The 56494-nt window shown below is 65.8% G+C and carries 54 protein-coding genes (2 of these 54 only partly in view); 18 read left to right on the top strand and 36 right to left on the bottom strand.

Features of this window, described 5'->3' with window-relative positions; all coding sequences use genetic code 11:
• Window positions 1-303, top strand: the 3' end of a protein-coding gene (locus tag FHS96_RS26930; RefSeq protein ID WP_429599249.1) for a J domain-containing protein. It extends 315 nt beyond the left edge of the window; the window shows 303 of its 618 coding nt (coding positions 316-618); the start codon falls outside the window, past its left edge; its stop codon occupies window positions 301-303.
• A 24-nt stretch (window positions 304-327) separates the two neighbouring features.
• On the opposite strand, the gene FHS96_RS26925 is transcribed toward FHS96_RS26930, so the two are convergent.
• Genes FHS96_RS26925 through hisB form a run of 6 tightly spaced genes read right to left on the bottom strand, consistent with a single transcriptional unit; the run spans window position 328 to window position 3767 of the window.
• Window positions 328-705 (bottom strand): HIT domain-containing protein, encoded by a 378-nt coding sequence (locus FHS96_RS26925; protein WP_429599246.1) that lies wholly within the window; start codon window positions 703-705, stop codon window positions 328-330.
• Between the two features lie 20 nt (window positions 706-725).
• Window positions 726-1046, bottom strand: a complete 321-nt coding sequence (locus FHS96_RS26920; RefSeq protein WP_429599243.1) for a phosphoribosyl-ATP diphosphatase — start codon at window positions 1044-1046, stop codon at window positions 726-728.
• Between the two features lie 5 nt (window positions 1047-1051).
• Window positions 1052-1822, bottom strand: coding sequence for an imidazole glycerol phosphate synthase subunit HisF (hisF, locus tag FHS96_RS26915; protein ID WP_429599240.1), 771 nt, complete (start codon window positions 1820-1822; stop codon window positions 1052-1054).
• A gap of 7 nt (window positions 1823-1829) precedes the next feature.
• A complete protein-coding gene (gene hisA, locus FHS96_RS26910; protein WP_429599237.1) occupies window positions 1830-2558 on the bottom strand; it encodes a 1-(5-phosphoribosyl)-5-[(5-phosphoribosylamino)methylideneamino]imidazole-4-carboxamide isomerase in 729 nt (242 codons plus the stop codon).
• Window positions 2555-3166: an imidazole glycerol phosphate synthase subunit HisH gene (gene hisH / locus FHS96_RS26905; RefSeq protein WP_429599235.1), complete on the bottom strand. Its 612-nt coding sequence runs from the start codon at window positions 3164-3166 to the stop codon at window positions 2555-2557. The genes hisA and hisH overlap by 4 nt, the downstream gene beginning before the upstream one ends.
• Window positions 3159-3767: an imidazoleglycerol-phosphate dehydratase HisB gene (gene hisB / locus FHS96_RS26900; protein WP_429599232.1), complete on the bottom strand. Its 609-nt coding sequence runs from the start codon at window positions 3765-3767 to the stop codon at window positions 3159-3161. Before hisB ends, hisH begins: the two co-directional genes overlap by 8 nt.
• An 80-nt stretch (window positions 3768-3847) precedes the next feature.
• Between hisB and FHS96_RS26895 the strand changes: the two genes are divergently transcribed.
• Window positions 3848-4327, top strand: a complete 480-nt coding sequence (locus FHS96_RS26895; protein WP_429599229.1) for an SspB family protein — start codon at window positions 3848-3850, stop codon at window positions 4325-4327.
• Window positions 4328-4383: 56 nt separating this feature from the next.
• Here the strand turns inward: FHS96_RS26895 and ribH are convergent, their stop codons facing one another.
• The 7 genes from ribH to gltX all read right to left on the bottom strand — a co-directional run bounded on the left by ribH (window position 4384) and on the right by gltX (window position 10142).
• Window positions 4384-4806 carry a 6,7-dimethyl-8-ribityllumazine synthase gene (ribH, locus tag FHS96_RS26890; RefSeq protein WP_429599226.1) on the bottom strand — a complete coding sequence of 141 codons (423 nt, stop codon included), beginning with the start codon at window positions 4804-4806 and terminating at the stop codon, window positions 4384-4386.
• Window positions 4806-5948: a 3,4-dihydroxy-2-butanone-4-phosphate synthase gene (gene ribB, locus FHS96_RS26885; protein WP_429599223.1), complete on the bottom strand. Its 1143-nt coding sequence runs from the start codon at window positions 5946-5948 to the stop codon at window positions 4806-4808. Before ribB ends, ribH begins: the two co-directional genes overlap by 1 nt.
• Entirely contained in the window at window positions 5932-6546 is a 615-nt protein-coding gene (locus FHS96_RS26880) for a riboflavin synthase (protein ID WP_429599220.1), read from the bottom strand. The genes ribB and FHS96_RS26880 overlap by 17 nt, the downstream gene beginning before the upstream one ends.
• Entirely contained in the window at window positions 6547-7506 is a 960-nt protein-coding gene (gene ribD / locus FHS96_RS26875; RefSeq protein ID WP_429599370.1) for a bifunctional diaminohydroxyphosphoribosylaminopyrimidine deaminase/5-amino-6-(5-phosphoribosylamino)uracil reductase RibD, read from the bottom strand.
• Window positions 7507-7584: 78 nt separating this feature from the next.
• On the bottom strand, window positions 7585-8004 hold the full coding sequence (locus tag FHS96_RS26870; protein ID WP_429599217.1) for a hypothetical protein: 420 nt from the start codon (window positions 8002-8004) through the stop codon (window positions 7585-7587).
• A gap of 4 nt (window positions 8005-8008) precedes the next feature.
• Window positions 8009-8671 (bottom strand): energy transducer TonB, encoded by a 663-nt coding sequence (locus FHS96_RS26865; protein WP_429599214.1) that lies wholly within the window; start codon window positions 8669-8671, stop codon window positions 8009-8011.
• Window positions 8672-8807: 136 nt separating this feature from the next.
• Window positions 8808-10142 (bottom strand): glutamate--tRNA ligase, encoded by a 1335-nt coding sequence (gene gltX, locus FHS96_RS26860; RefSeq protein WP_429599211.1) that lies wholly within the window; start codon window positions 10140-10142, stop codon window positions 8808-8810.
• Window positions 10143-10308: 166 nt separating this feature from the next.
• On the opposite strand from gltX, the gene FHS96_RS26855 reads away from it, so the two are divergent.
• On the top strand, window positions 10309-11244 hold the full coding sequence (locus FHS96_RS26855) for a ribose-phosphate pyrophosphokinase (protein WP_429599209.1): 936 nt from the start codon (window positions 10309-10311) through the stop codon (window positions 11242-11244).
• A gap of 116 nt (window positions 11245-11360) precedes the next feature.
• Here the strand turns inward: FHS96_RS26855 and FHS96_RS26850 are convergent, their stop codons facing one another.
• The gene (locus FHS96_RS26850; RefSeq protein ID WP_429599206.1) at window positions 11361-11840 is read right to left on the bottom strand and encodes an outer membrane protein assembly factor BamE; all 480 of its coding nucleotides are present in this window, start codon (window positions 11838-11840) and stop codon (window positions 11361-11363) included.
• A 135-nt stretch (window positions 11841-11975) separates the two neighbouring features.
• On the opposite strand from FHS96_RS26850, the gene FHS96_RS26845 reads away from it, so the two are divergent.
• Together FHS96_RS26845 and FHS96_RS26840 are read left to right on the top strand one after the other, a co-directional pair.
• Window positions 11976-12494 (top strand): ubiquinol-cytochrome C chaperone family protein, encoded by a 519-nt coding sequence (locus FHS96_RS26845; RefSeq protein ID WP_429599203.1) that lies wholly within the window; start codon window positions 11976-11978, stop codon window positions 12492-12494.
• Window positions 12491-13009 carry a YceD family protein gene (locus FHS96_RS26840; RefSeq protein ID WP_429599200.1) on the top strand — a complete coding sequence of 173 codons (519 nt, stop codon included), beginning with the start codon at window positions 12491-12493 and terminating at the stop codon, window positions 13007-13009. The genes FHS96_RS26845 and FHS96_RS26840 overlap by 4 nt, the downstream gene beginning before the upstream one ends.
• Window positions 13010-13045: 36 nt before the next feature.
• Here the strand turns inward: FHS96_RS26840 and ssb are convergent, their stop codons facing one another.
• Genes ssb through FHS96_RS26825 form a run of 3 tightly spaced genes read right to left on the bottom strand, consistent with a single transcriptional unit; the run spans window position 13046 to window position 15756 of the window.
• Window positions 13046-13651: a single-stranded DNA-binding protein gene (ssb, locus tag FHS96_RS26835; RefSeq protein ID WP_429599197.1), complete on the bottom strand. Its 606-nt coding sequence runs from the start codon at window positions 13649-13651 to the stop codon at window positions 13046-13048.
• 15 nt (window positions 13652-13666) lie between these two features.
• Window positions 13667-15520: a ferrous iron transporter B gene (feoB, locus tag FHS96_RS26830; protein WP_429599195.1), complete on the bottom strand. Its 1854-nt coding sequence runs from the start codon at window positions 15518-15520 to the stop codon at window positions 13667-13669.
• Window positions 15517-15756: a FeoA family protein gene (locus tag FHS96_RS26825; protein ID WP_429599192.1), complete on the bottom strand. Its 240-nt coding sequence runs from the start codon at window positions 15754-15756 to the stop codon at window positions 15517-15519. The genes feoB and FHS96_RS26825 overlap by 4 nt, the downstream gene beginning before the upstream one ends.
• A gap of 146 nt (window positions 15757-15902) precedes the next feature.
• On the opposite strand from FHS96_RS26825, the gene gyrB reads away from it, so the two are divergent.
• From gyrB to FHS96_RS26810, 3 genes are all read left to right on the top strand, one after another.
• Window positions 15903-18401 carry a DNA topoisomerase (ATP-hydrolyzing) subunit B gene (gyrB, locus tag FHS96_RS26820; protein WP_429599189.1) on the top strand — a complete coding sequence of 833 codons (2499 nt, stop codon included), beginning with the start codon at window positions 15903-15905 and terminating at the stop codon, window positions 18399-18401.
• Between the two features lie 112 nt (window positions 18402-18513).
• A complete protein-coding gene (locus FHS96_RS26815) occupies window positions 18514-19425 on the top strand; it encodes a DMT family transporter (protein WP_429599187.1) in 912 nt (303 codons plus the stop codon).
• A gap of 38 nt (window positions 19426-19463) precedes the next feature.
• Window positions 19464-20126, top strand: a complete 663-nt coding sequence (locus FHS96_RS26810) for a COQ9 family protein (protein WP_429599184.1) — start codon at window positions 19464-19466, stop codon at window positions 20124-20126.
• 21 nt (window positions 20127-20147) lie between these two features.
• Here FHS96_RS26810 and FHS96_RS26805 read toward each other — a convergent pair whose 3' ends face one another.
• Entirely contained in the window at window positions 20148-20567 is a 420-nt protein-coding gene (locus FHS96_RS26805; RefSeq protein WP_429599181.1) for a hypothetical protein, read from the bottom strand.
• A 252-nt stretch (window positions 20568-20819) separates the two neighbouring features.
• Here FHS96_RS26805 and FHS96_RS26800 point away from each other — a divergent pair, with 252 nt between their 5' ends.
• The 4 genes from FHS96_RS26800 to FHS96_RS26785 all read left to right on the top strand — a co-directional run bounded on the left by FHS96_RS26800 (window position 20820) and on the right by FHS96_RS26785 (window position 29985).
• Entirely contained in the window at window positions 20820-23054 is a 2235-nt protein-coding gene (locus FHS96_RS26800) for an ATP-binding protein (RefSeq protein WP_429599179.1), read from the top strand.
• The gene (locus FHS96_RS26795; RefSeq protein ID WP_429599176.1) at window positions 23051-23506 is read left to right on the top strand and encodes a response regulator; all 456 of its coding nucleotides are present in this window, start codon (window positions 23051-23053) and stop codon (window positions 23504-23506) included. Before FHS96_RS26800 ends, FHS96_RS26795 begins: the two co-directional genes overlap by 4 nt.
• Window position 23507: 1 nt before the next feature.
• Complete coding sequence (locus tag FHS96_RS26790) at window positions 23508-26282, top strand: hybrid sensor histidine kinase/response regulator (RefSeq protein WP_429599173.1); 2775 nt, start codon at window positions 23508-23510, stop codon at window positions 26280-26282.
• 73 nt (window positions 26283-26355) lie between these two features.
• Complete coding sequence (locus FHS96_RS26785) at window positions 26356-29985, top strand: PAS domain S-box protein (protein ID WP_429599169.1); 3630 nt, start codon at window positions 26356-26358, stop codon at window positions 29983-29985.
• Window positions 29986-29997: 12 nt separating this feature from the next.
• On the opposite strand, the gene FHS96_RS26780 is transcribed toward FHS96_RS26785, so the two are convergent.
• On the bottom strand, window positions 29998-31833 hold the full coding sequence (locus FHS96_RS26780) for a putative bifunctional diguanylate cyclase/phosphodiesterase (protein WP_429599166.1): 1836 nt from the start codon (window positions 31831-31833) through the stop codon (window positions 29998-30000).
• A 232-nt stretch (window positions 31834-32065) separates the two neighbouring features.
• On the opposite strand from FHS96_RS26780, the gene FHS96_RS26775 reads away from it, so the two are divergent.
• Complete coding sequence (locus FHS96_RS26775; RefSeq protein WP_429599163.1) at window positions 32066-33793, top strand: sensor domain-containing diguanylate cyclase; 1728 nt, start codon at window positions 32066-32068, stop codon at window positions 33791-33793.
• A gap of 13 nt (window positions 33794-33806) precedes the next feature.
• On the opposite strand, the gene FHS96_RS26770 is transcribed toward FHS96_RS26775, so the two are convergent.
• From FHS96_RS26770 to FHS96_RS26735, 8 genes are all read right to left on the bottom strand, one after another.
• Entirely contained in the window at window positions 33807-34892 is a 1086-nt protein-coding gene (locus FHS96_RS26770) for an acyltransferase family protein (RefSeq protein WP_429599161.1), read from the bottom strand.
• 12 nt (window positions 34893-34904) lie between these two features.
• Window positions 34905-35306, bottom strand: a complete 402-nt coding sequence (locus FHS96_RS26765) for a VOC family protein (protein ID WP_429599159.1) — start codon at window positions 35304-35306, stop codon at window positions 34905-34907.
• The gene (locus tag FHS96_RS26760) at window positions 35306-36325 is read right to left on the bottom strand and encodes a hypothetical protein (protein WP_429599156.1); all 1020 of its coding nucleotides are present in this window, start codon (window positions 36323-36325) and stop codon (window positions 35306-35308) included. The genes FHS96_RS26765 and FHS96_RS26760 overlap by 1 nt, the downstream gene beginning before the upstream one ends.
• A 10-nt stretch (window positions 36326-36335) precedes the next feature.
• The gene (locus FHS96_RS26755; RefSeq protein ID WP_429599153.1) at window positions 36336-37901 is read right to left on the bottom strand and encodes an MBOAT family O-acyltransferase; all 1566 of its coding nucleotides are present in this window, start codon (window positions 37899-37901) and stop codon (window positions 36336-36338) included.
• A gap of 338 nt (window positions 37902-38239) precedes the next feature.
• Window positions 38240-38482, bottom strand: coding sequence for an acyl carrier protein (locus FHS96_RS26750; RefSeq protein ID WP_429599150.1), 243 nt, complete (start codon window positions 38480-38482; stop codon window positions 38240-38242).
• Window positions 38463-40385 (bottom strand): HAD-IIIC family phosphatase, encoded by a 1923-nt coding sequence (locus FHS96_RS26745; protein WP_429599148.1) that lies wholly within the window; start codon window positions 40383-40385, stop codon window positions 38463-38465. Before FHS96_RS26745 ends, FHS96_RS26750 begins: the two co-directional genes overlap by 20 nt.
• 111 nt (window positions 40386-40496) lie before the next feature.
• Entirely contained in the window at window positions 40497-41423 is a 927-nt protein-coding gene (locus FHS96_RS26740; protein ID WP_429599145.1) for an SGNH/GDSL hydrolase family protein, read from the bottom strand.
• A complete protein-coding gene (locus tag FHS96_RS26735) occupies window positions 41420-42538 on the bottom strand; it encodes an acyltransferase family protein (protein ID WP_429599142.1) in 1119 nt (372 codons plus the stop codon). Before FHS96_RS26735 ends, FHS96_RS26740 begins: the two co-directional genes overlap by 4 nt.
• A 206-nt stretch (window positions 42539-42744) precedes the next feature.
• On the opposite strand from FHS96_RS26735, the gene FHS96_RS26730 reads away from it, so the two are divergent.
• A complete protein-coding gene (locus FHS96_RS26730) occupies window positions 42745-44193 on the top strand; it encodes an oligosaccharide flippase family protein (RefSeq protein ID WP_429599139.1) in 1449 nt (482 codons plus the stop codon).
• Between the two features lie 74 nt (window positions 44194-44267).
• A complete protein-coding gene (locus FHS96_RS26725; RefSeq protein ID WP_429599136.1) occupies window positions 44268-45161 on the top strand; it encodes an endonuclease/exonuclease/phosphatase family protein in 894 nt (297 codons plus the stop codon).
• 43 nt (window positions 45162-45204) lie between these two features.
• Here the strand turns inward: FHS96_RS26725 and rfbA are convergent, their stop codons facing one another.
• From rfbA to FHS96_RS26700, 5 genes are all read right to left on the bottom strand, one after another.
• Window positions 45205-46071 carry a glucose-1-phosphate thymidylyltransferase RfbA gene (gene rfbA, locus FHS96_RS26720; protein WP_429599134.1) on the bottom strand — a complete coding sequence of 289 codons (867 nt, stop codon included), beginning with the start codon at window positions 46069-46071 and terminating at the stop codon, window positions 45205-45207.
• Window positions 46068-46961: a dTDP-4-dehydrorhamnose reductase gene (gene rfbD / locus FHS96_RS26715; protein ID WP_429599131.1), complete on the bottom strand. Its 894-nt coding sequence runs from the start codon at window positions 46959-46961 to the stop codon at window positions 46068-46070. The genes rfbA and rfbD overlap by 4 nt, the downstream gene beginning before the upstream one ends.
• A 3-nt stretch (window positions 46962-46964) precedes the next feature.
• Window positions 46965-48035, bottom strand: a complete 1071-nt coding sequence (gene rfbB / locus FHS96_RS26710) for a dTDP-glucose 4,6-dehydratase (protein ID WP_429599129.1) — start codon at window positions 48033-48035, stop codon at window positions 46965-46967.
• A 34-nt stretch (window positions 48036-48069) separates the two neighbouring features.
• A complete protein-coding gene (gene rfbC, locus FHS96_RS26705) occupies window positions 48070-48630 on the bottom strand; it encodes a dTDP-4-dehydrorhamnose 3,5-epimerase (RefSeq protein WP_429599126.1) in 561 nt (186 codons plus the stop codon).
• 77 nt (window positions 48631-48707) lie between these two features.
• The gene (locus FHS96_RS26700) at window positions 48708-50117 is read right to left on the bottom strand and encodes an exopolysaccharide biosynthesis polyprenyl glycosylphosphotransferase (protein ID WP_429599123.1); all 1410 of its coding nucleotides are present in this window, start codon (window positions 50115-50117) and stop codon (window positions 48708-48710) included.
• 306 nt (window positions 50118-50423) lie between these two features.
• On the opposite strand from FHS96_RS26700, the gene FHS96_RS26695 reads away from it, so the two are divergent.
• Complete coding sequence (locus FHS96_RS26695) at window positions 50424-51221, top strand: metallophosphoesterase (protein ID WP_429599120.1); 798 nt, start codon at window positions 50424-50426, stop codon at window positions 51219-51221.
• A 112-nt stretch (window positions 51222-51333) separates the two neighbouring features.
• Here FHS96_RS26695 and FHS96_RS26690 read toward each other — a convergent pair whose 3' ends face one another.
• The 3 genes from FHS96_RS26690 to FHS96_RS26680 form a co-directional block, all read right to left on the bottom strand.
• Entirely contained in the window at window positions 51334-51873 is a 540-nt protein-coding gene (locus FHS96_RS26690; RefSeq protein ID WP_429599117.1) for a CarD family transcriptional regulator, read from the bottom strand.
• 214 nt (window positions 51874-52087) lie between these two features.
• Window positions 52088-52510, bottom strand: coding sequence for a VOC family protein (locus tag FHS96_RS26685; RefSeq protein ID WP_429599114.1), 423 nt, complete (start codon window positions 52508-52510; stop codon window positions 52088-52090).
• Window positions 52507-53169, bottom strand: coding sequence for a hypothetical protein (locus FHS96_RS26680; RefSeq protein WP_429599111.1), 663 nt, complete (start codon window positions 53167-53169; stop codon window positions 52507-52509). The genes FHS96_RS26685 and FHS96_RS26680 overlap by 4 nt, the downstream gene beginning before the upstream one ends.
• An 88-nt stretch (window positions 53170-53257) precedes the next feature.
• Between FHS96_RS26680 and lnt the strand changes: the two genes are divergently transcribed.
• Together lnt and metK are read left to right on the top strand one after the other, a co-directional pair.
• Entirely contained in the window at window positions 53258-54799 is a 1542-nt protein-coding gene (lnt, locus tag FHS96_RS26675) for an apolipoprotein N-acyltransferase (RefSeq protein ID WP_429599107.1), read from the top strand.
• 72 nt (window positions 54800-54871) lie between these two features.
• On the top strand, window positions 54872-56056 hold the full coding sequence (gene metK, locus FHS96_RS26670; RefSeq protein ID WP_429599104.1) for a methionine adenosyltransferase: 1185 nt from the start codon (window positions 54872-54874) through the stop codon (window positions 56054-56056).
• A gap of 105 nt (window positions 56057-56161) precedes the next feature.
• On the opposite strand, the gene FHS96_RS26665 is transcribed toward metK, so the two are convergent.
• Window positions 56162-56494: the 3' portion of a GNAT family N-acetyltransferase gene (locus FHS96_RS26665; RefSeq protein ID WP_429599101.1), read on the bottom strand. Its footprint extends 228 nt past the window's final position; only the last 333 of its 561 coding nucleotides appear in the window; its start codon lies off the right edge, out of view; it ends in the stop codon at window positions 56162-56164.

The raw sequence follows: 56494 nt of genomic DNA, 5'->3' as shown, positions 1-56494 counted from the left end.
GACCGTCCGCCGCGATGGGCCGATTTCTCGGATCCACTCGATGCCATCGGCGCCCGCTTCCGCCGCGCCGCGCCCGAGCCGGATCGCGCTGACGGCCGCCCGCTCTCGGGCGAGAATCGCCGTGACCTCAAGACACTGGGCCTGGAGCACGATGCAGACCGCCGCGCGCTGCGCCAGCGCTACGCCGATCTGGTGCGGCGCTATCACCCCGACCGCAATGGTGGGGATCGAAGCCATGAACGGCAGTTGGGCGAAGTGATCGCGGCCTACACGCGGCTGAAATCGGCGGCGGCGTTCGCGTAGCTTCCCCGCTCGCGGGAGGGGGATTTACCGTGCCAGCATCGGGCCGAGGGGGCGGCCGCCGAAGATGTGGACGTGGAGGTGCGGCACTTCCTGGTGCGCGTCACCACCGACATTGGCGAGCAAGCGATAGCCTGGCTCGACCAGCCCCGCCGCCCTCGCGACCGCGCCGACCGCGCGGATAAAGCCGCTGATCTCGGCGTCGGACGCATTGGCGCTGAAATCGTCCCACGAGACGTAGCGGCCGGTGGGAATCACGAGGACGTGGTGCGGCGCCTGCGGATTGATGTCGTTGAACGCCAGTGCATAATCATCCTCGTACACCTTGGTGCAGGGGATCTCGCGGCGCAGGATGCGCGCGAAGATATTGCTGTCGTCATAGGGCAAGGTGGCGTCGATCGGCATCGTCCTGCATCCTCTCGCGATTATTCCGGTGGGCGCGCGGCCTTCTCCGCCAAGCCCGACACGCCATCGCGGCGGTCGAGTTCGGCAAATATGTCGGCGAAGCTGAGATCCATGTCCGCCAGCAAGATGGCGAGGTGGAAAAGGAGGTCGGCGGCTTCGGACGTTGCCTCCGCGCGGTCCCCGGCCATCGCCGCGATCACCGTTTCCACCGCTTCCTCGCCTACCTTCTGCGCGATCTTGGCGCGGCCGCGCGCTGTCAGTTTGGCGACATAGGAGGTCGAGGGATCGGCGCAGCGGCGCTCGGCAATGATGCGGGTCAGCCGGTCGATCGTGTCGCTCATCGCGCTCAGCCCGTGACCGTCCGGCGCACCGGTACGCCCGCCGCCGCCATCGCGCGATGGGCATCGGCGATACTGGCCTGGCCGAAGTGGAAGATCGAGGCGGCAAGCACCGCGCTGGCATGGCCTTCGCGCACGCCCTCGACGAGATGATCGAGCGAGCCGACGCCGCCGCTGGCGACGACAGGCACCGAGACGCGGTCGGCAATCGTGCGGATCAACTCGAGATCATAGCCGTCGCGCGTGCCGTCGCGGTCCATCGAGGTGACGAGCAGTTCGCCCGCGCCCAGTTCCGCGAGGCGGACGGCGTGGGCGATCGCGTCGATCCCGGTCGCGCGGCGGCCGCCATGGGTGAACACTTCCCAGCCATCGCCCGTGCGCCGCGCGTCGACCGAGCCGACGACGCACTGGCTGCCGAAGCGCTGCGCGATGTCGTCGACCAGTTCGGGCCGGGCGACCGCGGCGCTGTTGACCGCGACCTTGTCCGCACCCGCGAGCAGCAGCGCGCGCGCATCCTCGGCGGAACGTACGCCGCCGCCGACGGTCAGCGGCATGAAGCAGACCGCGGCGGTGCGCCGGACGACGTCAAGGATGGTGCCGCGCGCCTCATGGCTGGCGGTGATGTCGAGGAAGCAGAGTTCGTCGGCGCCCGCGGCGTCATAGGCCTGGGCCTGCTCCACCGGATCGCCGGCATCGGCGAGATCGACGAAGTTGACGCCCTTGACGACGCGGCCATTGGCGACGTCGAGGCAGGGGATGACGCGCGCGCGGACGGTCATCGCCGGATTATGCCGCCGCCATCAGCGCGGTGCCGAGGTCCAGCCGCCCGTCATAGAGCGCCCGGCCGGTGATCACGCCCTCGATGCCATCCGCCGCGTGGAGCGCCAGCAAGCGGATATCCTCGATCCCGGCGACTCCGCCGCTGGCGATCACGGGTATGCTGCTCGCCAGCGCGAGGTCGACCGTCGCCTTGACGTTGCAGCCCTTGAGCAGCCCGTCACGGCCGACATCGGTGAAGAGCAGCGCGGCGACCCCGGCATCCTCGAAGCGCTGCGCCATTTCCTCGACGCGGACGGTGGAGACATCGGCCCAGCCGCGCGTCGCGACCAGCCCGTCGCGCGCATCGACCGCGACGACGACCGCGCCCGGAAAGGAGCGCGCTGCGCTGCGCACGAAATCGGGATCCTCCAGTGCCGCGGTGCCGATCACGATCCGTGCAACGCCGAGGCCGAACCAGCGATCCGCCGCGGCCATATCCCGAATCCCGCCGCCGAGCTGCACCTTGCCGGGGAAGGCCGCAACGATCGATTCCACCGCGCCGGCATTGACGGCGCGGCCGGCGAAGGCGCCGTCGAGATCGACGACATGGAGATGATCCGCACCTTGCGCGGCAAAGGCGTGCGCCTGCGCCGCGGGATCGTCACCATAAACGGTGGCGCGGTCCATATCGCCCTCCGCAAGGCGGACGACCTGTCCGCCCTTGAGGTCGATCGCGGGGAAAATGATCAGGCTCATGGCCGCCAATCCAGGAAACGCTTGAGGAAGGCGAGGCCATAGGCCTGGCTCTTCTCGGGGTGGAACTGGACGCCGACGATCGTGTCGCGGCCGATCGCGGCGGTCACGGGGCCGCCATGGTCGGTCCGCGCCAGCACGTCGGCGCCGGCGAAGGCGTAGGAATGGAGGAAATAGGCCTCGCCCGCCGCGATCAGCGGGTGATCGGCGGTGGGCGTCACGTCGTTCCAGCCCATGTGCGGCACCTTGAGCGCCGCATCCTGAGGCGTCAGCAGCGCGACGGTGCCGGGGATCCAGCCGAGCCCGGCATGGCTGCCATGCTCCTCACCGGTTTCCGCGAGCAATTGCATGCCGACGCAGATACCGAGGAACGGCCGGCCAACGCCGCGCACCGCCTGGTCCAGCGCCTCGACCATGCCGGGGATCGCCCACAGCGAGTCGCGGCAATGCGCGAAGGCGCCGACGCCTGGGAGGACGATGCGGTCGGCGGTGCGGACCAGGTCGGGATCGGCGGTGACGGCGATATCGGTAGCGCCCGCCGCCTTCAGGGCGTTGTGGACGGAGTGAAGATTGCCCGCCCCATAGTCGATCAGCGCGACGCGATCAGCCACCGCTCGCCGCGCCCCCCAGCACGCCTTTGGTGGAGGGAATCGAATCGGCCTTGCGCGGATCGATCTCCACCGCCTGGCGCAGCGCCCGCGCCAGCGCCTTGAACGCGCTTTCGACGATATGGTGATTGTTGCGCCCGTACAGCGTCTCGCAATGAAGCGTGACGCCCGCCGAACCCGCGAAGCTGTGGAACCAGTGCTCGAACAGCTCGCAATCCATCTCGCCGAGGCGCGGCTGGCTGAACTCGGTCTTCCAAACGAGATAGGGGCGGCCGGAAATGTCGACCGCGACTCGGGTCAGCGTTTCGTCCATCGGCGCATAGGCGGTGCCGTAGCGGGTGATCCCCTTGCGGTCGCCCAGCGCCTGGCTGAACGCCTCGCCGATCGCGATGCCGCTATCTTCGGTGGTGTGATGCTGGTCGATATGAAGGTCGCCCTCGGCCTTCAGCTTGATATCGATCAGCGAATGGCGCGAAAGCTGCTCGAGCATATGGTCGAGAAAGCCAATGCCTGTCGCGATTTCATAGACGCCGGTGCCGTCGAGATTGAGCTCGACCGCGATCGACGTTTCCTTTGTGCTGCGCTGAACCGAGCCCGTCCTCATGGCGAAGGGCCTATAGCGATCGACAAGGATGGCGCAACGCATCTTGACCCCCGGCGTCACACACGTCACGAGTCGCCCCGATGACTGACACCCCGCCCGACAGCCTGATCCCGTACGACGAAATCGTGCAGGAGGCCCTCCGCGCCGTGGTCGGCCGCGTGCTTGGCCAGGTGGAAGCCGAGGGCGGCCTGCCCGGCGCCCACCATTTCTACATCACCTTCAAGACGCGCGGCATCGGCGTGGAGATTCCCAAGCATCTGCTGGAACGCTTCCCCGACGAGATGACGATCGTGCTCCAGAACAAGTTCTGGGATCTGCGCGTCAGCGAGGACCGATTCGAAGTGGGGCTGAGCTTCAACCAGATGCCGGCCAAGCTGCTGATCCCGTTCGCAGCGGTCACCGGCTTCGTCGATCCGGCGGTGAATTTCGCGCTGCAGTTCCAGGCGCAGGCCGCCGACGATATCGACGACGCGCCCGATGCGCCGCAGAACGACGCAGTGGCGATCACCAGCGAGGACGGCTCCAACGTCGTCACCGTGGATTTCGGGCGGAAGAAATAAGCAGTCGAGCGTCGGCCGGGCCGACGCTCGAATGTCTTGCCGTTGCGGCGGGGGGCTCAGCCCCCGAACCGGCCCTTCAGTTCCAGCATTGCGACCGCGGCCTTGGCGGCCTCGCCACCCTTGTCCTTTTCGGTGCGCTTGGCGCGGGTGAGCGCCTGCGCCTCATTCTCCACCGTCAGAATGCCGTTGCCGATCGGGATGCCGTCCATCGTCAGCGCCATCAGCCCGCGTGCGCTTTCGTTGGAGACGACTTCGAAATGATAGGTCTCGCCGCGGATCACCACGCCGATCGCGACGAAGCCGTCATAGCGGCCAGTTTCCGCGGCCAGCGCTACCGCGGCCGGGATCTCGAGCGCGCCGGGAACGGTCACCGTCTCGTGCGAATGGCCGGCATCCTCGAGCGCGGTGCGCGCGCCTTCGAGCAGCAGGTCGTTGAGGTGGTCGTAAAAGCGGGCTTCGACAATCAGAAAACGTGCCATCAATCGGCCTTTCCGGCGGTGGGAATCGGCCGTTCGCCGACGATGTTGAGGCCGTAGCCGGCGAGCGCGACGAGCGTGTGCTGCGCGTTGGTGAGCAGGATCATGTCGTGGATGCCGAGCTCGGCCAGGATCTGCGCGCCGATGCCATAGTCGCGCAGTTCGTGCATGTCGCTCTCCGACCCAGATCGTGCGGCGATGATGCGGCTGAACATGTTAGGCACGTTCCGGTTGATCAGAACGACGACGCCTTCGCCTTCCTCGCCGATGATCTTCATCGCGCCTTCGAGCAGACCGCTGCGGCCGCTGAGCTCGCCCAGCGTATCGCCGAACAGGTTCAGCTGATGCATGCGGACGAGGGTTGGCGTGGAGGTATCGAGCCGGCCCTTCACGAGGGCCAGCGACTCGGTGCCGAGCGCCTTGTTGCGGTAGCAGATCACCCGCCAGTCGCCGCCGAACCGGCTTTGGAACGGGGCCTCGGAGACCTTCTCGATGTCGTGATCGTAGCGGCGGCGATAGGCGATGAGATCGCGGATCGTGCCGATCTTCAGGTTGTGGCGCTGCGCGAAGGCGACGAGATCGTCGAGGCGCGCCATCGTGCCATCGTCGTTCATCACCTCGCAGATTACGCCCGACGGGTTGAGCCCGGCGAGGCGCGACACGTCCACCGCCGCTTCGGTATGGCCGGCGCGGACGAGCACGCCGCCGGGCTTGGCGACGAGCGGGAAGACATGGCCCGGGGTGACGATGTTCTCGGGGCCCTTCGACGCGTCGATCGCGACGGCGACGGTGCGCGCACGGTCGGCCGCCGAAATGCCGGTGGAAACACCATCCTTGGCCTCGATCGAGATGGTGAAGGCCGTCTCATGCCGGGTGCCGTTGTTGCGGCTCATCAGCGGCAGGCCGAGTTGGTCGACCCGCTCTTTCGAGAGCGCGAGGCAGATCAGGCCGCGGCCATGCGTCGCCATGAAATTGATCGCATCGGGCGTCGCCATCTGCGCGGGGATGACGAGGTCACCTTCATTCTCGCGATCCTCATCGTCGACGAGGATGAACATGCGGCCGTTGCGCGCCTCGTCGATGATCTCTTCCGGGCTGGAGAGAAAGCCGTGGCGCAGCCGCGCCGGTTCAAGATTGGAAGACATGACGAACCTGCTCCATGCGGCCCAGATAGCGGGCGAGAATATCGATCTCGATGTGGACGGCGTCTCCGGCGTCGAGCTGGCCGAAGGTGGTTACCGCTGCCGTGTGGGGGATGATGTTGATGCCGAACACGACCGCCTCGGGGCTGTCTTCGACGGTGTTGACGGTGAGCGAGATGCCGTCGAGCGCGACCGAGCCCTTGGACGCCAGATAGGGCGCCAGCGACCGATCGGTGCTGATGGTGATGCGGAGCGAATCGCCTTGCGGCTCGATCGCGGCGACGGTGCCGATGCCATCGACATGGCCGGCGACGATATGGCCGCCCAACTCGTCGCCCAGCTTCATCGCGCGTTCGAGGTTGAGCCGTTCGCCGGCCTGCCAGCGGCCGGGCGCGGTACGCGCAACGGTCTCGGCGGAGAGATCGACCGCGAACCAGCCCGCGCCCTTGTCGACCACGGTCAGGCAGGCCCCCGAACAGGCGATCGAGGCGCCGAGGTCGACAGTGCCGGTGTCGAAGGCGGTGCGGATCGTCGCGCGCAGGTCTCCCCGCTGTTCGACGCTGTCGATCGTGCCGACGTCGGTAATGATCCCGGTGAACATTCAATCCTGCTCCAGCGCGCGCTCGTAGACCTCAAGCCGGTCGCTGCCAAGCATCCGCGTATCGGCCAGCCGCCAGCGGCCATGCGCATCGGCAAGGCGGGCGAGGCCTATGTCACCAAGCGCATGACGACCACCGCCGCCGATCAGGATCGGCGCGCGGTAGAGCAGCAGCCGGTCGACCATGTCGGCGGCGAGAAAGGCTGCGGCGGCACCCGCGCCGCCTTCGACCAGCAGATGGTCGACGCGTTCCAGCGTGGCGATAGCGTGGGGCGCGGCGATTGCGGCCCAGCCCCCGGGCGCGGCGCCGCGGGTTAGCACCAGCCGGCGCGGGCTGCGCGGTTCGAGGCCGGGCAGGCGGACATCGAGTCGCGGCACGTCGGTTTCGAGCGTGCCGCGGCCGACGAGGATCGCCTCGTTCAGCGCGCGCTGGAGGTGGCCATGCGCGCGCGCGGCGGCGCCGGTGATCCAACGGCTCTCGCCATCAGCCATCGCGATGCAGCCGTCGAGCGAGGTGGCGAGCTTCAATGTGACGTACGGGCGCCCGTGGCGGCGGCGGGTGAGAAAACCCTCCATCGATCGCCGGCAGGCGTCCTTCGCGCCGCCGAAGCGGGTGGGAATGCCCGCGGCCTCGAGTCGCGCATGGCCCTTGCCATCGGTGCGCGGATCGGGATCGCGCAGGCCCGAGACGACACGCCCGACGCCGGCGGCGACGAGCAGGCCCGAACAATGCGGGCCGCGCGGGCTGTCATGCGCGCAAGGCTCCAATGTGGAATAGACGGTGGCGCCGCGGGCGCGTTCCCCCGCTTCGGCGAGCGCCATCGCTTCGGCATGCGGTCGTCCGCCCGGCTGGCACCAGCCACGGCCGACGACCACGCCATCATTAACGATCAGGCATCCGACATTGGGGTTGGGCGCGGTCTGCCCGCGGCCGCGGCGCCCCAGTGCGGCAGCGGCCGCCATATATCGGTCGTCCACCGCCGGCTGTTCGACGAATCCGCCGGAAAGAGGCGCTGCCCCCGTCACCCCTGCGACCGCGACTCAGTCGGCGCGGCCGATGCCGATCGACTGCATCTCTTTTTGAAGCTTCTTGTATTGGTCGCGCTGCTCGATCCGCTTGATCTCGCGCTCGCCCTCGGCGAGGTCACGCTTGGCCTGATCGATCTTCTGCTGCGCCTTGATGATCGCGTCGCTGCGATCGGCTTCCCAGCTCTCGACATATTGCACGTCGCGCTTCCACGGCTTCTCATGCTTGAAATCGCCGAGAAAGAGCGTCGCGATAACGACCGTCGTGACGATCGACGCCGCCGCAAAGAGCAACCCGTGCCGGTGACGGGAAAAGAACACGCCCTTGATGTCGGCGAAGAAGCCCTTGGGCGAAGCAGGACGCGGGAGAAAAGCCATGTCCATAAGATAGGCCCTGTACGGGCCAAGCGCCAGCCCGGCGCCTGACCCGCTCACATGATCAGCTTTCCAGACGGAAATGAACCGTCATCTGCTTCCAGCTTTCCACCGCGACACCATCACGCGTGGCCGGCTTGAACCGCCACCGCTTGAGCGCCTGCTGCTCGGTCGCCTTGAAGAAGCCGGGGCGATCGGCAGAGACCAGTTCCACCGCCTTCACCCGGCCATCAGTGCCGATCAGCACCCGCACGGTCGCCTTTCCTTCAATCTGCGCGCGCTGCTCGGCACCCGGATAGTCAGGCTGCAGCGCGGGGGCGTAGCGCGGATCGACCATCGCATCGACCATCACCGGCTTGGGCGTGGGGAGCGGGGACGGCGGGACGAAAGGCTCCGTGCCAGTGCCGACAATCGGGCCGGGCGGGATCGGCGTCAGAGGGGCCAGATCCGTGATGATGACTGGATCCAGTGTCGGCGCATCGATGATGCGATCCGGCGTTGTCGGTTGCGAAGTCGGCGCCTTCGGCTGCGGCTGGACCGGCTCGATCGGATCGGGCGGTGTCGGTTGATCGACGTTGAACACCTCCATCACGGTCGGCACCTTATCGGTGATCGTCGGGGCGGCCATCGTCAGCAGACCCGCAAGCACAACGCCCTGGATGGCGATGGCGGCCCCCATCGACACCGGGGATCGCCGTTTGTTGGTCAGGAATCCGTCTGCAGTCATAACATCCTCCATCCCCACGGCGCTCTTCGTGCGCCGAATGACTGGGATGTTACATCATTACTTAATGATGTCGAGATGTAATGTGACAACATTACTTGACAGCGCCGCTAATCCGGCACGATGCCCCGCAACTGCCTCAGCCGGCGGCGCGAAGCCTCGGGATCGCGCGATCCCGGCCGATCAGCGGCAGCAGTGCTGCCATGTCAGGCCCGTGGTCGCGACCGGTGAGTGCCTGGCGCAGCGGCAGGAACAGTGTCTTGCCCTTGCGGCCGGTTGCGGCCTTCAGCGAATCGGTCAGCGCACGCCACGGATCGGTGGACCAGTCGAGCGTCGCCGCGGCATCGGCGGCGGCGCTTAGAAAGGCAGCATCCTCGGCGGAGAAGGCCGGTGCCTCTATTGGGCCTTCAACGACCTGCCACCAGTCTGCTGCCTCGCGCACGGTGCTCAGATTGGGGCGGATCGCCTTCCACCCGGCGGCGTCGATGCCGGCGGGCAGCCGGTCCGCCACCGCCGCATGATCGAGCTGGTGGACGATGCGGGCGTTGAACTGGGCGAGTTCGGCCTCGTCGAACCGCGCTGGCGCGCGGCCGAAATGTCCGAAGTCGAAGCCTGCGGCGAGCAGGCGGATGTCGGCGATCGGCTCGACCGGCTGGCTGGTGCCGATCCGCGCGAGCAGGGCGGCGATCGCGGCGGGCTCGTACCCCGCCTCGCGGAACGCCTCGACGCCGAGCGAGCCGAGTCGCTTGGAAAGCTTGCCCTCGCTGCCGACCAGCAGCGCCTCATGCGCGAATGCGGGCGCGGGCGCGCCAAGCGCCGCGAACATCTGGATTTGCGCGGCGGTGTTGGAGACATGATCTTCGCCGCGCACGACATGGGTGATGCCCATGTCGACATCGTCGATCGCGGAGGGGAGCATATAGAGCCACGATCCGTCGGCGCGGCGGATGACGGGGTCGGACATCGTCCGCGGATCGAAACGCTGGTCGCCGCGAATCAGGTCATGCCAGGCGATTGGCGCGTCATGATCGAGCCGGAAGCGCCAGTGCGGGCGGCGCCCCTCCACCTCCAGCGCGGCGCGATCCGCGTCGGTCAGCGCGAGCGCGGCACGATCATAGACTGGCGGCAGCCCGCGGCCGAGCAGCACCTTGCGCTTCAGATCCAGTTCCTGCGCGGTCTCATAGGCCGGATAGACACGGCCTGCCTGCCGCAGCGCCTCGAACCGCGCTTCATAAAGCGGGAAGCGTGCGGACTGTCGCGTCTCGCCGTCCGCCGTCAGCCCCAGCCAGGCGAGATCGGTGCGAATCCCGGCCACGAACGACTCTTTCGAGCGCTCCGCATCGGTGTCGTCGATGCGCAGCAGGAAGCGGCCGCCATATTTATGCGCCCACAGCCAATTGTGCAGCGCCGTGCGGATATTGCCGACGTGCAATGTGCCGGTGGGGGAGGGTGCGAAGCGCGTCGTGATCGTCATTGCTGCCGCTTAGAGCGATTCTCCCGCCGACGGAAACGCCGCTGTGCGGAAAAAGCGCGGCAAGATTGGATCGATCGCGGCCTATACGAGTCAACCGCCCTTTCCCTGTGGGGTCTGCGCCGCTAAGGGCGGGGCTCGCATAGAGTATCCGTGGGGACGCAAATCGATGAAGCTGCTGGCCGGCAATTCCAACCTGGCGCTGGCGCGAGAGATCGCTGACTATCTGGAAATTCCGCTCACCGACGCCAGCGTTCGTCGTTTCGCCGACGAAGAAGTGTTCGTCGAGATTCACGAAAATGTCCGCGGTGAGGACGTGTTCGTAATCCAGTCCACCTGCTTCCCCACCAACGACAATCTGATGGAGTTGCTGATCTGCATCGATGCGCTGCGCCGCGCATCGGCCAAGCGGATCACCGCGGTGGTGCCCTATTTCGGCTATGCCCGGCAGGATCGGAAGCCGGGCCCGCGTACGCCGATCTCCGCCAAGCTGGTAGCCAACCTGATCACCGTCGCCGGCGCGCACCGCGTGCTCTCGATGGATCTGCACGCAGGCCAGATCCAGGGCTTCTTCGACATCCCGACCGACAATCTCTATGCCGCGCCGGTGATGTCGGCCGACATCCAGGCTCGTTTCGGGGATCGCAACCTGATGGTGGTCTCGCCCGACGTCGGCGGCGTGGTGCGCGCGCGTGCGCTCGCCAAGCGCCTCAACAACGCGCCGCTTTCGATCGTCGACAAGCGCCGTGAGCGCGCCGGTGAATCGGAAGTGATGAACATCATCGGCGATGTCGCCGGCCGCTTCTGCATCCTCATCGACGATATCGTCGATTCAGCGGGCACCTTGTGCAACGCCGCCGCGGCGCTGAAGGAAGCCGGTGCCGAGGAAGTGGTCGCCTATGTCAGCCATGGCGTGCTCTCGGGCGGTGCCGTGGCGCGCGTCGAGGGTTCGGCGCTGCTCGAACTGGTGATCACCGATTCGATCGCACCACCCGATGCGGTGCGCGACGCGAAGAAGATTCGCCATCTGCCGATTGCGCCGCTGCTCGCCGAGGCGATCAAGCGCATCGCCGACGAAAGCTCCGTCTCCTCGCTGTTCGACTGAACGAAGCGCCCCTCTCGCGCGCGGGAGGGGATGGGAAGGGCCTGTGCGGCGACCTTCCCGAAATCCTGATCCGATGCTTGCTCCCCTCCTGCACTGCGCGGGAGGGGAGGCAGGTTTTAGTTCGGATTGTCGGCGGTGCTGCCGCCCTGACCGACCGCGCCGACCTGGCCGATATTGCCGAAGATCTCTTCGAAGAAGCTCTTCTCGCGGCCCAGCGTCGGCGTCTTGCTGCCGTCGGGCGAGATTGAGACGACCTTGTCGAGCCCGGTTTCCTGCACCGTGGCGACGACGTCGTTCTTGTCGAACGTGACCTTGAGCACGGTCTGGTTGACCGGCTTCGGCTCGGCAAAGGCGAGTTGGCGCGACTGGCGCGAGAAATAATAATATTCGCCGGTGTTGAACTGGCCCATGAAGGTCGGCCGACCCAGCGTCCGCTCCACCGAGGCGCGATTGTCCAGGCCCGGCTGGATCGAACTGACCAGCACCGGATCGAGGATGAAGCCCTGATGCGTCCGCACGCGGCTGCAGGCCGACGTCGATGCCAGGATCGCGGCCGTGCAGGCGATCATCGCCACCCGCCGCATCGTAACGCTCATTGAAAACTCTCCCGGCATTCGCAACCCGCAACACTCCAGCGCGCGCATGGCCATTGCATGGGCGCAACTCTGCCTCAATATGCCGGTCGGCAGCGGCAAACAAGGGCGCCGCCAGGCAAGGAAGACGAGACGAGAATGGGTTTGCTGTCGCGGCTGCTGGGCCGCACCGAGGATCGCGCGGCATTGGCGCCGCTCTATGCGGCAGTGGTGGCGCGTGCGCGCCAGCCGCACTGGTATCTGCAAGGCGGCGTCGCCGACAGCCTCGACGGCCGGTTCGACATGGTGGCGGCAATCCTGGCGCTCACCTTGATCCGGATGGAACGCGAGCCCGAGGCGATCCCCGCCTCCTCGCTGCTGACCGAGGCGTTCGTTGACGACATGGACGGACAGTTGCGAGAAATCGGCATCGGCGACATCGTCGTCGGCAAGAAGATCGGCAACATGATGGGCGTGCTCGGCGGCCGGCTGGGTGCCTACCGCGCGGGGCTGCGCGGTGACGGCGATTTCGGCGCCGCGCTGGTCCGCAACCTCTATCGCGGCATCGCGCCGGCGCCGGCCGCGCTTGCGCATGTCGAGCTGCGGCTGCGCGCGTTCGACGCGGCGTTGGCGGAACTGCCGCTGACATCGCTGCTGGAAGGGGAGTTGCCGGCATGACGCCCGAATTTTCGCGCACCTGGCCCGTCGGCGAAATCGGCGATCGCACCCGCGAGGTTTCGATCGAGGCGGATGAAGCGGAGCGCGCGGCGCTGGCGAAGCGCTTCGCGATCGTCGCGATCGATCGCCTGTCGGCAAGCGCGCGGCTGCAGCGTCGCGCCGACGGCATCTACGCCGAAGGCCGGGTCTCTGCGCAGGTGGTCCAGAGCTGCGTCGTCACCAGCGAGCCGGTGCCAGCCAAGATCGACGAGCCGTTCGTGCTGCGCTTCGTCGAGGATTTCGATCCAGAGGCGGAAGAGATCGAACTGAGCGAAGCCGATTGCGACACGGTGCCGATCGAGAATGGTGCGATCGATCTGGGAGAGGCGGTGGCCGAAACGCTGGCTCTCGCGCTCGATCCCTGGCCGCGCAGCCCGAACGCCGATCAGGCGCTGAGCGAGGCCGGCGTTTCGGATGGCAGCGATGTCGGGCCGTTCGGCGCGCTCAAGGCCCTGAAGGACAAGATGAAAAAATAAGGCCCGGCGGATCGCCGGGCCTTCGTGTCATTCCGATCAGAACGGCACGTCGTCGTCGAGATCGTCGTCAAACGGGCGGGAGCCGCCAGCGGGCGCACCGCCACCGCGGCTGCCGCCACCGCCACCGCCGCGACCGAAGTCGCCACCGCCACCGCCGCCACGGCCGAAGTCACCGCCGCCGCCACCGCTGCCATAACCACCACCGCCGCTGCGACCGCCGCCATAACCGCCGCCGCTGCCGCCGCGATCATCCTCGGCCCAGCCGCTGCCGCCACCACCGCCGCCGCCGCTGTCGCGGCCGCCGAGCAGCACCATCTCACCGCGGAAGCGCTGGAGAACCACCTCGGTCGTATATTTGTCCTGACCGTTATTGTCGGTCCATTTGCGGGTCTGGAGCTGGCCTTCGAGATAGACGCTCGAGCCCTTGCGCAGATATTGCTTGGCAACCCGGCCGAGATTCTCGTTGAAGATCACGACGCGGTGCCACTCGGTCTTTTCCTGCTGGTTGCCGTCGCGGTCCTTCCAGCGCTCGGTCGTCGCGACGTTGAAGTTCACCACCTCGCCGCCATTGTTCATCGACCGGGCTTCCGGATCGGCCCCCAGATTGCCGACCAGAATCACCTTGTTGACGCTGCCTGCCACGTCCTGTCCTTTTCTCTATCCAAGCCCGAGAGCGATCGCGCCCCAATAGGTCGCGCCTGCTGCCACATAAGCGAGCGCGAACAGATATGCCAAGGCGAAGGCGGGCCATTTCCAGCCATTGGTCTCGCGCCTGATGACGGCAATCGTGGAAAGGCACTGCGGCGCGAACACGAACCAGGCGAGGAAGGCGAGCGCAGTCGGCAGCGACCAGCCATGCTGAAGCCGTTCGCCCAGCGACTGTTCCGCCTTCTCCTCGTCGGTCGCGTCGATCGCATAGACGGTGGCGAGTGCCGAGACCGCGACTTCGCGTGCGGCCATCGCCGGGATGATCGCCAGCGCCATTTCATGATTGAAGCCGATCGGGCGCACGACGACTTCGAGGCCGGAGGCGATTCGGCCGGCGATTGAATATTCGCTCTGCTTCATGCTGCTGCCCTCGGGCACCTGCGGGTAGGAGGAGAGCACCCACAGCGCGACGGTGACGCCCATGATGATCGTGCCGGCGCGGCGCAGGAACACATAGCCGCGCTGCCACAGCCCGATCAGCACGTCGCCGATGCGCGGCATCTGGTAGCGCGGCAATTCCATCAGGAAGCCGCTGTTCGCCGATTTCGCGATCGTCTTGCGGAAGATGAAGGCGACCAGCACCGCGCCGACGACGCCGGCGATATAGAGGCCGAACCACACAAGCCCCTGCAGGCCGATGCCCCAGCCCACCGTGCGCGCCGGGATGAACGCGCCGATGATCACCGAATAGACCGGCAGGCGTGCGGCGCAGGTCATCATCGGTGCGATCAGGATCGTCGTCAGCCGCTGCTTGGGGTCATCGATCGTGCGCGTCGCCATGATGCCGGGAATCGCGCAGGCGAAGGAGGAGAGCAGGGGAATGAAGGCGCGGCCGTTGAGGCCGACGCGCGCCATCAGCCGGTCCATAAGGAAGGCGGCGCGGGCCATATAGCCCGAGGCTTCGAGGATCAGGATGAACAGGAACAGGATGAGGATCTGGGGCAGGAACACCACCACCGCTCCCACACCGGCGATGATGCCGTCGACCACCAACGATTGCAGGAAGCCGTCCGGCAGCAGGTCGGTGAACCAGCCCTGCAGCGCTTCCTGTGCGCCCTCGATCCAGCCGACCGGCGCTTCAGACCAGGCGAACACCGCCTGGAACATCAGGAAGAACAGCACCAGCAGCAGCGCGAGGCCGCCGATCGGATGGAGCGCGATCGCGTCGATCCGGTTGGTTGCGCGCATAACCGGCCGCTCGGAGATCACCGCCTTCTGCGCGATCGCGCGGGCGCGGCGCTGGACCTTCACGAACGGTTCCTGCGTCTCGGGCGGTGCTACCGGCTTGCGCGCAAGCGCCTCGGCGAGCTTCTCCTTGACCTCTTCGATGCCGCGCCGGCGCACCGCGACTGTCGGAATCACTGGGATGCCGAGTTCGGCCGCGAGCGCCTCGGCATCGAGCACCAGCCCGTCACGTTCGGCCATGTCGACCATGTTGAGCGCAAGCACCGCCGGAATGCCGAGCGCGATCAGTTGCAGCGCGAAGCGGAGATGATGGTCGAGATTGCCCGCGTCGACCACGATCAGCAGCGCGTCGGGCCGCCGCTCGCCTTCCTGCATGCCGAGCAGCACGTCGCGCGTCACCGCTTCGTCCGGACTGCCTGGATCGAGGCTGTAGGCGCCGGGCAGGTCAACCAGCTCGAACGGCCGCCCGTCCGGCAGGCTGGTCCGGCCGCTGTGGCGCTCCACGGTGACGCCGGGATAGTTGGCAACCTTCTGGCGCGCACCGGTCAGCGCGTTGAACAGCGCGCTCTTGCCGGCATTGGGGCTTCCCGCCAGCGCGACCAGGGGCATCGGGTTCATACCGGTTCCACCATGATGGCGGAGGCCGCGGCGCGGCGCAGCGCGATCGTCATCCGCCCCACGCGGCAGGCGATCGGATCGCGGCCAAGGATGCTGCCGCTGTGCAATGTCTCAATCGCCACGCCCTCGTCGAACCCTAACTCGCGCAGCCGACGGGCTTCCGCGGGCACGAGCGCGGTCCATTCTATCGATGCGATGTGGGCGGGCGATTTGAGGGGCAGTTCATCCAGGCGCACGGGCAGCAGGGCTTTCGTGGGAAAGGGGGTCTGCGAGCGATTATCAATAGATGGCGGGAATGGCTATAGGGCTGTCGGTTGCGCCGCCCACCGAGGTCATGCGGCGACCATCCATTTCGCTTGGGTTCCGTCCGCCGATTCCCTATATGCTTGCTATGGCAAGCGAACCGAACACCAACGAATATGGCGCTGACTCGATCAAGGTCCTCAAGGGCCTGGATGCGGTGCGCAAGCGTCCCGGCATGTACATCGGCGATACCGACGACGGCTCAGGCCTGCATCATATGGTGTTCGAGGTCTCGGACAATGCGATCGACGAGGCGTTGGCCGGTTATTGCGATCTGGTGCTGATCACCCTCAACCCGGACGGTTCGGTGTCTGTCGAGGATAATGGCCGCGGCATCCCCACCGGGATTCATGCCGAGGAAGGCGTTTCGGCGGCCGAGGTCATCATGACCCAGCTTCACGCCGGCGGTAAGTTCGAGAACACGTCCGACGATAATGCCTACAAGGTGTCGGGCGGCCTGCACGGCGTGGGCGTGTCGGTGGTCAACGCGCTCAGCGACTTCCTCGATCTCACGATCTGGCGTGATGGTGAGGAGCATTTCATGCGCTTCCAGCGCGGCGATGCGGTGGCGCCGCTCAAGGTCGTCGGCCCGGCGCCTGCCGGCAAGCGCGGCACCCGCGTCACCTTCATGGCGAGCCATGACACCTTCAAGAACGTCACCGAGTTCGATTTCGAGAAGCTGGAGCATCGCTATCGCGAACTGGCCTTTCTGAATTCGGGCGTGCGGCTGAAGCTGGTCGATGCGCGCCACGCCGAGCGGGTGGAGCATGAGCTCTATTATGAGGGTGGCATCGCTGCCTTCGTGAAATATCTCGATCGCGCCAAATCGCCGCTGTTCCCGGATCCGATCGCAATCTCATCCGAGCGCGACGGCGTCGGCATCGATGTCGCGCTGGAGTGGAACGACAGCTATTACGAGAATGTCCTCTGCTTCACGAACAACATCCCGCAGCGTGACGGCGGTACCCACCTCGCGGCGTTCCGCGCGGCGCTCACCCGCACGATCAACGCCTATGCGGAAAAGTCCGGGCTGCTGAAGAAGGAAAAGGTCTCGCTCACCGGCGACGACATGCGCGAGGGGTTGACCGCGATCGTCTCGGTCAAGCTGCCCGACCCCAAATTCTCGTCGCAGACCAAGGACAAGCTGGTCTCGTCCGAGGTGCGCCAGCCGCTCGAAAGCCTGATGTCCGACAAGATGGCGGAATGGCTGGAGGAAAATCCGGCGAACGCGCGTGCGATCATCCAGAAGGTGATCGACGCCGCGGCGGCGCGCGAGGCTGCCAAGAAGGCGCGCGAACTCACGCGGCGCAAGGGCGTGATGGACATCGCCTCGCTCCCCGGAAAGCTCGCCGACTGCCAGGAGCGTGATCCCGCCAAGTCCGAACTATTCCTGGTGGAGGGTGATTCGGCCGGCGGCTCGGCGAAGCAGGGGCGTGACCGCAACGTCCAGGCGATCCTGCCGCTGAAGGGCAAGATCCTGAACGTGGAGCGCGCGCGTTTCGATCGCATGCTGTCTTCCAAGGAAGTCGGCACGCTGATCCAGGCGATGGGCACCGGCATCGGCCGCGACGATTTCAATTTGGAAAAGCTGCGCTATCACAAGATCGTCATCATGACGGACGCCGACGTGGACGGTGCGCACATCCGCACCTTGCTGCTGACCTTCTTCTACCGGCAGATGCCGCAGATCATCGAGGCGGGGCATCTCTATATCGCCCAGCCGCCGCTCTATAAGGTCGCGAAGGGCCGGTCGGAGGTCTACCTCAAGGACAATGCTGCGCTCGACGCCTATCTGGTCGATGCCGGCGTGGGTTCGATGATGCTCGAAACCAGTGGTGGCACGCGCTCGGGTCAGGATCTGCGCTCGCTGATCGACCATGCGCGCCGCATGCGGACGCTGATGACCTATGTGCCGCGCCGCTATCCGCCCGCGGTGGTCGAGGCGCTGGCGCTGACCGGTGCGCTCGATCCGGCGCTGGAGAATGGCGGCCGCCCCGAAGCCGCGAAGCGGGCCGCCGAATGGGCCGGCCGCGCCGATCCCGATGGCGATTGGAGCGCGGAGGTCGCCGCGGACGGCGGCTATCTGATGCGCCGCGTGTGGCGCGGCGTCGCCGATCACTACATCGTCGATGCGGCGTTCGTCGCCTCCGCGGAGGCGCGCAAGCTGCACCAGCTGGCGAGCGAGCAGGCAGAAAGCTATGCCGACGTCTCGCGCCTGGTGAAGCTCAGTACCGCCGCCGTCGAGGACGCGGACGAGGGGGATGGCGAGGAAGCAGCGCCGCCCGCCGCCGTCGCCAAAGGCACCGCGGTCAGCCGCCCGAGCGAATTGCTTGAGGCGATCTTCACCGTCGCCCGCCACGGTCTCAAGATCGCGCGCTACAAGGGGCTGGGCGAGATGAACGCCGAACAGCTGTGGGAAACCACGCTCGATCCCGCCAACCGCTCGCTGCTGCAGGTGACGCTGGATCAGGCCGACGTGACGGATGAGATCTTTACCCGCCTGATGGGCGACGTGGTCGAGCCGCGCCGCGAATTCATCCAGGAAAATGCGCTGAACGTCGCGAACCTGGACGTGTGATCGGGGGCGGGCTTGCCCGCTCCCTTTTCAATGATCGGTGCGGAGGCGCTGGCTGGTCGGGCCGCGCGCGTGAGGGGCGACTTTCGCGCGATCGCCCGCTAGGGGCGCTGCGATGGAGAACCAAGTCGAATCGTCGAGTGCGCCGTCACAGCAGCATGCCGTGCAACGCCTGGGCTTTGCGGCGATGCTGGCGAGCAATCTCTGCCTGGCATTCGGGCCGTGGTTCGTGCGGCTTGCGGATACCGGCCCGGTCGCGGCGGGATTCTGGCGTCTCGCGCTGGCGGCACCGATGCTGCTGGTGCTGGCACCGCTCGCGCGACAGCCGCTTACCCGGCTTTCTCCCGCGCTCGTCGTGACGATCGCGATCGGCGGCGTGCTGTTCGCCGCCGATCTTGCGAGCTGGCATGTCGGCATCCTCCATACCAAAATGGCCAATGCCACCTTATTCGGAAACGCGACGAGCCTGATGTTCCCGATCTACGGTTTCATCGCCGCGCGTGCGTGGCCGACGCGGATGCAGGGGGTCGCGTTCGGACTGGCCACGGTGGGGACGCTGCTGCTGATGGGGCGATCCTACGAACTGTCCGCGAACAACCTGCTGGGCGATCTGCTCTGCTTGCTGGCCGGCGTACTCTACACCTGCTATTTCATCGCCATCGAGCGCGCGCGGGTGACGCTGCAGCCGCTGCCGCTGCTCGCCTTGTGTACGATCGCCGCAGCTCTGCCGATGTTGATGTTCGCGATCGCGCTGGGTGAGCAGGTGATGCCGCAGCACTGGTCGGCGCTGTTCGGCCTTGCGCTGCTCAGCCAGGTGATCGGGCAGGGGCTGATCGTCTATGCAATCGGCGTTCTGCCGCCGGTCGTGATCGGTCTCGGCCTGTTGACCCAGCCGATGATCGCCGCCGTGATCGGCTGGCTTGCTTATGACGAGCGGCTGGGCACGCTCGATATGGTCGGCGCCGTCGCGATCGCGATCGCCTTGGTGCTGGTGCGCGCGCCTTCACCCAAGTCAACAGCCGGCTGACGCTTGGCGTGGGCCGGCCAAGCGCCTAGAGTCACGCCATGGTCCAGCTCCCAACCGATCCGACCCTCGACGAGTTGCGTGACGCGCTCGCTCCCCTGATCGCCCGCCACGCGGCCTTCGATGGCTGGACGCTTGAGGCGCTCGCGGCGGCTGCCGAAGAGGCTGGAGTCGATCCGAAAATCGCGGCACTCGCTTATCCAGGCGGTGCGGTGAACATGATCGACGCATGGTTCGGTTCGATCGACTTGGGCATGCTGGCGGCATGGCCCGCCGAAACGCTCGGCACGCTGAAGATCCGCGCGCGCATCCAGTCGCTGGTCGAGGCACGGATCGCGTTGCTGGCGCCGCATCGCGAAGCACTGCGCCGCGCGCTGGCAGTCCTTGCGCTGCCCACCAATGCCCCGCGCGCGGCGAGGCTGGGGTGGCGTGCTGCCGACGCGATCTGGCGCGCTGCCGGGGATGCAGCGACCGATTACAATCATTACACCAAGCGCGCGATGCTGCTGGGCGTCTATGCCTCGACGATGCTGGTGCTGGTCGATGATGAAAGCGAGGATCTGGCCGATACGCACGCCTTCCTCGGCCGGCGGATCGACGATGTGATGCGCATCGAAAAGACAAAGGCGGGGTTCAAGGCCCGCTCAGAGCATCGGCTCAGCCTGACCCGCTTCATCGGGCGGCTGCGTTACCCGGCGCTCTGAAGGCGGCCTTCTTCGCTGCGGTCAGCGGCTCGCCGTCTTCGCCGGCTTCGCATAGGGCACGAAATCGCCGAGGCCGACGAAGCCGGTCTGCATCCGCGCATTGACGTCGAACAGCTGGATCGTGTCGATATTGCAGAGCTGCGTCGAGAAGGTCTTGGTCACCAGCACGTCGTTCTGGTCGAGCGACGCCGCACCGATCTTCGGGCGGTTGACGTAGAGCGTGTTGCCGTTGGCGCGATAGACGATCGCGGTGCCGTCGTAGATCGTGCTCGAACGAATATCGCGCAGGTTGATGCAGCGTACTGGTTTGCCGGGGGTGCGGCCTTCCAGCGCCTGGGCGAGCTTGGTTTCGCCGCGCGCGCTGGCTTTCGGGCTCGCCGCCATCGTGGGGATCGCCGCCAGAAGCGCCGCGCCGGCGAGAATGTAAGACGCGAATCGCATGATGATATCCTCGATTGTTGCCGGCACCCTAACATGGCCAACTGAACCGCCGATGAGTGGCCGACCATTGCCGCCCCACGCAGCATAGACGGTATGGCATGGCATTTTCCGCACCGTCGGCCGGCGCGCCCGGGTTGCGCCCCGGAGGCGATCATGCCACCAGCCTCCCTATGGCGAACTTGACCTCAAAAGCGGGGGGACTTGATCGCGGGCGTGTCGAGGCGGTGGCCATGACCGGGGTGGGAACGGGGCATGGCTGATATCGCGACCGACGCAGAGGATTATGCGCGTGCGCTTGAACAGTGCGCCAGCGAACCGATCCGCATACCCGGCAGCATCCAGCCCCAAGGCACGCTGCTCGTACTCGATCCCGGAACCCTGGTCGTGCAGCAGGCGGCGGTGGGCAAGGCCGCGCCTTTCGCTGCCAACCCCCTCGGACGCAGCCTCGCCGAACTGCTGCCGGACGATTCGGTGCGGCTTGGCGACGGGCTTTCCGCCCTGCCTGCGCAGGGCACTGTCCATCTCGGCACGGTCGGCACCGACGACCGCTATCATTGCATCGCACATTGTTCGGATGGCGCCTATGTCGTCGAGTTCGAACCGGTGGCAGCGGGCGAGCCGGCATCTTTCGGCGATCTCCATCCCGTCGTCCGACAGGTACTCGACCTCGTCCAGCATGCCGAGACGATCGAGGATCTGGCGGCGCTCGCCGCGCGCGAGGTGCGGCGGCTGACCGGACTCGATCGGGTACTTGTCTATGCCTTCGATCCCGACTGGCATGGTGCGGTCGTCGCCGAGGACGGCAACGATCGACTGCCCTCCTATCTGGGGCTGCGCTTCCCGGCCGCCGACATCCCTGCGCAGGCGCGAGAACTCTATCGCCTCAACCGCCTGCGGCTGATCGCTGACGCCAATTATCAGCCGATACCGATCGAACCGACGGCCAATCCCGGCACCGGGCAGCCGATTGACCTCGGCCATGCGGTGCTGCGCAGCGTATCGCCCGTCCATCTCGAATATATGCGCAACATGGGCACGATGGCCTCGATGTCGATCTCGCTACTCAGCGGTGATCGGCTGTGGGGATTGATTTCGTGCCACCATCGCGATCCGGTGCGGATCGGCTATCCGGTCCGCGTCGCGTGCGATCTGATCGGGCAGATCCTGTCGATGCAGCTCGCCGCCAAGCAGGCGACGATGCTGGCCAGCCGGCGCGACGCGCTGGAACAGGTGCAGCGCCGCCTGCTGGCGCGAATGGCAAGCGCCGAGCATTTCATCAAGGGGCTGATCGAACATCCGGCGGATCTGCTCGCGCTCACCGGTGCGCATGGCGCGGCGGTGGTGTTCGGTGAGGAATGCGTGTTGCTGGGCGAAGCGCCGGATGAGGATGCGATCCGTTCGCTCGTGCGCTGGCTGGCGACCGGCCAACGGCAGGACGTGTTCGTCAGCGACAATCTTGCGGCAGTGTATCCCGGTGCCGAAACGATCAAGGATGAGGCCAGCGGCCTGCTCGCCGTTTCTATCTCGCAGCTTCATGACAGCTATGTGCTGTGGTTCCGGCCCGAGGTGATCCGGACGATCAACTGGGGCGGCGATCCGCGCAAGACCGCGCAACCACCCACGGCGGAGCGACTGCACCCGCGCACCTCTTTCGCCGCCTGGCAGGAAACCGTGCGGCTGCGGGCGCAGCCCTGGCACGAGGCGGAGGTTGAGGCGGCTTCGCATCTGCGCGCCGCGATCGTCGATATCGTGCTGCGCAAGGCGGAGGAACTGGCGGCGCTTTCGGAGCGGCTGGTGGCGATCAACAAGGAACTCGAATCCTTTTCCTATTCGGTCAGCCATGATCTGCGCGCGCCGTTCCGCCACATCGTAGGCTACGCCCAACTGCTGAAGAAGCGCGAAGCCGATGCGCTGTCCGAAACCGGCAACCGCTATATCGAGACGATCGTCGAATCCGCGATCTCGGCGGGTAAGCTGGTCGACGATCTTCTGAGCTTCTCACAGATGGGCCGCGCGACCCTCTCGCCGATCCATGTCGATATGAATGCGCTGGTCGCCGAGGTCGTCCGCACACTTGTGCGGGAGGGCAGCAGCCATCGGATCGAATGGCACATAGACGCGTTGCCGCCGGCGGAGGCCGACCCGGTAATGATCCGTCTGGTGCTGCAGAACCTGATCGAGAATGCGATCAAATTCTCGCGGGAGCGTGAGCCGGCGGTCATCAGTATCGCCGAAGCTCCTGCGGAGAATGGACTCAACGCCTATCGGGTTACGGACAATGGCGTTGGCTTCGACATGGCTTATGTCGGCAAGCTATTCGGCGTCTTCCAGCGACTCCACCGGGTGGAGGAGTTCGAGGGTACCGGGATCGGTCTTGCCAATGTGAAGCGCATCATCGAGCGCCACGGCGGCACGGTCTGGGCCGAAGCCACCCTCAACGAGGGCGCAACCTTCCACTTCACATTGCCGGGGGGCAGGAAAAGATGACTGATCTCAAACCGATCCTGCTGGTCGAGGACAATCCCAAGGATGTCGAGCTGACCTTGGCAGCGCTGGAACAATGCCAGCTCGCCAATGGGGTTATCGTGGTGCGCGATGGCGCCGAGGCGTTGGACTATCTGTCAGGCGCAGGCCGCTTCGAGGGGCGGAACAGCGGCAGCCCGGCAGTGGTGCTGCTCGACCTCAAGCTACCCAAGATAGACGGGCTCGAAGTGCTGGAGCGGATCAAGAATGATCCAAAGCTGCGCCACACGCCGGTTGTGATGCTCACCTCCTCGCGGGAGGAGCGCGATCTCGTCCGCAGCTACAGCCTCGGCGTCAACGCGTTCGTGGTGAAGCCGGTGGGCTTCGAACAATTCTTCGAGGCGGTCCGCGACCTCGGCATGTTCTGGGCGGTGCTCAACGAGCCGCCGCCGGCGCGGCAGACCCCCGGCGCCTGAGATGGCCGACGGCGCGGGCGCGACACCCCTGAAAGACATTGCAATCCTCCATCTGGAGGACAGCGCGCTCGATGCGGAACTCGTCGCGGAGCATCTTCGCGCAGACGGCATCGACGCTGCGATCGAGCGGGTCTGGTCGCGCGAGGCCTATGTCGGTGCGCTCGCCGCGCGCCCGTTCGCATTGATCCTCGCTGACCACCAACTGCCTGAATTCGATGGCGATTCGGCGCTGGCGATCGCGCGCGAGACGGTACCGGCAACGCCCTTCATCTTCGTATCCGGCACACTGGGCGAGGATGTGGCGGTCGAATCACTGAAGCATGGTGCAACCGACTATGTCGTGAAGCAGCGGCTGGAACGGCTGCCGCGCGTGGTGCGTCGCGCACTCGCCGAGGCGGCCCAGCGCGCCGAGAATGCGCGGGTCGAGCGCGACCTGCGCGAGGGCGAGGCGCGGCTGCGCGCGCTGACCGACCAGTTGCCCGGCGGCATGGTCTATCAGTTGGCCACGACCCGCGACGGTGGCACCCGCCGCTTCCTTCATCTCTCCAACAGCTATGAGCGGATGACGGGCGTGCCGGTGGCGGATGTGCTGGCCGATCCTTCTGTCGCCTATAACCGCATCCTGCCCGAAGACCGGGCGATCTTCGCCGCCGCCGAGGAAGAGGCGATCGCGACGCTCAGCCCGTTCGACGTGCAGGCGCGCTTCGTCCGCACCGATGGCGCGGTTGGCTGGTATCGCACGATCTCGGCACCCCGCGTCCAGCCCGACGGATCGCTGGTGTGGGATGGCATCCAGATCGACATCAGCGATCACAAGCGCATTGAGGCAGCACTCGCCACGCGCGAGGCGCGCCTGCGCTTTGCGCTGCGGGCGGGGCGGCTGGCGGAGGCAGCTTTCCGCATCGACAGCGAGGATTTCAGCCACTCGGAGGAGTTTCCCCCGCTGTTCGGCTATCCCGCCGGCACGCACATGACGCTGGACCAGGTCCGCGCCGGCTACCATCCCGAGGATGTCGAGCGGGTCATGGCGGAACGCGCCGCGATCCTCGACAACGGGCAACGCTTCTTCGAGGTCGAACATCGCGTCGTCTGGCCGGATGGCAGCGTCCATTGGCTCTATGGCCGTGGCGAGGTGGAGCGCGACGACGCGGGCAGGCCGATAGCGCTCGCCGCAGTCTATCTCGACAATAGTGAGAAGAAGGCGGTCGAACAGGCGCTACGCACCGTCAACGAGCGGCTGGAACAGCTCGTGGCCGATCGCACCGCGGCGCTTGCCGCCAGCGAGGCGCGGCTCCGTTCGATCCTCGCCACGAGCTATCAATATCAGGGGCTGCTCGCGCTGGACGGCACCGTGCTCTTTTCCAACGACACGGCCCTTTCGGCGATCGGTCTGCCCGCCGATGCGGTGGTCGATCTCCCTTTCTGGGAGACCCCCTGGTTTACCGGCACTGAAGGCATGCCTGCGATCGTCCGTGCCATGGTGCAGGAAGCGGCGCTGGGTGTGGCAGGGCGTCGTGAACTGCGCCTCAACCTCGCGGCGGGATGGCGCTGGCTCGATTTTTCGATGCGGCCGATCCGCGGCCCCGATGGCACCGTGACCGGCATCGTTCCCGAGGCGGTCGACATCACCGAGCGCCGACAAGCCGAAGAGGCGCTGCGCCAGAGCCAGAAGCTCGAGGCGATCGGCCAGCTGACCGGCGGCGTCGCGCATGACTTCAACAATCTGCTGACGCCTATTATCGGCAGTCTCGATCTGATGCACCGGCAGAAGCTGGGCGGCGAACGCCACCGCCGCCTGATCGAAGGCGCGCTGCAATCCGCCGAGCGGGCGCGCACCTTGGTTCAGCGGCTGCTCGCCTTCGCGCGGCGCCAGCCGTTGCAGCCGGTGCCGGTCGATCTCGACACCCTGATCCGTGACATGGCGGGGCTGATCCAAAGCACGACCGGCCCGCGCATCGCGGTGACGGTGGAGATCGCGCCCGAGCTGCCGCCAGCACTCGCCGACGCCAACCAGCTCGAAATGGCGATCCTCAACCTCGCCGTGAATGCGCGCGACGCGATGCCCGATGGCGGCCGGCTGACGATCGCCGCGGATGCCATGGCGGTGGACGGCGAGGCGCCGGCGGGGCTGGCGCCGGGCCGCTACGTTCGCGTGTCGGTGGCGGATACCGGCCATGGCATGGATGCCGAGACGCTGGCGCGCGCGATCGAACCTTTCTTCTCGACGAAGGGCGTCGGCAAGGGCACCGGCCTTGGCCTCTCGATGGTCCATGGCCTCGCCTCGCAACTCGGCGGAGCGTTGAAGATCATGAGCAAACCGGGGCAGGGCACCGATGCCACGCTGTGGCTGCCGGTCAGCGTGCGGCCAGTCGAGCAGCCGGGCGAACCGGAGCCGCCCGCCCCCACGCCGGGTGCCGGCCGCGCGCTCGTCGTAGATGATGAGGCGCTGGTGCGGGCGACCACCAGCGACATGCTCACCGACCTCGGCTACGCCGTGACCGAAGCCGAATCCGCAGAGGCGGCGCTGGTGTTGCTCGATGGCGAAGCCGGTGGCGACAATGGCGGTTTCGATCTGCTGGTGACCGATCATCTGATGACGGGCATGTCCGGCACCGAACTGGCGCGTATCGTCGCGCAGCGTTGGCCGGCGATGCGGGTGCTGCTCGTCTCCGGCTATGCCGACGCTGACGACCTCGATGGCGCGCTGCCGACGCTCAGCAAGCCCTTCCGCCATGCGCAGCTGGCCGCCTCGCTGGAGGATCTGCGGGGGGCATAGGAACCCGCGCGGCCATTGGGCGTTGTGCAGCGATGCGACGCTGCGGGGGCGTGCAGCGCGGAAGGCGTGGTTGATGGTTATGGGGGCTGACCAGCCGGCGCTGCGTTTCCTTGCCGGCGGCGGCGTGCTGGGCGATCGGATCGCCGCGTTCGACTGGTCGGCGACGGTGCTGGGGCCCATCGAAGCATGGCCTGCCAGCCTCTGCCAGACCGTTGGATTGATGCTGCGCAGCCGGGTGCCGATGGTGCTGTTATGGGGCGCCGAAGGCATCATGATCTACAATGATGCCTATGCCGATTTCGCCGGCGGCCGTGATGCCAACTTGCTGGGTGCCGAGGTGCGCAGCGGCTGGCAGGAGGTCGCCGACTTCAACGATCATGTCATGAAGGTCGGTCTCGCTGGCGGCACGCTCAGCTACAAGAATCAGCAGCTCACCCTCGATCGCAGCGGACGCCCCGAACAAGTTTGGATGAACCTCGATTATTCGCCGGTGCCCGGCGATGACGGCAGGCCTGCGGGCGTCATCGCGATCGTGGTCGAGACCACCGAAACCCACCATGCGCAGCGCGCGCTGGAGGCGAGCGAGACGCGGCTGCGCTTCCTCGATGAGCTTGGCAAGGCGGTGTCCGGGACGCGCGACGCCGATGCGATCCTGGCGATCGCCACGCGGATGACGGGCGAGCATCTCGGCGTGTCGGTTTGCGCTTATGCCGACATGGATGAGGATGAGGATGGCTTCACCATCCGTGGCGACTGGCATGCGGCCGAAACCCGCTCGATCGTCGGGCGGTATCGGCTCGCCGATTTCGGGACGCTTGCGGTGGCGGAACTCGGCGCCGGGCGGCCGCTGATCGTGAACGACAATCGCCGCGAGCTCGCGGCGCACGAGGCTGTGACCTTCCAGGCGATCGGGATCACCGCGACGATCTGCATGCCGCTGGTGAAGCAAGGCCGGCTGACCGCACTGATGGCGATCCATGATCGCGACGCGCGAGCGTGGAACGACTATGAACTGACGACGATCCGTGAGGTCACCGAACGCTGCTGGGCGCATGTCGAGCGCATCCGCGCCGAGGAGTTGCTGCGGGAGCGCGAAGCGCAGAACCGCCAGATCCTCGACAGCGCATCCGACTATGCGATCATCGCAACCGATCTCGACGGGCGGGTGATGCTGTGGAGCCGCGGTGCCGAGCAGATGCTCGGCTGGACCGAGGCCGACATGATCGATGTCGCAATCGAGCGCATTTCGGAGGAAAGCTGGGGGACGATGCGCGCGACCGCGCTGGCGGAGGGCTGGGCGGGCGGCGAGCAATGGCACCGCCGCCGCTCGGGCGAACGCTTCTGCGCCTATGGGGAGACGACGCCGCTGCGCAGCGACCGCGATATTGCGATCGGCTTCGTCACCATCCTTTCCGATCGCACTGACGAGCATCGCCGGCGCGCCGCACTGCGCGCGACCGAGGATCAACTCCGCCGCGCGCAGGAGGCGGGCGGCGTTGGACTGTTCTCGGTGGATATCGCCAACGATCTCGTCACCGCCACACCCGAATTCTGTCGGATCTTCGGCTTCGATCCGTGTGGACAGCTCTCAACGGCGGCGTTGGAGGCGTTGATCATCCCCGAGGATGCTTATCTCGTCTCCAACTCGACCGGGCGTCGTACGGCCACCTCGCCGCTCGACGTCGAATATCGCATCCGTCGTGCCGACGACGGCGAGATCCGCCTCGTCGCGCGCAAGGGCGAATATGAATTCGACGATGCCGGCCGTCCGGTGCGGATGGTCGGCATCGTGCAGGACATCACTGAGCGTCGCCGCATCCAGCTCGCGCTGCACCGAAGCGAGGCGGGGTTCGGCGCGCTGGCGCAGTCGATGCCCAACCAGGTGTGGACGGCGACCGCACATGGCGAACTGGACTGGTTCAACGCGCAGGTCTACGCCTATAGCGGTATCCCGGCGGGTGAGCTCGACGCCGAGCGCTGGGCCGCGCTGGTTCATCCGGAAGACCGGGAGGCGATGGACGCACGGTGGCAGGCTGCGGTCGCCGGTTCCTCGACGTTCGAGACGGAGTTTCGCGCGCGCGACGCGGCCGGTGATTATCGTTGGCATTTGTCCCGTGCGGTGCCGCTGCGTGATCCGCAGGGCATGGTGAACGGCTGGATCGGCACCAACACCGATATCCACGCCCAGAAGCTCGCCGAAGTCGCGCATGCGCAGGAGCGGGATCGGTTGTGGACCTTGAGCCAGGATCTGCTGCTGGTGTGCGATAGCGAAGGCATGATCATCGCCGTGAACCCTTCGGTTCGCCGGATGCTGGGGTGGGACGAAGCGGAACTGGCGGGCCGGACGCTTGCCGATTTCGTTCATCCCGATGATCTGTCGTCGACCGCCGCCGAACTGGCTGCGCTTGCCGGCGGCGGCACAACGCTGGCGTTCGAGAACCGCTATCGCACGCGCGACGGGGACTATCGACTGATCGCATGGACCGCGGTGCCCGACGGCAACCTCATCCACGGTGTGGGTCGTGACATCACCGATCAGCGGCAGGTGGAGGAGGCGCTGCGGCAGAGCCAGAAGATGGAAGCGGTGGGACAACTCACCGGCGGCATCGCGCATGACTTCAACAACCTGCTACAGGGCATCACCGGCAGCCTCGATCTGATGCGCAACCGCATCAGCCAGGGACGCACGGGCGATCTCGAACGCTTCCTGACCGGCGCGATGACTTCGGCGCAGCGCGCGGCAGCGCTCACCCACCGACTGCTTGCCTTTTCCCGTCGCCAGCCGCTCGATCCGCGTCCGGTGAAGGCCAATCCGCTGGTCGCATCGATGGAAGATCTGCTGCGGCGGACGCTCGGCGAGCGGATCGAACTGGAAATGGTGATGGCGGGCGGACTGTGGCTCACCCGGTGCGACGCCAACCAGCTCGAAAGCGCGATCCTGAACCTTGCGATCAATGCGCGCGATGCGATGCCCGATGGCGGGCGGCTGATCGTCGAGACCTGCAATGCGCATTTCGACAGCGCCTATGCCGCACGCCAGCGCGACGTGAAGCCTGGCCAATATGTGTGCATCTGCGTGACCGACACCGGCACCGGCATGAGCCAGGATGTGATCGCCAAGGCGTTCGAACCCTTTTTCACCACCAAGCCGATCGGCCAGGGCACCGGCCTCGGCCTCTCGATGATCTACGGTTTTGCGCGCCAGTCCGAAGGCTATGCGCGGATCTACAGCGAGGTCGGCAAGGGCACGACGGTGAAGCTTTATCTGCCGCGCTGGCGCGGCGAGGAGGAAGGCGAGGAGGCGGAGGCCGCAACTGTGGCCCCCGTCGCCGAGAGCGGCGAAACGGTGCTGGTGGTGGAGGATGAGCCGGTCGTCCGCGGCCTGATCGTCGATGTGCTGGGCGAACTCGGCTACAACGCGATCGAAGCGGGCGATGGCCCCAAGGGGCTTGAGATCCTGCAATCGCGCCGGCGGATCGATCTGCTGATCACCGATATCGGCCTGCCTGGGCTGAACGGCCGCCAGGTCGCCGATGGCGGTCGCGTGATCCGGCCGGGGCTGAAGGTGCTGTTCATGACCGGCTATGCCGAGAATGCCGCGTTGGCCTCCGGCTTTCTTGAGCCGGGGATGGCGATGGTGACCAAGCCTTTCGCGATGGACATTCTGGCCAACCGCATCCGCGAGATCATCGAGGAACGATAGGGGGCCGGCGGCTCACACCGCGCGGGGCTGCGTCTCGCCTTTGCCGTCGATCGCGATCGCCAGCGGCAACATCTCACCCTGCAGCAGCCGCGTCGCCTGGCGACGATCTAGTGCGCGCGAGAAGAGGAATCCCTGGCCATATTTGCAGCCATAGCGCTGCAGCAGCCGGCGCTGCGCCTCGGTCTCGATCCCTTCGGCGACGACGCGCAGCTTGAGTCCGTCGGCGATGGCGATCAGCCCCTGCACGATCGCCGCGCTGCCCGCATCGGTGCCGAGTTGGTGGACGAATGAGCGGTCGATCTTGATGATATCGACCGGCACCGAAAGCAGATGGGTCAGCGAGGCATAGCCGGTGCCGAAATCGTCGAGCGCGATGCGGAGGCCACGCGACTGGAGCCCTTCCAGCACCCGGCGCACGGCATCGGCGCGTCGATCCATATGCACCGTCTCGGTCACTTCGACGACGAGATGGCCCAGCGGCACGCGAGCATGCTCGAACGTGTCCGACAATGTGCGTTCGAGCAGGCCGCCGCCATGGATGTCGGCGGAGCCGACATTGATCGAGATCTGGGGATCGGCAATGCCCAGCCGCATCCAGTGGGCGATGTCACCGGCGACGATCTTGAGCATCCGCCGAGTGAGTTCGGGGGCAATGCGGGGGTGCGACATCGCCTGGTGGAAGGCAGCGGCGGGCAGCACCTCACCGGTGGGGGTGGTAAGGCGGCAGAGCGCCTCGAACGATGCCACCGCCCACGTCTCGAGGTCGACGACGGGCTGGTAATAGGCGTCGATGCGGTCCTCGTGCAGCGCGCGCTCAAGGTCATGCAGCGCGTCGGGATGACTCGCCACCGCATTGCCGAGGCTCGGCGAATAAGCGAGGTGGCCGCCGCGGCGCGACTGCTTGGCGTGATGCAGAGCGTGAGTGGCATGTTCGAACAGGATGTCGGGGCTCTTCGCCGGATCGCTGATCGCGAAGCCGATCGTAGCGCCGATCAATATGGTTTCACCCGAAAGCTCGATCGGCTCCCCGATTGCGGTCGCGATGCGGATCGAGAGGCTGGCGGGATCGCCCAGCGCGTCGCTCTCGTGCGCGATCACCGCGAACGAATCGCCGCCGGTGCGGAACGCTGAATCGGGGGTGACGGCGGCGGCGATGCGGCTGCCGACCAGCCGGATCACCGCGTCGCCCACGCCATGGCCTAAGCTGTCGTTGACGCGGCGGAAGCCATCGAGATCGATCAGCAGCAGCGCCCAGGGTGCCGCGCCTTCGCTGGCCAGCGCGGCCAGCGCCCGATCGAAGGCGGCGCGGCTGCCGAGCCCGGTCAGCGGATCGATCGTTTCCGACGCGGCCGGGCTGGTCCGGCGATGCCGCTCAATCGCGATCGCCAGCAACTGCGCGCAGGTGGCGACCACCTCTTCCTCGGTAGGGGTCGGGCCGCGGCGGGTGCGGTAATAGAAGCCGAACGCGCCCAGCGCGGCGCCGCGGCCGTCGAGGATCGGGCTCGACCAGCAACTCTGGAAACCTTCGGCGAGCACGGTGTCGCGATAGCCGATCCAGGCGGGATCGTTGGCGATGTCGGCGGAGGTGATCGCGCGGCGGTGGAAGATCGCGCTGCCGCAGGCGCCGATCTCGGGTCCGATCGCGACGCCATCGACCAGCGTGGCGACGTTTTCGGACAGCAGGCCATGCGCCAGCGGGTGCAGCCGGCCGGAAGCATCGACGGTGACGACCGAGGTGGCGATGTCGGGCAGCAGCGCTTCGATCTCGGTACACAGCCGACCAGCGGTCACCTCCAATGGATCGCCGCGCGCGACCATTTCGAGAATGATGTTCTGCAGTCGTAGCATGCGTACGTCGAACCTCGAGCAAATCCGGTCGAAGTGATGTTCGACCGATCCTGCCTATGGGGAGATGCTGAAGATCGGGTTAAGGTCACGGTAAGAATTGGGATGGCCCTTTGCGGGAGGCCGCGAGCAAGGCCGATCGAAAGGGAAGCCGCCGTTAACCATCTATGCTTATGATGGCATCATGCGACTCCCCGCGCGAAACCGCCGATCATTTGGCCCCGTGGAAGCCGTGTTGCTCGGCATTCTTTATTTTGCGGCGGCGGGCGCCGCGGCGCGGCTGACCCGGCTTGAGGGCGGTGTCGCCTGCCTGTGGATCGCCAATGCGTTGCTGATCGCCGTGCTGATCATGATGCGGCCGCGGCGCTGGACGCTGCCGGTCGCTGCCTGTTGTGTCGGCAGCTTCATCGCCACGAGCCTGTTCGGACTGGGTCTGGCAGGGGCCGTGCCATTCATGCTGTTCAATATCGGCGAGGCGTTGATCTCGGCGGCATTGCTGCAGCGCTTCGGCCGACGCGATGCGTTCGAATCGGTCGCGCACCTTGGTGTGTTCGTACTGACCGTCGGCCTTGCCGGGCCGGCCGTGATGGCGCTGCCGGCGGGGCTCGGGGCATATTTGCTGACGGGCACCGCCTTTTGGCCCAACGCGATCAACTATTTCCTGGGCCATGCGCTGGGTGCGCTCACCTTCACGCCGCTGTTCACGATGATTCTTGTCGGGGATGCGCAGCGCTGGGTGAATGCTGCGAACAGGCGGCAATTACTGGAAGGGCTGGTGCTGCTCGCGGCGGTCGCGGCGGTCTCTTGCGCCGTGTTCGCGCAGCACCGCCTGCCCTTGCTGTTCCTGCCGATCCTGCCGATCACATTGGCCACCTTCCGGCTGGGGCGGCTGGGCGCCGCGGCCTCGCTGATGATCCTCGCGACGGTCGCAGGCGTGCTCACCGCTCAGGGCATGGGTCCGATCCAACTCATCAACAGTGGGCCGATCGCGCATGTGCAGTTCCTGCAATTCTACCTCGCAGCAACGGTGCTGACGATGCTGCCGGTTGCTGCGGATCTGGGACGACGCGACCGGCTTTATCGAAAGCTACAGGACAGCGAGGCACGGTTCCGGTTGATTACCGAGCATGCCACCGACATCGTCATGACGACGTTGCCCGACGGCACGATCGGCTATGTTTCTCCGTCGATCGCGCAACTTGGCGGCTATGTGCCGCACAAGTTGGTCGGGCAGCAGGCGATTCTGCTGATCGCGCCGCGCGACCGGGATCATGTGCGTGCCGAATTCCTGCGTGCACTCGAGGCGCCGGAGACGACGGTGTCATTCGAATATCGCGCGGTCACCGCCGATGGTGCCGAGCGCTGGTTCGAATCTAATGTCCGCGCGATGGTGAGTGGCGATGGTTCGATTGACGGCGTCATCAGCGTGATCCGCGACATCGACCGGCGCAAGACGATGGAGGTCGAACTCGCCAGGGCCGCCGCCACCGACGCGCTGACCGGCCTCGCCAACCGCCGCGCCTTCGCCAAGGCGTTCGACCGCTGCCTGAGCCATGGCGGCGCCCGCGGCTGCTTGGCGCTATTCGACATCGATCATTTCAAGCGCATCAACGACCGCTATGGCCATGACGCGGGGGACCGGGTGATCCAGGCCTTCGCCGAGATCGCCCTCCGTCACGTCCGCGAGGAGGATTTGGTGGCGCGGCTGGGCGGCGAGGAGTTCGGCGTGATCCTCCCCGGCGTCGCGCCGGCGCAGAGGCAGGAGATTTGCGAGCGGCTGCGCCGTGCGCTCGGCGCGGCGGCGATCGAGGTGGGGGCGGGGCGCACCGTCTCGATGACGGTCAGCGCCGGTGTCGCCGCCTTCAGCGCCGCGCATGATCGCGACGCGGTGATGCGCGCGGCGGACGTGGCGCTTTACGAAGCCAAGGGCGCCGGCCGCGACCGCCTTGTGCTGGCGGCCTGACCGGAGCGTCGGGTCAGCTCCGTGGCACCGCGTCCGTGATGCCCGGCGCGGCGGCCCGCGCCGTGCGGCCGCCCTTCTTGAACCGCAGCGCGGGCTTCTCGACCAGATGCCACGAGAGGCTGGCGGGGATCAGAACGAGCAGGAAGGCGACCAGTGCGTGCATCGCCGGGCTCAGCCCGGGCGCGAACTGGATCAGCGTCTGCTGGATCGGGAACGCGTAGATATAGATGCCGTAGGAGTAATCGGGCGCGCGGCTGAGCTTGCGCAGCAGCGGGCTCGGCACGAAAGCGAGCCAGATCACGAACAGCCCGACCGTGACTGACAGCGCCATGGTGTAGAAAGGCGTGGGCGCCAGCAGCCAAGCGATCAGCCCGGCGATCGGGGCGTACCACCAGCGCAGTATAAAGCGGTCGCCGAAGCTGGCATAGGCCATGCCAAGCAGGAAGCAGAAGGCGAGGCCATGGAAGATCGCCAGCCGCGCGAAGATGCCGACCTCGGCAGTCACCGGCTGCAACGCGGTGAACAATACCGAAAGCAGCGCTGCAAGCACGAAAGTGATGATGCGCAGCCGCTCGTTCTTGAGCATGCCGAACACGGAAAGCGCCGCCGCCATGATGTAGCAGCTCACCTCATAGGGCAGCGTCCAGATCGAGCCGTTGACCGCGCGGGGCCGCGGATTGGCCTCGAACACTCCGGGCAGATGGTGCTGCAGTGAGAGCAGCGAGATATTGCCGCCGAGATATTTGGCTGTCTGGCCCGATCCGAAGAAAGCCGCGGGCGAAAGCGTGGTGAGGAACAGCCCGGCAAGCAGCACCGTCAGCACCATGCACACGGCAAGGCCGGGGAAGATACGCAACGCGCGGGCGCGCGTGAACTGGATCAGGTTGGGCGTGCGCGCCAGCGACTTCATGATGAGATACCCGCTCATCACGAAGAACACGCTGACACCCGCCCAGCCCATCGAATGGCCGGTCAGGCGACGCAGCGGATCCTGGACCGATTCGATCCCCTGAAGGTCATAGGCGTGGGCGACGATGACCATCGACGCCGCGGCGAAGCGCAGGAACGTGAAATTATTGTCGTGCTGCCGCGTCGCCATGCCGTTGGTCCTTCAGTCCACGATCTGCACATACTCGACGGTGAGACCGCGGGTGTAGATCGGGCTGAGAAAGTTGCAGATGAAGTTGCCGGCGCCCTGCACATGCTCGGGTTCGAGCAGCTTCATGTCGCGGCTGGCGAAATCGCGGGCGAGTTCGTCGAGGTCGGGCACCTCGAAGGCGACATGGTGGATGCCGCCCGCGCCCTTGTTGAACTTCAGCAGCGGGCCGCCATCGGGAACGACGAATTCCAGCGGGGAACGGCCGGCGGCTTCGGTGAAGATGCATAGTGCATGGAATTGCGGAACATAGCCGCGATGCACTTCCTTCAGCCCCAGAACGTCCATCATCGCGAGCGCTTCCTCCTCGCTCGGCTGGACGATGCCGACATGATGGAGCGGGGGATTGACCAGCATCACTTCTTTCCTTCCGGTTCCAGTTCAGCGGCGACGCGCGGCGCCAGCCAATCGGTGACCACCCGGGCGCCGCCGCTCGTCAGGTGGGCATAGTCCATGAACAGGTCGGCGCGCGGGGAAACGAAGCCGCCGTTCCAGACCGGGCCATATTGCCGGTAGAACGGCTCTTCCTGGATCGTCGTCGGCCCGGTGTAATAGGGCAGCGAGAGGAAGGCGAGCTTGACGCCGTGCCGTTTGGCGAGCGTGGCCATCCGCCGGACGTAGGTGCGGTCATCGCCGAACTCCAAGTCGGCCATGCTGTCGGGCAGCACACGCGGATCCATGCTGGCTTCCAGCTTGCGCACGCCGCGGTCGAGCTCGGCCGCGCTTGCCGGAACGTCACCTTCGCGCACCGTGCCGTCGGGCAGGTGAACGTCGCCAGTGGTGTCGTAGGTGGAGCCGAGATAGGCCTTCGATTCGAAGGTCTTGGAAAGACCCATAAAGCCTGGCGCGATCCCCGCCAGGAACAGCTTCATCTGCCGGAACGGCAGATAGATCAGGTTCGACGGATAGTTGAGGTTGGTCGCATAGGCCGGATCCGCGATCAGCCCCGGGCGGGCCATATATTTGAACGCAGAATGGCCGAAGCGGCCCGGCCGCTCGACGATGCCGATGATGACCAGCTTGGGCTTCTTGGTCTCCAGGACCTCTTCGAGCACCGCATAATTGATGTCGCGGCCATTCTCCGGGAAGGAGAAGTTGACGACGTTGGCGGGCAAGCCGCGCGCGGCGAGCGCCTCGCCCAGTCGCGGGGCGTTGACCGCCGCGCCGATGCGCGACGGGCCGACGACCATGACGTCGATCGGCGCGGGATCGAAGTGTGAGCGCTCATAGATCCACCGCGATTTGCGGTGGATCGTCTCGTCGAGAAGTTGCGCGCGCTGATAGGGATTGTCGGGCAGCATTGCGGCCGCGACGCCGCACATCAGCGAGACGCCCAGGATGGCAAGGGTGGTCCGGGTCGAGCGAAGGCGCTTCATCCATGCCTCCTTAGAAATTGAAGTACAGGAAGATCGTCTGTCCGCGCTGAATGAACATCAGCCCGAAGAAGAGGATCACGCCGCCATAGACGATGCCAAACGTGGACGGGCGCCACTGCCAGCGCAGCAGCGCCGGTGCCTCGTCTTTCCAGTCGCCCCAGTTATAGGCCGGGTTGAAGCGGCCCATGATCTGCTGGGTGTTGGGGGTGAAGGCGATCAGCAGCGTGCCGGTCACGATCATCAGCAAGGTCGTGGTATCGAACACCCAGGGTGCCGTCGCGACCGAGAGCGACCCGCCGAGACCCACCATCGACTGCCACACCGTCATCGCATCATGCACGCTCGGCGCACGGAACACGACATTGGCGAACATCACCGCGAGCAAGGTGATGACGTGGTAGGAGGCGATCTCCGCCACGCCCGGTTCGGCCATCTTCTGCTTCAGCTTGCGCAGCCGGCGACGCTTCTGGTTGCGGCGTGCGCGCCAATACTCGTTGACGCACACATAGATGGCGTGGAGCACGCCGAACAGCACGAACGTCCAGCCCGCGCCGTGCCAGATGCCGATGATCACGAAGGTGAGAAAGGTCGGCAGCACAGTCGCCATCGCAAAGGCCGGCCAGGTCGAAAGGCCTCGCGCCGCGGCGGCGCGCGCCATCGGCAGCGCCAGGGGCTGGAAGATGTAGGCGGTGATGAAGCGCTGCAGCGTCATGTGCCAGCGGCGCCAATAGTCGATCACGCTGGCCGCGCGCAGCGGAGAATGGAAGTTCAGCGGCAGCTTGATGCCGAACATGCGGGCAAGGCCGATCGCCATGTCCGAATAGCCGGAGAAATCGAAATAGAGCTGCAGCGTGAAGGTGATCGCGGCCATCCAGCCGGTCCATACGCTCACCGGATCGCCGCTCGCCGCCAGCTTGAACAGCTTGTCGACCTGATCGGACAGCGGATCGGCGATCACCGTCTTCTTGAACAGGCCGATCGCGAAGATCATCAGCCCGATCATGATGTTGCGGCCGATCCAGCGCGCGAACAGCGGCCCCTGGATTTGCGGCACGATCTCCTTGTAGTGGACGATCGGGCCCGCGATCAGCTGCGGGAAGAAGGATGCGAACAGCGAGAAGTCGAGGAAGCTCATCCGGTGCGCATGGCCGCGCGCGCTGTCGATCAGATAGGCGACCTTCTGGAAGGTGAAGAATGAGATCGCCAGCGGCAGGATGATCCGCTCGATCTGGATGCCGGCGCCGGTTGCGAGATTGACGTTGTCGACGACGAAGTTGGCATATTTGAACCAGCCGAGCAGGCCGACGTCGACCGCCAGGCCGAAGACCAGCCAGATTTTGACCAGCGTCGAGCGGTCGGCGTCATAGGCTTTCTGAATGCGATCGCCGACGACGAAGTTGAAGATGATCGAACCCAGCAGCAGCGGCAGGTGGATCGGCCGCCACCAGGCGTAGAAACCCAGCGACATGACGGTGAGGCTGAGCTTGGCCACCGACTTCCATCGCCCGGGCCCAAAGAAAAGCACCAGCGCGATCGGCAGGAAGCCGAAGATGAACACAAACGAGTTGAACAGCATCCTAGCGCTCTCCGCCTGCCGCCGTGATCATGCCAAGTTCCTTGCAGTCTGGATTCCGTGGGGCGCCTGAAGCCCGTGACGTGGCTGCGCCGTTGGCAGCGGACCGCGCGCCGGCATGGCGCCAAGCGCGATATGCCGCACCAAAACCGCCGCCACCCAATGGGTGCCGGCGGCGTGCTATCGGGAAGAGAACTCTGACGATCGCGCCGAACGCCAGCGTCCGACTGCAACAAGGCGGACGATCCAGCAGGCGCGGGCTTGCCTCTCGGCAAGTCGATCCTGTCACCGCTCCGTCGTCCACATATGCCCCCCGAAAGCCGCCGGCCGGCGGCGTGGCCTCAGCCGAGCTTGCCGTCGATCACCGCGACGAGTTCACCGACATTCTTGAGCCCTTCGATCTCGCTGTTCTTGAACTTGATCCCGAACTGACGCTCGACTGCGACGACCAGCCGGATGTGGCTGAGACTGTCCCACTCGTCGATGTCGTCGGCCGAGGTGTCCGCGGTCAGCTCGAAATCGTCATCGAGATCGAACACGTCGATCATGATCTCGCGGATGGTTTCAAGCGTCGATTCGGACATGTTCTTCTCCAAGACTCTTCGTTTCATACGTGAAGGGCAGATCCTTCATCGCATATTCGTCGACATTCATTTCCCACTCCGACGCGCCATCGTCGGCGATGGCGGTACGAGTGAAGCCCAGCTTGCCGAAATGTTCGGCGACCATGCCGTTCTTGGCGGTCGGGATATAGCGGCCGATCAGGCGCTTGATGCCGGCGGCGCGGGCGCCCTCGACGATCGCCTGCAGCGTGGCCTCTTCCATACGGCGGCCGAGCACGCGGCAGCTCATCAGCCAGGTGTCGCACGCCCAGGCGTCGTCACCCTCGGGGCGCATCACGACCACCGCGATCATGCCATTGTCACCGAACTTGTCGGCCAGGCGGATCTGCAAGGTGAAAACGTCGGGATCGCTTTCCAGCGCGCCGACCTCAGCTTCGGTATAGCGACGGGTGGTGAGGTTGAACTGGTTGGACTTGTTGACCAACTGCGCGATGCGCGCGCGGCCATTCTCGTCGAACGGCCGCATCGACGTCACCATCTCGAGCGATTCGAGATATTCGTCGAGGCTGCCCAGCTTCTGTGCGGCCTGCGCGCGCACCGCGTTGGCGCGATACTGCTCGGCGCGCTGCGCGTCGTCGGCGGTAAGTCCAACCGTCTCGAACCAGCCCGAATGCGCCACCGCGAGCGGATAATGCGCCGGATCCTCGCCCACCTCGGGTACCGCCACTTCGGGGAGCATCTGGCGAACGCGTGCACGCTCCGCCGGATTGTCGTCGAGGAACAGCAGCGCGTCGGTGCCGATGTTCAGCGTTTGCGCGATTGTCTTGAGGTTGGTCGCCTTGTCGGTCCAGTTGGCGACGAACACCGCGATGTCGTCGCGCTTCAGCGCCATCTCTTCATGCTGGTCGAACGGCAGACAGGCGTTCACTTCCTCGTTCTTAGAGCAGACCGCGAGGACGATCCCGCGGCGCTTGAGGTCGAGCGCATAATGCTGGATCGCGAGGAAGGCCTCACCCTCGGTGGAGCCCTGGCCGATGCGGATGCCCTCGACGCCATCGTCGCCGATGATGCCGCCCCAGCAGGTGTTGTCGAGGTCGAGCACCAGGCATTTGCGCGTCTTGCCGCGCACGGCGCCGAGCAAACGCGCGACATGGTCCGCGTAGAGCGGCGTCAGGTCGAGAGCGAAGGGCAGCTTCGCCATGTACCACTGCGAGCGATCGGACCAGACGGACTTGCCGACCAGACCGGCGATGCGATCGACGTCGAGCACGATTGCGTTGAGGTCCGACGCGATGGTCTCGATCTCGCGGTTGAGCTTGCGCAGCATGGCGAGCAGAGATCCGCCCGCGCGCGCATCTAAATGGCCGGCCCAGGGATCGGCAGGTTCGACGAAGTTCTGGATGATCACCGCCGCGCCGAGGCGCGAGACGATGCCTTCCGCCAGCCAGCGGATCTGTTTGGCGGCCGAATCGACAATGCCGTCCTGCGCGGCGACGTCCGACTTGGTGAGGCCGAGTGAGATCGCGTCGAGACTGAGCAACACGACGTCGGGCGCGAAACTGTGGAGGCCGGTGCCGTCGGCGTAGATCTCCTGCGCGGTCTGGCCATAGTCGCCGACATAAATGTCGGCGAGCACGCCGTGGCGCGGCGCCGACGCGCGGATCGCGGGCACCGTGTAGCTGGTGGTCGAACTGCTGAGCACGGCGAGCTTGAGCGGGCTGAGCGGCGCCGGCTCGATCGCCTCGCGCTTCGTCTCGATCAGCTTGGACAGCTTGAGCGCGCTGTCGAGGTCGAGCGCCTGGGTCGCGAAGTCGCGCAGGCTCGCACCGCTGATCGACGGCAGCGCGCGCGCCGCCTTGATGCTTGTCGAAAAGTCGGGTGCCTTGGCAGGAAGCCACGGCAAGCGCGCAACATCATAGGTCATCAAGACCCCCCTCGTGCTCAGACATGATCACTCGACCGACCGAAAAATCGGCCGGTCTTCGGACCGACCGCTTTTTCGCTGCAATGCGGCAAAATGTCCAGCATCATCGGCTTAGCGCGCACCCAGCATGGGCGCGATCAGTGCCAGCGTCTCATCCGCCATGCTGCGCGCGCCAGCATCGTTGAAGTGGCAATCGTCGTGGCGGAACCGAGGGCCGAAGCGATCCGTATCCGGACCCAGAACGATGCGCGGGTTGGCTTTGGCGACTGCGGTCTGCGCCGCGAGCAGCGGTTGGTTGCTCGTCTTGCGACGTTCGCCGGTGCACAGCGAGGCGCGGTAAAGCACCAGCTTGGCGGTCGGCTTCAAGGCGAAGCTGGTCAGCACGGTGTCGGTGACCTGCTTGATCTCCGGCTGGATCTCGGCCTGGCTGTTGGTGAACCAGGCGTCGGTCTCACCCTGGTGCCACAGCACGATGTCAGCCGGGCCAAGCTGCTTGGCGGCATCGGCGACGCGCTTGCGCAGATTGGCCATGTAGGGCGAACGCTTGTCGGTCCAGTCGCTGAACTGCGATCCGCCGATGGCGCCGTTGACGAACACCACCGGGCGTCCGGTGCGCGCGGCGAGCGCCGGCCCCAGCCGTGTCCACACGCTGCCGCGCGTACCGGTGGTGCCGAGCAGCGGGTCGCGCAGCGCGAAGCAATGGCCGTCGAAGAACATGAAGACGGGGGCCGCCGCATTGGCATCCAGCGGCGTCGAGATTGCGTTGGAGGCGTTGGACTGGCCCCCCGTCACCACCACCAGCGCATTGGCGGGGCAGGTGCCCTGGATCTGGCCGGTCAGGTCGGCATTGGTCTTCGACCAACCCTTCGACATGCCGAGGGCAGTGCGGACTTGTGTTTTCACCGCGATCAGCGTGCCTGCGGGAAAGTCTCCATAGGGATCGGATTCGACGCCGTAGACGGTGCCAGCCAGGAACGCGCCCGCGATCGCCGCAACGGCGACAGTGCCGGCGATAACCCGGGGAATCAGCGGTTTCATCGGGGATTTGTCTCCATCGCTGCATCAGCGGGGCGGGCATGTTCGGTAGGATCGGCGGGCTTGGGATCGCGATAGATCCGGCTGCCGTAGATGAGTTCGTAGGGGCCGACCTCGATCAGCTTGTGGATCACCCACGATATCCCGAGCGCGAGCGCGACCGTTACGACAAGGTAGGGCAGCAGAGTGACCTGCCACGGATAATTGCTGACCCCCAGGCGGCGCAGCAGTTCGCGCATCGCGATATAGACGTAGGGGTGGGCAAGGTAGAGCGTGTAGCTGATCGTGCCGACGAAGCGGATCGGCGCCGTGCACAGCAGTCGCGAGAGCGCGCCCTGCCCGAACAGCACCGCCTGCACGAAGATCAGCGTCGCGACGACAAGCGCGACCGCGGGCAGCACCATGCCGGGCATTTCGAGATAGGTGTTGGTCGGGAAGTCCATCGTGCCGGCGATTGCAACGATCACGACGAGCGCGGCGACCGCCATCGCTGTGGCCGGCCCTGCGGCGATCACCGGGCGCAGCCGCTGCTGCATGAAATACAGCAGGGCGCCGCCGACGAAATAGATGGTGATATCGTAGGCGGCGAGCATGTAGCCGGCCAGCGTCATGAACGCGATCGCGCCCACCACCCGCCAGGGGCTCGTGCTGCGCAGCAGGAACCAGAGCAGCCCGTAGGTCGAGATATAATACCAGACCTCGTAGGTGATCGACCAGGCGTTGGGCGTCAGCGCCGGCGTGCCCGCGAACAGATCGAGGAACGTCAGGTTCAGCAGCAGCTTGCCGACGCCCAGCTTCACGGGCTCGTAGCGCGTGACGAGGTTCAGGATGAAATAGAGCAAGGTGAACAGCGCGAACACCGGGTAGAGCCGCCAGAAGCGCCGGCCGGCGAATTCGCGCGGCGAATAGCGCAGGCAGCTGGAGGTGATCACATAGCCGCTGATGACGAAGAACAGTTCGACGCCGTAGGTGCCCAAATAGGCGACATGGTGGACGATGCGGGCGAGAACCGCGTCGTGATGATAGAAATGATCCCAGAAACCGAAGCTGATGTGCGCGATGAGCACCATCACCGATGCCACGCCACGCAGCCCGTGAAGCGATTGGCTGAACTTCACGCGATCTCCCCGTCTCGCCATATTGCAACGCAGCAGCGCTGTGCGACCGTTACCAGATTGACCGCCCGAAGCCATCGCCAAATTTTGCAATCTCGCCACGCCTCATAGCCCGCCGCAGGCCGCAGCATGGTTGCAGTTGGCGGTGGCTGCGCTATGGCGACTGGCGCTGCTGCGGTGCAGCGTGTTCAAGGGATGATCCCGGCGCAATGCTGTTCGGACCCAAATTTCGGTCGGCCGCGATTCTGGCGATGGGCCGCGTTACCGACATCGTCTTTCCGCTGCTCCGTGCCTTCCTGCTCGCCCGGTTGCTGCCGCAGGAGCAATTCGGTCTCGCGATCACGCTGTCGGTGATGGCGGCGCTGGTGGAGCTATCGACCGACATCGGGCTCGATCGCTACGCAGTGGTCAATGCCGATCGGGAATCCGCGGTACGGCGCGGCACGATGCATTCGCTGAGCGTGCTGCGCGGCGCGCTGATCGGGCTGCTGCTGGCCGTCACTGGGCCCCTGGCGGGCTGGGCGTTCGATTCGCCGCAGGCTTGGTGGGCATTTTCGATGCTGGGCGTCGCCAGCTTCATCCGCGGCTTCATGCATCTGGGCGTGAAGGAAGCGATGCGCGACTTCCGCTTCTGGCCGGAGGGCGTGACGCTCGCGTCCGCGCAGATCTCGTGGACCGCGATCTCGGTCGGCCTGGCATGGTATCTCAACGATTATCGCTGCATGCTGTTCGGCATCCTGGGCGCGCAGGTCGTCTTCGTGCTGGTCTCGCACCTCGTCTCGCGCAGCGACTGGTCGCTGCGCTGGTCGCCCGAGGATGCGACGACGATCCTGAAGTTCAGCCTCCCGCTGGTGCCCAACGGCATGAGCCTGGCGCTGCGCCACATGGCGGACCGGCTGATCGTCGGCGCGTTCATGAGCCTGACCGCGGCTGCGATCTACAACGTCAACATGATGATCGCGCTGACCCCGCGCAACATCATCCAGAGCTTCGTGACCAGCGTGACATTGCCGCTGTTCGCGCAGCATGAGAGCGGCGAGAAGCGGATCGCCGGCCTTTATCCGGTGTGGGCGATGGCGCTGGCGGTGACCGGGGCAGTCTATGGCGCGGGGGTGATCTGCCTGGCCGAGCCGATCGTGAGCCTGATCTTTGGGCCGAAATTCTCGATCGACCAGATCTTCATGACGCTGACGGGCATCATGGTGGCGATCAAGATCATCTACGGCTTGCCGGTGCCCCCGTCGTTGGCGGTGGGCGATACCAAGTTCATCCTGTTCGGCACGGTGGCCGCGCTCGGCAGCCCGTTGTTCGGCGTCGTTTCCGCGAGCATCACGCCCAACCTCAACATTTTCGTCGCAGCGATGTGCCTCGGCGAGTTCCTCGGGCTGGTCTCGGTCGCGTGGCGCTGCACCAATCGCTACGGCTTCAAGGTGTGGGATGTATGGCTGGCGGTCCTCGTGCCAGTGGCGATGCTCGCCGCGCTGGGCACCATACTTTATGAAACCGCGCCAGGGCTGATCATGCGCATCGTCAGCTTCGCGGTGTTCGCAGGGCTCTGCGGCGGCGCGGTTGCGTTCGCGGCGGTGCGCAGCGGCATCGACCTCAAGGTGCTGCTGCGCCGCAAGCCGCGCCCAGCCAAGCCGCAGCCCGCCGAATGAGCCGGGCACCGCGACGCGCGCGACGGCGCTACGATCCGGCATTGCGCCGGTTAAGGCCCGGCTGGGGACATGCAGTGGCGGCCGGCGTGGCGCTGCTGTGGCTGTGGTATCTGCTCTACCTGGTCTTTGCCGATGGTCTGTCATTGCTGGGGCTGGTCAATGCCGGCGGCTATGCATGGGGTGTGGCGGCGCTGCTGCTGGGTCTCGTCGCGGCCGCCCGTCGCGGCTGGATCACTGCGGCGGCGGGATTGGCTCTGGGCATCCTGATCCTGTCGCACATCTACTGGCCGCTGCCGTCCGCAGGCGACGCCGGCGAGCAACGCATGCGCGTGGTGACGGCGTCGCTGAAGACCGCGAACCCCCTGGTCGAGCAGGCAGCGCGCCACCTGGCGATGCTGGAGCCCGACATTCTCGTGGTGCAGGAAGCGGCTGATCCGGATGCGTTTCTCACCACCTTCAAGGCGGTGCGGCCGGGCTGGCACGGCGCGATATTGCAGAACCGGCTGATCCTGTCGCGCTGGCCCGTCACCACGACGCGCGGCGACCGTGATGTCTTCCGCGCGCGGGTGGATGCGCCGGGTGGCGCCTTCACCGTCTGGAACGTCCGCGCGCCCAAGGATTATCGCGGCGTGATCGGCAACCGCCGCTATTTCCTCGATCTCGCGGAAGATATCGTCGCGACCGGCAAGGGCGTCGCTGCGGGAGACTTCAACGCGACGCCGTGGAACGAGGGCTATGCCGCGATCGACCAGGTGATGGAGGAAGGCCTGCGGCGGTCAAGCTGGGCGCCGGGCTTCACCTTTCCCGGGCCCGGCCGCCGCAGCGGCATCATCGGTCCGGTCATCGCCATCGACCATATCTTTGCGAGCGGCGAGTTCAGGCCGCTGGGCGGCCATGTCGCGTCCGCCAGCAAGGGCGCGGACCATCTTCCGGTCGTGGTCGATTACGCGCTGCCGCGGGGTCGGTAGGCGGGAAAACTCCCCTCCCGCGTGGCGGGAGGGGAGGTGATCGTCAGGCGTCGGCCAGCGCCAGCAGATATTTGCCGTAATTGGTCTTGGCGAACATCTGGCCGCGGCGGCGGAGCTGGTCGCGATCGATGAAGCCATTCTCGTAGGCGATCTCCTCAAGCGAGGCGATCTGGATGCCGGTGCGATGCTGCAAGGTGCGCACGAATTCCGAGGCTTCGATCAGGCTGTCATGCGTGCCGGTGTCGAGCCAGGCATAGCCGCGCGACAGGCGCTCCACATACAGTTCACCCATCTCCATATAGAAGCGGTTGAGATCGGTGATCTCATATTCGCCGCGCGCGGAGGGCTTTACCTTCTCGGCCAGTTCGACGACGCGATTGTCGTAGAAATAAAGCCCGGTTACCGCGAAGTTGGACTTCGGGTTGGCGGGCTTTTCCTCGATGCTGATCGCACGGTTATCGCCATCGAGTTCGACGACGCCATAAGCACGAGCATCCTCGACCTGATAGGCGAACACCGTCGCACCGCGTTCGCGCTTCGCGGCCGCGCGCAGCGCGTGGCTCATGCCCGCGCCGAAGAAGATGTTGTCGCCCAGCACCAGCGCGGCCGAATCATCGCCGATGAAGTCACGGCCGAGGATGAACGCCTGTGCGAGACCGTCCGGGCTCGGCTGGACGACATAGCTCATCTCAAGGCCGAATTCGGACCCGTCGCCGAACAGCCGCTTGTAGTTGTCGATATATTCCGGCGACGAGATGATCAGGATCTCGCGGATGCCGGCGAGCATCAGGACCGACAGCGGATAATAGATCATCGGCTTGTCGTAGATCGGCAGCAATTGCTTGTTTACCGCCAATGTCGCGGGGTGCAAACGGGTGCCGGAACCGCCCGCGAGGATGATGCCCTTCATGCCGTCTTGGTCTCCAGAAGTTCGCCCACGATCTCATCCACCATCGCGCGCCACGGGCGGGGCTGGTGGGCGAAGGTCGCGATGAAGCTCGATGTGTCGAGCCGGGAATTTGCGGGCCGGCGTGCCGGCGTCGGATAGTCGCTGGTGCCGATCGCCTCGACTGCGGGGGAAGGGCCACCGAACGGCTGCGCCGCGGCGAACACCGCCTCGGCCAGCGCGTGCCAACTGCCCTCGCCCGAATTGACGAGATGATAGGTGCCCCAAGGCTCCTTTCCGTCAGCGATCGCATCGAGCACGGCATAAATACCGTCGGCAATGTCGGGCGCGCCTGTCGGACAGCCGAACTGGTCGGCGACGACTCGAAGTTGCGGCCGCTCGGCACCGACGCGCAGCATCGTCTTGATGAAGTTGTTGCCATGCGCGCTCACCACCCAGGCCGTGCGCAGCACGACATGCTGCGGGTTCGCCGTGCGCACCGCCAGTTCGCCGCCCAGCTTGGAGGCGCCATAGACGCTGCGGGGGGCGGTGGGATCGGCAGGCTGATAGGCACGGTCGCCACCGCCCTCGAACACGTAGTCGGTCGAGATTTGGATGATTGGGATGCGAGCCTTGCGCGTTTCGGCGGCGAAGATCGCCGGCGCGAGCGCGTTCAGCCGCCATGAGGCTTCGACATCGGTCTCCGCCTTGTCAACCGCGGTGTGCGCGGCGCAATTCACCACCGCCGCCCAGGGGCGCGACGCGACCGCAGCCGCGATCGCCGCTGCATCGGTGATGTCGAGCTCGTCGCGGTCGGTCGGTACCACCTCGAACCGCGCCGGCGCGCGCCGTTGCAGTTCGGTGCCCACCTGGCCGTGGGCACCGGTGATGAGGATCGGAAGCGGGGCGGTCATCGCTCAGCCGACGCCGAGGCGTTCGCCGCGGTAGGCGCCGGACAGGATTTCCTGCCACCACCCCTCATTGCCCAGATACCAGTCGATCGTCTTCTCGATGCCGCTCTCGAAGGTTTCGCGCGGCTGCCAGCCCAACTCGGTCTTCAGCTTGGTCGCGTCGATCGCGTAGCGGAAGTCATGGCCGGGGCGATCGGTGACGTAGCTGATCTGCTCGGCATAGGATTTGCCGTCCTCACGCGGGCGCAGCCGGTCCAGCGTCGCGCAGATCGTCTTGACGACGTCGATATTCTTCCGCTCGCTGTTGCCGCCGACCATATAGCTCTCGCCGACCTTGCCGCGCTCGAACACCGCGCGCAGCGCCGCCGCATGATCGTCGACAAACAGCCAGTCGCGAACGTTGGTGCCTTGGCCGTAGACCGGCAGCGCTTCGCCCGCGAGGCACTTGATGATCATCAGCGGGATCAGCTTCTCGGGGAAGTGATATGGCCCATAATTATTCGAGCAGTTGGTGATCACCACCGGCAGGCCGTAGGTGTGGTACCAGGCGCTCACCAGATGGTCCGAACCCGCCTTCGACGCCGAATAGGGCGAACGCGGATCATAGGGCGTCTCTTCGGTGAAATAGCCCTCGTCCCCCAGCGCGCCGAACACCTCGTCAGTCGAGATATGATGGAAGCGGAAGCGCGCCTGCGCTTCGGCGTCCAGCCCGCGCCAATAATCGAGCGCGGCCGACAACATGGTGAAGGTGCCGACGATGTTCGTCTGGATGAACGCCGCCGGACCATCGATCGACCGGTCGACATGCGATTCCGCTGCGAGATGGGTGACGATGTCGGGCTTGAACTCGGCAAACAGCCCGCCGATCGCCTCGGGATCGCAGATGTCGGCCTGCGCGAAGCGATAGCGCGGGCTCTGGTCAACCTCCGCGAGCGAGCTGAGATTGCCCGCATAGGTCAGCGCGTCGACGTTGAGCACCTCGTGCGGCGTCTCGCGGATGAGCTGGCGCACCAGCGCCGATCCGATGAAGCCCGCGCCGCCGGTAACGAGTACGCGAAGAGGTCGATTCAAGGTCATCGAGGCAGCAATCCTGTCAGTCGAACGTGATGGGTCAGGCGACCGGCGTCAGCGGCACACCGTCATAGGCGAAAGGGCTGTCGAAGTCGGCGAGAGCCGGCAACTTGCCGTCCTTCGCGGACAGGGTCGGCCCGCCGTCGGGCAGCGGCCAGGGCAGGCCGATATCCGGATCGTTCCAGGCGACGCCGCCGTCGCTCTCCGGCGCGTAATAGCTGGAAACCTTATAGATCACCTCGGTGTCCGGCTCGAGCGTGACGAAGCCGTGCAGGAAGCCGGCGGGCACATAGAGCTGGCTGCCGTTGGTCGCGCTCAGTTCGGCGGCGGTCCATTCGCCGTACGTGGGCGAACCCTTGCGGATGTCGACCGCGACATCCCAGATGCGGCCGCGCACGCAGCGCACCAGCTTGGCCTGCGCATTCGGCGGCGCCTGATAGTGCAGCCCGCGCAAGGTGCCGACGGGGCGGGACATCGAGTGATTGTCCTGAACGAAGGGATGCGTGACCCCGAGCGCCTCGATGGCACGATCACTGAAGGTCTCGGAGAACCAGCCGCGCTCGTCTTCGAAGCGGCGCGGGGTGATGAGCAGAACGGGCAAGGCTTTTTCCGGTAAAGACGGAGGAAGGACGACGCGGTACGGTTCAGCCCGCATGGCAGCAGAAAGCCGCCATGCAATCAGAAGGCATTGCGGTGCACGAGTACGCGGAAGGTGGAGAGAATGATCGCGATGTCGCGCCACACCGTCCACCCGGAGAGATATTCGAGGTCCGCCTGCAAACGGTTCTTCAGGTCGGACTGGTGATTGGTCGCGCCGCGGAAGCCGCGGATCTGGGCGAGGCCGGTAAGGCCCGGCTTCATCGCGTGGCGATCCCAGTAGCGATGGTCGATATCCCAGAACAGCAGGTTCTCAGCCTTGGAGGCGAGCGCGTGCGGGCGGGGGCCTACGATCGACATGCTGCCGAACAGCACGTTCAGGATCTGCGGCAGCTCATCCATGCTGGTGCGACGGATGATGCGGCCGACGCGGGTGATGCGGTCATCATCGCGCGAGGCGGAGCGCGATCCGGTATTGTCGAGCAGTTCCACACGCATCGAGCGGAACTTGTACATGTTGAACATGCGATTGCCCTGGCCGATCCGCTTCTGAACGAAGAAGACCGGACCCGGGCTGTCGAGCTTCACCGCGATCGCGATCACCGCCATGATCGGCGCGAGTACCGGCATCGCCGCGATCGTCAGCGCAAGATCAAGCATCCGCTTCAGCGTGCGATCGGTGATGCCGAGACGGCCGGTCGCCACTTGCAACGTGGTGCGGCCACCGAGGCGGCCGAGCTGGAGCGGGCCGATTGCATCGAGTTCCGGCGCCAGCACCTCGGCGTTGACGTCCGCGCCCTTCAGCGCGAGCGCCCAGCGCTGGCGATCCTTCGGCGCGCAGGCGACGATCACGCGGTCGGCCGTCTTCAGCACGCAGCCCAGCCGATCCATCATCACCGGATCGTCGATGGCGGGGGCGAGACGATAGCGCTTGGCATCGATGACGAAGCGGCCGCCGCTGGCATCGATATCGACATTGTCGCGGATGATGATCTCGGTGAGCGCGCTGCTGCCGAGCGCGCGGCGGGCCACACGCGAGAAGACGAAGCGCTGCACGACGAGCAGCACGAAGGCGAGGGCGACGCCGCAGCCGAACACCAGGCGCGAAAAATCGCCGGTCGCCTTCAGGAAGAAAACCGCCAGGATCGCTGCGCCGCTGGTGAACAGCAGCGAAGTCGTCGCGCGGTACATGCCCATGCGCCACTGGCTGACTGCCCGCGTGTCATAGGCGTTGGAGTTGAGCGCGGTACCGAGATAGACCGGCAGGATCGCGACCAGCATGTTGGTGGTATCGCCGGCGATCATGCCATCGAACCGGATCAGGCTCACCAGCACGAAAGCCAGCGTGATCGCCATGATGTCCCCGGCAAGCACCGCGAGCGAGATCGCAAGCCGCCGCGTCTTCTTGGGACGGGGAAGATCCGCCGGAAGCGCCGGGGCCGAGTCGAAATCCGGTGCGGAGGGCAGTGTCGAGGCCGCCTGGGCCGCCACTGCATCATTCGCCGGTATGAGTCGCGTTTGCAGTTTTGTCACGTAAGCCCCGCTTTCGATGACGACCCGTGCCAACGATCTATCATTTTGCAGCGCAATATTTATGACAGTCCTCAACCGCCGCGGCAAGGGGGCGAGTCCCCCGAAATGCGGCATGATGGCGAAACTGAACGGTAAATCGCGCGTTATGTTACGTTCGGGGATAGGTTTGAACGCTATGAATGCCGATCTCTGTGTTCCGCATCACATCCCTGCAGGTGCCGGTTGCGCTACCTGCATGACGCAAGTGCGAGTGTGGTGGGGCTGATGCTGGGGTTCAGGTGGAAAACGCGTAAGGACAAGAAGGAAGAGCCGGCATTGCGTGTGGCGCGCGTGCCGGAAGGTGATCGCGTCTATGCGATCGGCGACATTCATGGCCGGCTTGATCTGCTGAAGGCGCTGTTGCTGCAGATCGAAGCGGATACGCTACGACGCGGGGCGGCGACCGGCGTCCATGTCGTCTTTCTTGGCGATCTTATCGATCGCGGGCCGGAGTCGGCGCAGGTGATCGACTTTCTGATCTCCTACCGGCCGGTCGGCCGCACGCTGCATTTCATCGCAGGCAATCATGAGGAATGTTTCCTCGACATGCTCAATGGCAGCACCGCATCCGAATCGGGCTGGTTCCAATTCGGCGGTTATGAAACGCTGCAGAGCTATGGGGTGCCCGAGCGGGCGATCATCGCGCGCGGCGCAGTGCTACAGCAGGAAATGGCCGAACGGGTGCCGCAATCGCATATCGAATTCCTGTCGAAGCTGGTCGATCAGGTGCGCATCGGCGACTACCTCTTCGTCCATGCCGGCATCAAGCCGGGGCAGCCGCTTGATCGCCAGAATCCACAGGATCTGCGGTGGATCCGCGACGAATTTCTGGAGGATGCGACCGACCATGGCGTTGTTGTGGTCCACGGCCACAGCATCTCACGCATGCCCGTCGTCCGCGGCAACCGCATCGGCATCGATACCGGTGCCTACAAAAGCGGCCGGCTGACTGCGCTCGGGCTCGAGGGCGACCAGAGCTGGTTCCTGACGACCCGCGGCTACGACGAGGAAGTCGCCGCCTGAAGGTGCGCTCGGGCGCGCGCGAATAGAGGGTAAAGAAAAACGCCCGCGCGGCGCTGGCCGTGCGGGCGTTTTTCGGTTCGGCCGGGCATGACTACCATGGCCGTGTCACGGATCAGGCGACGGCGGGAGCGCCAACCTTGTTGTGAATTGCCGCGGCCTTGCGCAGGATGTCCAGGATCTTGTTGAGCGCGCCGGGTTCATCGGTTTCTTCCATCGCGGCAAGCTCACGCGCGAGGCGGCTGGCGGCGGCTTCGAAGATCTGACGTTCGGAATAGCTCTGCTCGGGCTGGTCGTCGGCACGGAACAGATCACGGACCACCTCGGCGATCGACACGAGGTCGCCCGAATTGATCTTCGCTTCATATTCCTGCGCACGGCGCGACCACATGGTGCGCTTGACCTTGGGCTTGCCCTTCAGCGTGTCGAGCGCTTCCTTGAGCGTCTTGTCGCTCGACAGCTTGCGCATACCGACCGATTCGGCCTTGTTGAACGGCACACGGAGCGTCATACGCTCCTTCTCGAAGCGCAGCACGTAAAGGTCGAGCTTCGCTCCGGCAATTTCCTGGCTCTGCAACTCGATCACACGGCCCACACCGTGCTTGGGATAAACAACATAATCGCCGACGTCGAAGCTCAGCGCTTTGGCAGCCATCAATCAGAACCTTTCACTGGAAAAAGTGGACGCAGATCCCCACAGGGCTTGCCGGTGTCGGCCGCCGGTTCTTGGTGCGTCCGTTACGTCGAGATCTCTCCACTCAGGATATGGCTTAGGGTGCGGACAATGGTTCGCATCGGCAACCCATATAGCAGATCCGTCATAAAATTGCCAGCCCGCCTTGATTGGCGCGCGCCGGCCCGACTTTGTCTCAGCGCGCGAACAGCATCGCGTCGTCGGCAAAGGCCTTGAACTCCAGTGCGTTGCCACTGGGATCCGTAAAGAACATCGTTGCCTGTTCGCCAGGCTGACCGACGAAGCGGATGTGTGGCGCGATGCCGAAACTTGTGCCGGCTTGGGTCAGGTGATCGGCCAGCGCCTGCCAGTCGGCCATGGTAAGCACCACGCCGAAATGCGGCACCGGCACATCATGGCCGTCGACGGGATTGCGATGTGCCGATTTTTCGCTCGCCGCCGGATCGAGATGAGCGACGATCTGATGGCCGAAAAGATTGAAATCGATCCAGCTTTCGGCACTGCGACCTTCGGCGCAGCCCAGCAACCCGCCATAGAACCGGCGGGCGGCATCCAGATCGTGCACGGGAAAGGCAAGATGGAAGGGGCGGATCGTCATGGCGCCGCGAGATCGAAGCAATGCGGCAGGTCGACCTGGTCCGCAGACCCGGCCTTTGCCGCGGTGATCACGCGTTCCTTCTCGCGCCCCATTTCCTCATCGACTTCGAGATCGCTGCGCCCTTCGCCGCGCAGCATCTGCCGCGCGCGGTGATCAAGCACTGATGCGATCGTCGCGAGATCCTTGGCTGTCGACGTCGCGCCATCGCGTGTGCGGACCTCGTCATAGGCGAGCCGGATATAGGCGGCGCATTGCGGCAATGTCGGCTGCTCGCGCGCGGGCACTTTTGCGCGCATCAGCGGCAGGCAGCGATCCGCCTCGGCGCGTGCGAATGCATCCGGATCGGCGCTGTTGCCCGCCTCCGTCTGGATCGCGGAAACCGCATCGACGATCGCCTGCTGCACCGCCGCCGGCGTCAGGTGGCGGCGCTTTGCGACATCGGCAACGACAAGTTCGGCATAGGTCGCACCGTCTTCGGCGAGGCGGGGATAGGCACCCCAGCCCTCGGCGCCGCGCTGCTGTTCGGTGGCAACGATCGCCAGCGCGGCCACGCAGCGCACCTGCTTCGCCTCGGCTGCAGAGAGCGGTGGCGGTGCGGCGGGGGGCGCGGCGGCAAGCAGCGTGAGCGTCGCGGTGAGGGTAGGGAAGATGGCGGCCATCGCGACCTGACTAGGCCGGGCCCCCGTGCGGCGCAATCATCGTGCCTCAGAGATTGTATTTGTCACGACTCCGCGCAATAGCGACGCCGTGTTCAGCCGGCCCAAGATCCTCGCTTTCGTCGCCGGCTTTCTATCGGCGACCGGCTTTGCCCCGCTCGATCTGTGGCCGGTCACCCTCGTTGCCTTCGCGTTGCTGCTCTATCTCGTGCGCGAGGCCGGAAGCCTGCGCGGAGCGCTCGCCCGGGGCTACTGGTTCGGCGTCGGTCATTTCACGCTTGGCCTGAACTGGATCGCGCACGCCTTCACCTATCAGGACAAGATGCCGTGGCAGCTCGGCTATGGCGCGGTCGTGCTGCTGTCGCTCTATCTTGCGGTCTATCCGGCCGCGGCGGCCGGGCTCGCATGGCGCCGCGGGCGCAGCGACATGGCGGTGTTCGCGCTGGTTTTCAGCGCGGGTTGGACGGTCACCGAGTGGCTGCGCGCCACCCTGTTCACGGGCTTCGCCTGGAACCCGCTGTCGGCGGTGCTGCTGCCGCCGGGCCCTGCGCAGATCTTGCTGCCGTGGGTCGGTACATATGGTCTTTCGGCACTCGTCATCCTGCTCGCGGCGGCGGTGCTGCATATCGCCGACTGCGTCGGCACGCACCGCGCCGTGCGCCCGGGGAGCATCGGCTGGGCCGCGCCCGCGGTGCTGTTGATCGCGCTGTTCCTGCCGCTGTCGATCAAGGTGATGGGTTTCTATCCCGGCCGGCCCCCTTCCGAGGACAAGGCCCAACCCCTGATTCGGGTCGTCCAGCCCAACATCGACCAGCAACAGAAATATGATCCGGCGATGGCCGCTTCGAATTTCCAGCGTCTGGTCCGCCTGTCCGAAAAACCTCATCCCGGCGCGCGCCTGCTGCTGTGGCCCGAGGCTGCGATCCCCGATTTCCTCGAGGAGGAACGCTGGGCGCGGCTGCGCGTGGCGGCGCTGCTCGGCCCGGGTGATATGCTGCTCACTGGCGGTGTCGCGCTGATCGGGGATTCGGACGGTCGCGTGATCGGCGCGCGCAACAGCCTGTTCGCGGTCACGCCCGATGCGCGGATCGTCGGCCGCTACGACAAGGCGCACCTCGTGCCCTACGGCGAATATCTGCCGGCACGGCCGATCCTGTCGCTGATCGGCATCTCGCGGCTGGTGCCGGGCGATCTCGATTTCTGGCCGGGGCCGGGGCCGCAGAGCCTCTCCGTACCGGGCTTCGGCAAGGTCGGCGTGCAAATCTGCTATGAGGTGATCTTCTCGGGGCAGGTCGTCGATCGCACCAACCGCCCGGCCTTCCTCTTCAACCCGTCCAACGATGCCTGGTTCGGCGCATGGGGGCCGCCGCAGCATCTGGCGCAGGCCCGGATGCGCGCGATCGAGGAAGCGATGCCGGTGGTGCGCTCCACGCCAACCGGCATTTCGGCGATCGTCGATGCCGATGGCCGGCTGCTTGCCGCCGTACCGCACCACCAGGCCGGCTATATCGAACGGGCCCTCCCTGCCCCGGCGGCGCCCACCTTGTTCGCCCGCTTCGGCAACATGCTGGGGCTGATCCTTGCGGCCCTGCTTGCGGCGGCAGCGATTGCGCGTGCCCGCCTGACGCGCTAAGGCGCCACATAAGGATATCTTTATATCCTTACCTGGCCAAACCATGGTGGTTCACCAGACACAGGATACATGATGCGCAGCAATTATCTCTTCACGTCCGAGAGCGTCTCCGAAGGCCATCCGGACAAGGTTGCCGACCAGATTTCGGACGCCGTCGTCGACCTTTTCCTGAGCCGTGACCCGGTGGCGCGCGTGGCGTGCGAGACGATGGTCACCACCCAGCGCATCGTGCTGGCCGGCGAAGTCCGTTGCGAACAGGATGTTTTCCCCTCGCTCGCCGAGATCGAGCAGGCCGCGCGCGAAACCGTCAAGCGCATCGGTTACGAGCAGCACGGCTTCCATTGGCAGACCGCCGAGTTCGCCTGCCACCTCCACGGACAGTCCGCGCATATCGCGCAGGGCGTGGACGAGAGCGGCAACAAGGATGAAGGCGCCGGCGACCAAGGCATCATGTTCGGGTTCGCTTGCGACGAAACCCCGGACCTGATGCCGGCTACGCTCTACTACTCGCACCGCATCCTCGAGAAGATGGCGGCTGACCGCCATGCCAAGGTCGTCGACTTCCTCGAGCCCGACGCCAAGAGCCAGGTCACGCTGAAGTTCGAGAATGGCGTGCCGACCGGCGCGACCGCGCTTGTCGTTTCCACTCAGCATTCCAAGTCGCTCAGCAGCGATGCCGGCCAGCGCCGTCTGCGCGACTATGTGATGACGGTGTTCGAAGAGGTCATGCCCAAGGGCTGGCTGCCGGCGGACCAGTCGCAGATCTACGTCAACCCCACTGGTCTGTTCGAAATCGGCGGCCCGGACGGCGACGCCGGCCTTACCGGCCGCAAGATCATCGTCGACACCTATGGCGGCGCCAGCCCGCATGGCGGCGGCGCGTTCAGCGGCAAGGATCCGACCAAGGTCGATCGCTCGGCCGCCTATATCTCGCGCTATCTCGCGAAGAACATCGTCGCCGCCGGCCTCGCCAAGCGCTGCACGATCCAGCTCAGCTACGCGATCGGCATCGCCGAGCCGCTGTCGCTCTATGTCGACACGCATGGCACCGGCACGGTGGACGAGGCGAAGATCGAGGCGGTGCTGCCCAAGCTCGTCCGGCTGACCCCCAAGGGCATCCGTACCCATCTGGGCATGAACAAGGCGATCTACCAGCCGACCGCCGCTTATGGCCATTTCGGACGCAAGGCGGACGGTGACTTCTTCACCTGGGAGAAGACCGACTTGGTCGAGGCGCTGAAGAGCGAACTTGCCTGAGGCGCCTGTCTGGGTCGACGAATGAAAAAGGGGGAGGCCGATTGGCCTCCCCCCTTTTGTGTGTCGTCACGCCCTGTTGCGTCCGAGCGGCCGGCGCGAGCGCGATTAATAAGGCCCGACGACGCCCACTTCACTGAACGGCTTGGGCGTAGCGGGCGGGCTGGCGCCATCGGTCAGTTCGAGCTGCCAGAAGCCGATGTCGCGCCACTGACCATGCTTGTAGCCGACCTCGCGGAACATGCCGGCGCGGCGGAACCCTAGCGATTCGTGCAGCGAGATCGTATGTTCGTTGGGCATCGCCAGCGCGGCGATCGCCTGCACATAATCCTGCGCGCGCAACGTCGCGATCAGCGCCGAATAGAGCAGCCGACCGACGCCCTGCCGCTGCAGGTCGCCCGCGACATAGATCGAGGTCTCGACCGTCCAGTGATAGGCGGG

It is taken from the genome of Sphingomonas zeicaulis (assembly GCF_050433225.1).
GTDB classification, from domain to species: domain Bacteria; phylum Pseudomonadota; class Alphaproteobacteria; order Sphingomonadales; family Sphingomonadaceae; genus Sphingomonas_D; species Sphingomonas_D zeicaulis.
This window is presented reverse-complemented; position numbering and strand designations above follow the sequence as displayed.

Coding starts and splice junctions, on each gene's coding strand:
- FHS96_RS26815 (WP_429599187.1), top strand. CDS start 18,514: ATGGAGAACCAAGTCGAATCGTCGAGTGCGCCGTCACAGCAGCATGCC.
- FHS96_RS26785 (WP_429599169.1), top strand. CDS start 26,356: ATGGTTATGGGGGCTGACCAGCCGGCGCTGCGTTTCCTTGCCGGCGGC.
- FHS96_RS26765 (WP_429599159.1), bottom strand. CDS start 35,306: ATGCTGGTCAATCCCCCGCTCCATCATGTCGGCATCGTCCAGCCGAGC.
- FHS96_RS26760 (WP_429599156.1), bottom strand. CDS start 36,325: ATGAAGCGCCTTCGCTCGACCCGGACCACCCTTGCCATCCTGGGCGTC.
- metK (WP_429599104.1), top strand. CDS start 54,872: ATGCGCAGCAATTATCTCTTCACGTCCGAGAGCGTCTCCGAAGGCCAT.
- gyrB (WP_429599189.1), top strand. CDS start 15,903: ATGCTTGCTATGGCAAGCGAACCGAACACCAACGAATATGGCGCTGAC.
- ribH (WP_429599226.1), bottom strand. CDS start 4,806: ATGGCACGTTTTCTGATTGTCGAAGCCCGCTTTTACGACCACCTCAAC.
- FHS96_RS26895 (WP_429599229.1), top strand. CDS start 3,848: ATGACTGACACCCCGCCCGACAGCCTGATCCCGTACGACGAAATCGTG.
- FHS96_RS26850 (WP_429599206.1), bottom strand. CDS start 11,840: ATGAGCGTTACGATGCGGCGGGTGGCGATGATCGCCTGCACGGCCGCG.
- FHS96_RS26680 (WP_429599111.1), bottom strand. CDS start 53,169: ATGGCCGCCATCTTCCCTACCCTCACCGCGACGCTCACGCTGCTTGCC.
- ribB (WP_429599223.1), bottom strand. CDS start 5,948: ATGTCTTCCAATCTTGAACCGGCGCGGCTGCGCCACGGCTTTCTCTCC.
- ribD (WP_429599370.1), bottom strand. CDS start 7,506: ATGGCGGCCGCTGCCGCACTGGGGCGCCGCGGCCGCGGGCAGACCGCG.
- hisF (WP_429599240.1), bottom strand. CDS start 1,822: ATGACCGTCCGCGCGCGCGTCATCCCCTGCCTCGACGTCGCCAATGGC.
- FHS96_RS26695 (WP_429599120.1), top strand. CDS start 50,424: ATGCTGGGGTTCAGGTGGAAAACGCGTAAGGACAAGAAGGAAGAGCCG.
- FHS96_RS26925 (WP_429599246.1), bottom strand. CDS start 705: ATGCCGATCGACGCCACCTTGCCCTATGACGACAGCAATATCTTCGCG.
- FHS96_RS26800 (WP_429599179.1), top strand. CDS start 20,820: ATGGCTGATATCGCGACCGACGCAGAGGATTATGCGCGTGCGCTTGAA.
- FHS96_RS26685 (WP_429599114.1), bottom strand. CDS start 52,510: ATGACGATCCGCCCCTTCCATCTTGCCTTTCCCGTGCACGATCTGGAT.
- gltX (WP_429599211.1), bottom strand. CDS start 10,142: ATGACGATCACGACGCGCTTCGCACCCTCCCCCACCGGCACATTGCAC.
- rfbA (WP_429599134.1), bottom strand. CDS start 46,071: ATGAAGGGCATCATCCTCGCGGGCGGTTCCGGCACCCGTTTGCACCCC.
- FHS96_RS26845 (WP_429599203.1), top strand. CDS start 11,976: ATGGGTTTGCTGTCGCGGCTGCTGGGCCGCACCGAGGATCGCGCGGCA.
- FHS96_RS26740 (WP_429599145.1), bottom strand. CDS start 41,423: ATGAAACCGCTGATTCCCCGGGTTATCGCCGGCACTGTCGCCGTTGCG.
- FHS96_RS26745 (WP_429599148.1), bottom strand. CDS start 40,385: ATGACCTATGATGTTGCGCGCTTGCCGTGGCTTCCTGCCAAGGCACCC.
- FHS96_RS26855 (WP_429599209.1), top strand. CDS start 10,309: ATGAAGCTGCTGGCCGGCAATTCCAACCTGGCGCTGGCGCGAGAGATC.
- FHS96_RS26840 (WP_429599200.1), top strand. CDS start 12,491: ATGACGCCCGAATTTTCGCGCACCTGGCCCGTCGGCGAAATCGGCGAT.
- FHS96_RS26810 (WP_429599184.1), top strand. CDS start 19,464: ATGGTCCAGCTCCCAACCGATCCGACCCTCGACGAGTTGCGTGACGCG.
- FHS96_RS26795 (WP_429599176.1), top strand. CDS start 23,051: ATGACTGATCTCAAACCGATCCTGCTGGTCGAGGACAATCCCAAGGAT.
- FHS96_RS26690 (WP_429599117.1), bottom strand. CDS start 51,873: ATGGCTGCCAAAGCGCTGAGCTTCGACGTCGGCGATTATGTTGTTTAT.
- FHS96_RS26730 (WP_429599139.1), top strand. CDS start 42,745: ATGCTGTTCGGACCCAAATTTCGGTCGGCCGCGATTCTGGCGATGGGC.
- hisB (WP_429599232.1), bottom strand. CDS start 3,767: ATGAGGACGGGCTCGGTTCAGCGCAGCACAAAGGAAACGTCGATCGCG.
- rfbD (WP_429599131.1), bottom strand. CDS start 46,961: ATGACCGCCCCGCTTCCGATCCTCATCACCGGTGCCCACGGCCAGGTG.
- rfbB (WP_429599129.1), bottom strand. CDS start 48,035: ATGACCTTGAATCGACCTCTTCGCGTACTCGTTACCGGCGGCGCGGGC.
- FHS96_RS26780 (WP_429599166.1), bottom strand. CDS start 31,833: ATGCTACGACTGCAGAACATCATTCTCGAAATGGTCGCGCGCGGCGAT.
- FHS96_RS26880 (WP_429599220.1), bottom strand. CDS start 6,546: ATGTTCACCGGGATCATTACCGACGTCGGCACGATCGACAGCGTCGAA.
- feoB (WP_429599195.1), bottom strand. CDS start 15,520: ATGAACCCGATGCCCCTGGTCGCGCTGGCGGGAAGCCCCAATGCCGGC.
- FHS96_RS26790 (WP_429599173.1), top strand. CDS start 23,508: ATGGCCGACGGCGCGGGCGCGACACCCCTGAAAGACATTGCAATCCTC.
- FHS96_RS26865 (WP_429599214.1), bottom strand. CDS start 8,671: ATGACTGCAGACGGATTCCTGACCAACAAACGGCGATCCCCGGTGTCG.
- FHS96_RS26750 (WP_429599150.1), bottom strand. CDS start 38,482: ATGTCCGAATCGACGCTTGAAACCATCCGCGAGATCATGATCGACGTG.
- FHS96_RS26770 (WP_429599161.1), bottom strand. CDS start 34,892: ATGGCGACGCGGCAGCACGACAATAATTTCACGTTCCTGCGCTTCGCC.
- hisA (WP_429599237.1), bottom strand. CDS start 2,558: ATGAGCCTGATCATTTTCCCCGCGATCGACCTCAAGGGCGGACAGGTC.
- FHS96_RS26920 (WP_429599243.1), bottom strand. CDS start 1,046: ATGAGCGACACGATCGACCGGCTGACCCGCATCATTGCCGAGCGCCGC.
- FHS96_RS26755 (WP_429599153.1), bottom strand. CDS start 37,901: ATGCTGTTCAACTCGTTTGTGTTCATCTTCGGCTTCCTGCCGATCGCG.
- FHS96_RS26805 (WP_429599181.1), bottom strand. CDS start 20,567: ATGCGATTCGCGTCTTACATTCTCGCCGGCGCGGCGCTTCTGGCGGCG.